Genomic DNA, 52,640 nt, shown 5'->3' with positions numbered 1-52,640 from the left:
TGGTTCGGGTCGCAGGGCGTGACGGGCTTCGTCCTCCCCGCCCTCCTCCTCCTCCTCGCGTTCCGCTGGCGTCCGGCCGAGGCCGGGCTCGGGCTGGGTGACTGGCGGCTGGCCGGCGCGCTCGCGCTCGCCTACGTCCCGCTCGTCGTCGTGGGCACGTGGGTGCTCTCGGACGGCGCGGCGTTCCAGGCCCAGTACCCCCACTACGACGTCGCGAAGGTGGACTGGGGCGCGTTCCTGATCTACGAGGCGCTCTTCCTGTTCTACTGGGTCGGCTGGGAGTACCTGTGGCGCGGGTTCGTGCTGTTCGGGACGGCGCCGGCGCTGGGCGCCCCGCTCGCGATCGTGGTGCAGACGGTGCCGTTCGCGATCCTCCACGCGCAGAAGCCGCCGGCCGAGGCGTACCTCTCCGTCCTCGGCGGGCTGGCGCTGGGCGCGCTCGTGTGGCGGTGCCGGAGCTTCTGGATCGCCGTCCCCATCCACGCCGCGCAGATGGTGGCGCTGGACCTCTGGGCGACCCTCCGCTTCCGCACGGGCGCGAGCGGGGTGGGGCTGGAGGCGCTCGCGCGGGCGCTGGGCGGGGCGGGGTAACAGCGGGCAGCGGGCAGCGGGCAGCGGGCAGCGGGCAGCAGAAAATCACCGCCCCGCCCATGGCACGGGCGGGGTGGACGGCGTAGGAACGACCGGCGGTCGCCCGTGGGCGGGCACGACGGGTCCGATTCGTAGGGACACCACGTGTGGTGTCCGCATTCGCCCGACCGCGCACCACGCCACGGGCGGGGCGGACGCGGGCCGGGCGGTGCCATGCCGAACCGCCCCGCCCTCGTCACAACCACCCTAGCCCCTCTTGGCTGCGCCGACGCTGCGCGGTGTCCAGGAGGGGGACTGCCGTCGCCTCCAGCTGACGTCGGCCTCGCCGGTCACCTCCCCGCCCAGATGCGGACGGGGCGGGGCGGAACAGAACGAGCGCCACCCCGCCCGCGCGCCCCATCCCTACAGCCCCAGGCGGACCGTCGCCATGTGCATGAGGCCCGTCCCGAACGGCTCCAGGACGGCCGCGTAGTCGATGCGCGCGTCGAGCTCGCCGAACCGCTGCTGGAGCCCGAAGCCGGCCCCGGGGCTGAGCTCGCCGGCCTCCCCCGCGCCCACGCGGTCGACGCCGGCGCGGACGGCGAACTCGTCGGTGATCCAGACCTCCCCGCCCGCGCGGCCCACGACGTCGGCCAGGCGGTAGTCCAGCGTCTCGGTCCGCTCCGTCACCGAGAGGTCGGTCACGCCGGCGGGGGCGGGGCGGACGGACTCGGCCGGCTGCACGGACACCTCGACTTCTGCCGACACCGTCGCCCGCGGGCGGCCGTCGCCGCGGCTCCCCAGCCCGTAGGCCGCCCCGCCCCGCACGCGGACCGGGAAGTAGTCGGTCGCCGAGGCGCTGACCGGCCCGCTCTCGTTCCACTCGTAGCGCGCGAACAGGTCGTCGACGGCGAGGCCCAGCGCGAGCCGCTCGGACGGCCGCGCCGTCACGCCGGCCGAGACGCCGATCGCCGTCGGCGCGCGGACGCCTTCGAGCAGTTGCGTCCGGTACAGCCGGAGCCCGAGCCCGGCCGAGACGGCGTCCGAGAAGCGGGTCCCGAACGCGACGAAAAAGGCGTACTCGTCCGACGCGTACGTCCCGTCCGCCGTCGGCGCGTCGATGGGCTGGCCGCTCGCGTCGCGGCCGTCGATGTTGGAGACGCCGCCGTGGACCACCCCGCCCGCGAACCCAGAGCGCGGCCGGAGCGGTGACCCGACCTGGACCGCCTGCCACTCGCGGTCGAACCGGAGAATCCCGGCCGAGAGCTCGACGGCTTGCGACGGCTGGAACGGGGCGAGCGCCGGGTTGAGGTACGGGCTCCCGTAGCCCGAGAGGTCGGCGACTTGGGCCGGGAACGCGAGCGACCGCGCGCCCATCCCCATCCGCGAAAACGGGCCGGCGCCCTGGGCCGCCGCGGGCGGGGCGGCCAGGAGCACGAGCAGCGCGAGGGCAGCGAGGGCGGCGAGGGCGGGGCGGCTCATTCGATGACCAGGATGCGGCCCGAGCGCGAGGCCCCGGCGCCCTCGACGACGTAGATGTAGGCCCCGTTGGCAACGCGGAGCCCGCCGTCGGTCCGCCCGTCCCACCGGACCTCGTTCGGGCCGGCGGGGCGGCCCGGCGCGTCCAGCGTGCGGACGAGGCTCATGGCGAAGTCGAAGATGCGGACCGTGAGGTCGGCCGGCGACGCCAGGTCGAGCCGGACGCGGACGGCCCCGTCGCGGCTCGGCGCGAACGGGTTAGGGTAGGCGTAGACGTCGACATCGCGGGCCGAGCCGGCCTCGGCGGGCTCACCGTCGACGTCGGTGCCGGGCGCGACATCGGCGCGGAACAGCGTCCACGTCCGGGCGCCGTCGGTGCTCTGGAGGAGGCCGCCTGACGAGCGGTCGGCGCCGCCCAGCCCGACCCAGACGGCGCCGGGCGTCGTGGCGACGGCGCGGACTTGGTCGTTCGGGTTCAGCGGGAGACGGCGGCCAGCGGCGTCCCGGAACACGCGGACCACGCGCCAGGAGGCGCCGTCGTCGTCGGACACGTAGAGGCCGTCGGCGGGGGCGGCCACGTAGGCGCGCTCGGCGTCGAACGCGATGTCGGTCGCCGCGACTCCGAGCAGGACGGGCTCGAAGACGGCGAACCCGTCGGCGTCGTCGCCGCGCCACACCACCACCCCGCTCTCCTCCTCGGGCGCGGCCGCTCCCAGGACCGCCGAGCTAAAGGCCGCAATCCACACCGGATCCCGGCCGTCCGGGTCGTCGCGCGCCGCGAGCGCCCCGACCACGTTGCCGACCGGCCCGCCCCCGAGCGGGTCGTCGACGTAGCGGAGCCACGCGAGGTCGGCGGCGTCGGGCAGCCGGACCGAGCGGTTGAGGCCGGCGTTCGTCCCCACCCAGACCGTTCCGGCCTCGTCGACCAGAACGGAGTTGGGGATGTTGTTGAGCGAGACGGGGACCGCGACCGGGTTGCCGTCGGCGTCCTGGCGCGGCAGGCGGCGGTTGTCGGGGACGTAGAGGAACGCCTGCGGCTCGCGCGGGTCGAGCACAGCCGCCGAGTCGGGCGGGAGCACGACGCGCTGCCACGTGGCGCCGAGATCGGTCGACCGGCGGAGCCCGGCGAGGCCGGACGCCGCGTAGACCGTGTCGGCCCCGGCCGTGAGCGCGAGGCTGCCCGTGGCCGCCCCCTGCGGGACCGTCGCCGGAACGGCCCGGAGCACCGACGCGCCGACCGTGACCGTCGTGTCGACGGACTGGTCGAGGGCGGGGCCGCGCGACGTCCACGTCCGCCCGCCGTCGGTTGAGACGGCGAAGCCGGCCGCCGTCGAGGGCGGGGCCTCCTCGTCGGACGTGACGTCGTTGAACCCGAGCGCCACGACGATCGTGTCGCCCACGGCCTCGACGTCGAACACGCGGGCGCCGACGGCCGTGGCCGGGTCGAACGCGGGGTCGCCACCGAGGAACCGGAGCGTCCCGTCGGGCTCGACGGCGACGAGGCGCGGGCCGGCGTAAAGCGTGCCGCCCTCGGCGTCGAGCACGAACACACCGTTGCGGGCGCCGGCCGGGAGCGCCGTAAAGGCGCCGTCGCCGGCCTCGACCGTCTGGGCCGCGGCGGGCGGGGCGGCCACCCCGCCCACGAGCGCGCCGCCCACGGCGAGCGCAAAAAGGAGGCGCCGCATCACTGGATGGTAAAGGTGAACCGGGCCGGCTCGCTGACGGCCTCCGCCCGGTCTACGGCGACGACCTCCAAGGCGTACGTCCCCGGCGGGAAGCCCGACCCAACCTCGATGGCCGCCGAGTAGACCCCGTCGCCGGCCACCTCGTCCTTTCCTTCGCCGTCGTCTAGCAGGCGGCCGATAAAGCGGCCAGACTCAGGGTCGCGCACGATCACGAGCGCCACATTCGCGATCCCGTCTGGGTCGCTGACCGCTGCGACGATGGGCACCTGCACCGTGTCCTGCCCCGTCGGGAGCGGGCGGGGCAGCGGCGGGTTGACCGCCACGACCGGCGGCCCGAGGTTGGTCGCCGCAAACCGGAACACGGCCCGCGCCTCGTCGCCCAGGCGCCCGTCCGGCCCTTCGGTCGTGACGACGACGTCGTAGGCCCCGGTCGCCCCGCGCGGGAGCGCGAGCGGGACCTCGACGCGGACCGGCCCCGGCTCGACCTCGACCTCGGCCTGGCCCGCCAGCGAGTCCGTCTCGGCGTAGCGGACGCGGACGCGGACCGTGATCGGCCCCGCCCCGCCCACCTCGGTCTCGACCACGAGCGGGACCTCGGCCGTCGGCGCGCTGGAGGCCAGCGAGTCACGAAGAGGCGTCACGCGGACGTCCTCGATCACGGGCCGGGCGGACTCGCCGGGGATCCCGGGCGCGGCGTCGCAGGCGGCGAGCGCGGCCCCGAGCAGGGCCGCCACGGTCAGCAGGACGGGGGCGGGGCGGCCCCGGCGGGCTACGGGCATCGAGTGCGGGCGCTCACGACGAGCGGCGGCGCGGAAACGGCAAACGGCGTAGCGGTCGGGCGGAGCGGCGGGCGTGAGTCCGGCGCTGAACCTAGCCCCGGCCGGGGCGGGCGGGGCGGGGGGCGGCCGTTTTTCCCCCGCGGGCAGCGGGCAGCGGGCAGCGGGCAGCGGGCAGCGGGCAGCGGGCAGCGGGCAGCGGGCAGCGGGCAGCGGGCAGCGGGGGCAACGTGCACCGCCCCGCCCGCAGAATGCGAGGGCGGGGTGGCCGGGCATCGCCCGCTCGTGTCGGGCGAACGCACCCCCCGTTCGTGCGACGGGGGAGCGCAGCGACCGGAGCGCGAACGGGGGGTGCACGGGCGGGGCGGCGGCGGGCGGGGCGGCCACGGGCGGGGCGGCGGCTTTCCCGACCACCGCGCCCTCGTCTGCCACGGGGCGGGGCGGAACAAAACGGGCGCCACCCCGCCCGCGCGCTCCCCAGTCCCCAGTCCCCAGTCCCCAGTCCCCAGTCCCCAGTCCCCAGTCCCCAGTCCCCAGTCCCGGCGAGCGCAGCGAGCCCTACCCCATCACGAACTGGATGGGCTGGATCGAGAAGCAGAGCGCGAAGATCACGAGGCACAGGTAGCCCAGCGCCTTCCGCGCCGGCGTCAGCGGCTCGCGGACCTGGACCGGCGGGTGGTCCACGCGGACGACGAGCAGGATGAGCCCGATCCACACGAGCCAGCCCGTGTAGCCGACCGCCGCCGCCAGCCCCGGCGTGGCGAACACGACGAGCGCCGTCAGCGCCAGCGCCCCGCCGACGGCCGACGCCACGAGCGACCACACGCCGTCGAACAGGCGCGCGAACGCGAGCGCGTAGAGCAGCCCGAGCGCCAGCCACCACGTCCACCCCGCCCCCGGCGTCGTCACCAGGCCCACGCCGCCCGAGAGCAAGAGGAGGATCGTCGTCACCCGCGCGACGACGCGGTGCACGGCCGGGCCGAAGAGGGCGTAGACCACGTGCCCGCCGTCGAGCTGGCCCACGGGGAGCAGGTTGAGCGCCGTAAAGAACAGGCCGAGCCACCCCGCCAAGAGCACCGGGTAGTGCATGATCTCGTGGCCCGGGACGCGGTACGCGCCGAGCCCGCTCAGCAGGTGGAACAGCGGCGTGTCGCCGAACACGAGCGCCTGCGACCCCGGCGCGACGGCCGCTGCGTCGAACGCCGGCAACGCCCCCGTCTGCGCGAGCGCAGCGGCCTCTTCCAGGTGGCCCGGCACGGCGAGGAGGTACTCAGCCGGGGGCAGCGCGTAGACCGCCGCGACGAGCACGCCGACGGCGACCACGAACCCGGCGAGCGGCCCGGCCGCGCCGATGTCGAACAGCTGGCGCGTCCGCCGGAGCGGCTCCTTGATGCGGATCACGGCTCCGAACGTACCCAGCGAGCCCAGCAGCGGGATCGGGATGTAGTACGGGAGCGACACCCGCGTCTTGACGACGCGGGCCGCGATGTAGTGGCCGAACTCGTGGACCGTCAGGAAGAGCAGGAACGGGACGGCGTAGAAGAGCCCGTCGCGGACGAAGTCGGGGTCGCCGAGCAGGCTCAGGCCGGTCGCGTCGAGGAACGGCCACGCCGCCGGCTCGGTCGGCCACAGCATGGCCCGCCCGACGAGCGCCCCGCCCGCCCACACCATCGACGCGAACGTGAGCGCGAACAGGAGCGCGTGGACCCACAGCCGGTCGCGCGCGGGCTCGGCCGCGGGCGGCGTGTAGTCGGTGAGGACGCTCTCGGCGCCGGCCTCACGGTGGCCGCCGCCGGCGGTGCGGTCGGAGACGCGGGGGCGGGGCGGGTCGGGCACGGTCCGGGGGTGGAGGTGCGGGCGTACGCGGCCGGGCGGGGCGGGGTCCGCGGGCGGGGCGGCCTGCGGGAGCGCCCCCAGGCGGAACGTCTCCAGACGCCGCCCCGCCCCCGGCACCGATGGCAGGGGACGGGGCGGGCGTCGTCACGACAGGCGGGGACAAGCGCGCTCGGTCGTGGAGGGCGGGGCGGCTACCGCAGCGCCTCCCACCCCGCCCCGATCCGGTCGCACGCGCGCATCAGCGTGTCGAGGTCGGTCGCGTACGAGAGCCGGACGCCGGCGTCGGACCCGAACGCCTCGCCGGGGACGAGGGCCACGCCGTGCTCGTCCAGGAGGTACGTGCACAGGTCGACGCTGCCCGCGACCTCCGCCCCGCCCGGCGCGCGGCGGCCGTAGACGGAGGAGACGTCAGGGAACAAGTAGAAGGCGCCCTGCGGCGTCGGGCACGCGACGCCGTCGAGGGCGCGGAGCCGCGCGAGGACGGCGTCGCGGCGCTCGCGGAAGGCGGCCACCATCGTCTCGACCGGCTCCGGCCCCATCGTGAACGCCGCGAGCGCCGCGTACTGCGTGATCGAGTTCGGCCCGCTCGTCAGCTGGCTCTGGATCTTCGACGCCGCCGACGCCCACCACGGCGGGCCGGCGAGGTACCCCAGCCGCCACCCCGTCATGGCGAACCCCTTTGAGAACCCGTTGACCGTCATCGTCCGCTCGGCCATCCCGTCGAGGGCCGCGAAGGACTGAAAATCGGCGTCGAATACGACGTACTCGTAGATCTCGTCCGACACCACGAGGACGCGCGGGTGCCGGCGGATCACGGCGGCCAGCGCTTCGAGCTCGCTCGCGGTGTAGACGGCGCCGGTCGGGTTCGACGGGCTGTTGAGGATGACCGCACGCGTCCGCTCCGTGATCGCGGCGTCGAGCTGCTCCGGCGTGACCTTGTACCCCGCCTCCGCCGTCGCCTCGACGGCGACCGGCTCGGCGCCGGCGAGCCGGACCATCTCGGGGTAGCTCACCCAGTACGGGGCCGGGATCACGACCTCGTCGCCCGGGGCGCACACGGCGAGGAGCGACTGCGCCACCGCCTGCTTCGCTCCGTTCGAGCACACGACCTGCCCCGCCTCGACATCCAGCCCGTTCTCGTCGCGGAGCTTCTGCGCGACCGCCTCGCGGAGCTCGGGGAGGCCGGCGCTCGCCGTGTACCCGAACCGCTCGTCGCGGAGCGCCTGGTGCGCGGCCTCGACGATGGGCGCCGGCGTGGGAAAGTCGGGCTCGCCGGCCGAGAGCGCGATGACGTCGCGGCCCTCGCGGCGGAGGGCCGAGGCCCGGGCCGAGATGGCGAGCGTCGCCGACGGCCGCATGGCGGCCACGTTCGGGTTGAGGGCGTCCAGGGGCGGGGCGGTCATCGAGGCTCGGGGCGGGGCGGGGAGTCGGAAGGTAGAGCCGCCCCGCCCGCGCCGAGAGCCGCGGCGACGGCCGCCCCGCTCGGGCCGACTCGCTCTACCGACCCAGGCCGAGCGTCACGTTGAGCCACGGGGCCACTTGGGGCATCGTGCTCGCGTACGCCTCCGCGTCGTAGGCGAACAGAACACCCACGTCGACCGCCGCACGGCCGACCGCGAACCGCGCGGCCGTCCCCAGCGAGAGGTCGTAGTACACCGAACTGCGATGGAGACCGGGGTCCTGTACTCCCGGCACCGGGTCGATCAGGTAGCCGCCGTCGCCGCCCACGCGGTACGACAGCGTCCGGTCCGGCAAGGCGCCGGCTTCGAGCAGCAGCGTGACGGCCTCCGACGCCCGGACCTCCAGGCCTGCAAAGGCGGCCGGCGCCGGCACCACGTCGACCCGGTAGGCACCGCGCTCCCCGGTGTAGACCCCGACGTCGATGGTGGGAGCGCCGATGAGGCGCTGGAACGGGCGGCCCAGGTTGACCCGGCCGCCGACGCCGACCGTGCCCGCCACCCCGCCCACGACGGCCGCGTTGCCGACCGTGGTCACGGCGTAAGGTGTGACCGCGACGTCGACCCCGAGCGCACCGAACGGGTCGATCCGACCCGTCGCCCCGAGCGCGACGGCGAGGCCGGGCCGGTCGACGACGCTCCACTTGGGCTCGACGAACACCGTCCCAACAAACTCAGAAGCGGGCGATGCGATGACGCCGGCCCCCAGGCTCAGCCCGCCCCCGCCGCCCACGGCCGCCGTCGGTACGATGAACTCGGCTACGCCCAGGCGCCACTCGCCCGCCGGGACCGGCCGCGCCGTCGGCGCGATGAGGAGGCGGTGCGCCCCCGGGGCGGGGCGGGCCGACTGCGCGAGCGCCGGGACGGCGGGCACGGCCGCGAGCAAAAAGGCGAGGAGCGCGAACAGCGCGCGGGGCGGGGCGGGACGCATGGCAGGCGGCGGAGGTGGACGCCCAGGCTAGGGCCACCCCGCCCGTGCAGCCAATCCCATCCTTTGTGCCCAAACGGCCTACGTCGGGTCCGCCCCGCCCCGCCCCGGCCGCGCCGCGAGGGCCTCGGCCACGACCGGCGGCACGAACGACGACACGTCGCCGCCCCAGTGGTGGATCTCGCGGACGATGGACGCGGCGACGAACGTGTGCGCCTCGCCCGGCATCAGGAACACGGACTGGAGCTCGGGGAACAGGCGCCGGTTGGCGAGCGCCATGCGGAACTCGTAGTCGAAGTCCGACACCTGCCGGAGCCCGCGGACGAGCGCCACCGCGCCGGTCGCCCGGGCGTGGTCGACGAGGAGCCCCTCGAAGGCCGTCACCGTCACGCGGTCGGCGCCCTCGACGCCCTCGACGCTCGCCTGCACCAGCCCCACGCGGTCCTCGGTCGAGAAGAGCGTCTGCTTCGACGCGTTCACGGCGACCGTCATCTCGATGCGGTCGAACACGCGGAGCGCCCGCTCCAGCACGTCGAGGTGGCCGAGCGTGATGGGGTCGAACGTGCCGGGGTAGAGGGCGAGCTTCATGCGGGGCAAGGGGCAAGGGGCAAGGGGCAAGGGGCAAGATCGGCCGCCCCGCCCCGTGCCTCATCCCTTTTCTCCCGTCCCCTCGAACAGGCTCACGACGGTCCCGCCGTAGGCGCGCGAGAGGAGCCAGCCGGGGGCGCCGCCGAACGCGTGGCGCGCGTCGTGCTCGACGGCCAGCAGGCCGCCCGGCGCGAGGGCGGGGCGGGCGAGGGCGGGGAGGTCCGGGAGCTCGGGGAGGTCGTAGGGCGGGTCGGCCAAAACGAGGTCGCACGGGCCGAGCCCGCGGGCCAGCGCCTTGAGCGCATCGGCGCGGACGAAGGCGGCCCGGTCCTCGACGCCCAGCGCCTGCGCGTTCCGCCGCGCGAGCGCGAGCGTCGGCCCGTGGCGCTCGACGAACGTGGCGCGTGCGGCGCCGCGACTGAGGGCTTCGAGCCCCAGCGCCCCGCTCCCCGCGAACAAGTCGGTCACGACCGCCCCGCCCAAGTCCAGGCGCGCGCCGAGCAGGTTGAACAGCGCCTCGCGGACGCGGTCCGTCGTCGGCCGCGTCCGGCTCCCCCTGGGGGCCTCGATCGTGCGCCGCGCGAGCGCTCCGCCGACGATCCGCACTAGCCCGCCCTCTCTGGAGGCGCGGGGCCTCCGGCGCGGGGCGCGGGCGGGGCGGTCGGCGTCACCCCGCCCTAGAGCAAGCCGCCGAGGACCGGCGCGAACGCGGCCCGCTCGGCGTCCGAGACGTCGGGGCTCCGGCCGAACGCAGCGAACGGGTCGAGCGGCTCGAGGTCGCGCCCCAGGAGGTCGGCCGCGAGCGCGAGGCGGTCGGCGTCGGCCGCCGTCCCGTAGGTCCGCAGCCGGCCGGCGGCCGCGGCGTCGAGCCCCGCGTGCTGGAGCGCCGAGAGCGCGAAGTAGGCCGTGTCCTCGGGCGTCGTGCCGGCCCCGCTGTGGCCGAACAGGAACGCCCCGCCCTGGCAGAGCGCGACCTCGGTGTGCGCCGCGTAGGCGCCCACGACGACCTCGACCGGCGCCTCCGCCCCGCCCGCCGCGCTGTCGCCGTTGTCGGGGGCGGGGCGGTCGGCGAGCGCGGCCACGGCGCGCGTCGTGTCGGCGAGGTCGTAGGCCGGCACGCCGAGGGCATCGGCGAGCAGCGAGAGGCGGACGTGGACGGGCTCGGCGGCGTGGACCACGTGGTACCACCGGCGCCCGCCGCCGGGGCCGGACTCCGACCGCACCGGGACGGCCCGCACGCGGACGGCGAGGTCGGGCGCGAGGTCGGCCAGGAGCGCCGTCTCCTGGCGGATTTGGGCGTCGCGGGCCTCGTCCGAGATCCCCGCGGGGAGCGGGGTGAAAAACGTCGTCGTGGTCGTCGGGTGCGCGGCGACGACGAGCACGGACGCCTCGGTGCCGCCCAGGACCTCGCCGAGCGCCTCGGCGACTTCGCTCAGGGCGTCGGGGGCGCCGTCGCCCAGGACGGCCCGCTCGACGTCGAACGCGAAGTCGAGCACGCCGAGCCGCCGGAGCCGGGCCGCCCCGCCCTCGTGGACGACCTCGGCGTAGCGCAGGTCCGGGCCGCTCAGCGACACGCCGGCGACGACGCGACGGGCGGACGGCTCCCGCTCGGGCGGGGCGGTCGTAGGGTCAGGAGCGGCCATGTCGGCGGCGGCGCGGTGCCGGGCTCTACTCCCAGGAGGCGGCGTTGCGGAGGGCCGGGTTCGGGTCGCGCGACCCGATCGAGTCGCCCAGGGCGTCGGGGTCGGCCAGCCAGTAGATCTCGAGGCCGCTCGTATCGCGGACGACCTGGTAGTCCAGCCGGGAGCCGGTCCGCGGCGAGTACATCAGCGAGTCGACCGCGACCGGCGCGAGCCGCTCCTCCTGACGCGAGATGCGGGCGTTGAAGACCGAGTCGGTCCGCGCGAACATCGCGAGCGAGTCGAGCGACCCGGGGTACCGGCCGACCGAGTCGCGGTAGGCGATGAGCGCCGTCCGCACGTCGTCCATCCGCTCGCGCGTCAGGTCCGTTTGGCGCTGGGCGGCCTCCGCGCGCTGGGCGGGCACGACGGTGACGAAGAACAGCCACACGACGAGGCCGATGATCGCGAGGCCGAGGACGATGCGGATGGCGAGGTTGCTGCCGCTAGGGGCGCCGGCGGTGGCCATTCGGGAGGGGGGGTGGGCGAAGGGAACAGAGGGGGCAGCCGATACCACGCGGCCCCGCTGAGGATAGCCCTGGCCCGCCCCGAAAGGCAAGGTGGCCTCGCACGGCCGGCGCGAGCACCCCGCCCCTCGGCTCCGCCCCGCCCGGCCGCCCCGCCCAACATCCGCCCCGCCCGCTCCGGCGGGGGCGGGGCGGATCGCGCGCCGCGCGCCGTCGTACGTCCTCTATGACCCAACTCAGCGTCAACCTCAACAAGGTGGCCCTCGTCCGCAACGCGCGGGGCGGCGGCCGCCCCGACGTCGCCGCGCTCGGCCGCGTGTGCCTCGACGCCGGGGCCGCCGGCCTCACGCTCCACCCCCGCCCCGACGGCCGCCACGCCCTCGCCGCCGACGCCGACGCCCTCGCCGCCGTCGCCGCCGAGGCGGGGCGCGAGCTGAACGTCGAGGCCAACCCGTTCGCCCCGCCTGCGCAGACGGACGGCTACGCGTACCCCGGACTCGTCGAGATCGCCCGCCGCGCCCGCCCCGCCCAGGCCACGCTCGTCCCCGACGCCGCCGGCCAGCTTACGAGCGACCACGGGTGGGACCTCGCCCGCGACGGCGACCGCCTGCGGCCCGTGATCGAGGAGCTCAAAGACCTGGGCTGCCGCGTGAGCCTGTTCGTCGACGCCGACCCCGCGACGGTCGCCGCCGCCGCCGCAGTCGGCGCCGACCGTGTCGAGCTGTACACCGGCCCCTACGCCCACGCGTTCGCCGACGGCCACCCCGCCCCGTTCCTCGACCGCCACCGGGCGTCGGCCGAGGCCGCACGCGCGGCGGGCCTGGGCGTGAACGCGGGCCACGACCTCGACCTTGCCAACCTCGGCCCGTACCTCGCCGCCGTCCCCGGCGTCGACGAGGTGTCGATCGGTCAGGCGCTCGTCGCCGACGCCCTCGAGCGGGGCCTCGCAGCGGCCGTCCGCGCCTACCTCGACGTGATCGGCGGAGCGTAGCGCTCTCCACCCAGCGGCCACACGGGTGCGCGCCGCCCTCAGGACCCGCGCCGCCAGGGCCGGCGTTGGCGCCGCCCCCGCCGCCCGCCTCGCCAAACTGCCCGTGCCCGACGCTCCCGACCGCCCCGCCCCGCCCGACGCCCCCGCCGAGGGCGGGGCGGCCCTCGACTCCGCCCCGCCCGAGCCCGCCGTCGAGGGCGGGGCGGCGGACGTCCACCGGAGCGGCTACGTCGCGCTCGTGGGCGCCCCCAACGTGGGCAAGTCGACGCTCCTCAACCGCTGGCTGGGGACCAAGCTGTCGATCGTCTCGCCGCGGCCGTCCACCACACGCAACCGCGTGCTCGGCATCCTCTCCGAAGGCGACGACGCGGAGCACGGCTACCAGCTCATCGTCCTCGACACGCCAGGCGTGGTCCGGCCGAAGTACCGGCTGCACCAGCACATGATGCGCGACGTCGACCGCTCGCTCGGCGACGCCGACGTGACGGTCTTCCTGGCCGACGCCACGCGCGACCGGCTGACGCACGACGACCAGCAGGCGGCCGAGCGCGTCCGCGGCTTCCGCGGCCCGCTGCTCCTCGCGCTCAACAAGGCCGACAAGCTGGGCATGGTCGACGAGGCGCTCCCGCTCGTCGACCTCTACACGGACGCGCTCGGGCGGGGCGTCGACGCCGTCGTCCCGGTCTCGGCCCTCAAGGGGACGGGGACGGCCGGGCTCCTCGACCTCGTCCTGGAGCGGATCCCGCCCGGCCCGCCGTACTACCCGAAAGACCAGCTCTCGGAGCACCCCGAGCGGTTCTTCATCGCCGAGATCGTGCGCGAGGCCGTGTTCCACCAGTTCCGCGACGAGGTCCCCTACGCGACCCAGGTCGTCGTCGTGACCTACGAGGAGCGGCCGGACGGCAAGGACTTCGTGGCGTGCGACGTGGTCGTCGAGCGGGACTCGCAGAAGGCCATCCTCATCGGGAAGGGCGGCCGTGCGCTCAAGCGGCTCGGGCAGGCGGCCCGCGAGGAGATCGAGGCCTTCCTCGGCCGCGGCGTCTACCTCCAGCTCTACGTCAAGACCCGGGCCGACTGGCGCGACCGCGAGGGCCACCTCCGCGAGTACGGCTTCGGACGGTAGCGGGAAGGCGGAAGGCAGAATGTTCAAAAGGAGTCCGCCCCGCCCGCGCAAGACGTTGGGCGGGGTGGTGCTGCGGAACGTCCGCATAGCCTGCCGCCCCGCCCGAGCGGTCCCGCGTTCTCTTCCGCGTTCGTCATTCAACATTCCGCATTCCGTTGCTTCTCGCCGTCGACCTCGGGCTTCGCACCGGACTCGCGCTGTACGGGCGGGACGGGCGGCTGGTCTCGTACCGCTCGCAGAACCTGGGCACGCGCGCCCGACTGCGGCGGGCGGCCGGCTCGGTGCTGAACAACCACGCGGGCGTCGAGCGCCTCGTGCTGGAGGGCGGCGGCGACATCGCGGAGATCTGGAAACGGGCCGGCGAGCGGGCCGGGCTCCGCGTCCGCGTGGTCGACGCCGAGACGTGGAGGCGGCCCCTGCTCCTCCCTCGCGAGCGCCGCTCCGGCGCCGACGCGAAGGCGGCGGCCGACGGCCTCGCGCGCGCCGTCATCGAGTGGAGCGGGGCGCCCCGCCCCAAGGGGCCGCTCCGCCACGACGTCGCCGAGGCCATCGCCGTCGGCCTGTGGGGCGTCGTCCGGGCGGGGTGGCTCGACGGCGTGCCGGAGGCGGTCCGCCGGCGGTAGCCAGTGGGTCGGCGGGTGCCCGCCCCGCCTGCGTGGCGCAGAGGGCGGGGCGGACCCAAGGGGCCGGGTGGCGCCCGACGTCGCAGCACACCGCCCCGCCCGACCGTAGCGCCGTTGCGTGCGTCGGCGCAGCGCCGACGTCCCCATCCCGGTGCCCGCCCCGCCCGTGTAGCGCGGGGGGCGGGGCGGGGCGGCGCGTCGTCCACAGTGCCGCCCCGCCGGACGCCAGGCGCCCCCACTGCCCTACGGATCTTCTACCGACCTACTGACCCGCTGATCTTCCACTGGCCTGCTGCCTCCTACCGTATGCCGAACGTGTTGGTCACGCGGACCCAGTTCGGCACGTTGACGCCGCGCGACTGGCCGGCGCCCTCGCGGACCCACGCGTCGGTGTACTCGCCCTCGATGGCCCGCCGCATGGTGATCTCGTCCAGCGTCGTGCCCGTCCCCTCCAGGAGCTCGACGGCGACGGGCTCCTGGTCCGGCGTGAGGTACACCTGGACCGCGACGCGGCCGCTCACGTCGGCGAGGCTGTCCGGGACCACGAGCGGATCCGTGCGGGGGACGGTCTGCGCCGGGTTGTAGCGCTGGAAAAAGTCGGCCTTGACGCTCTTCACGAGGGCGTCCGCCTCGGTTCCGTAGTTGCCGCCCGACGGCACGCCGTCCTCGACGACCACGAGAAAGTCGGCGCCGAAGACCGAGTCGACGACTTCGGGGTTCGTCCGGTAGAGGTCGGTCATCTTCTCCTGCGACCACCGCACGAACTCGGACCCGTCGCGGGCGACGCCCATGCCCTCGATCGTCGAGAGGTCGCGGAAGGCGGCCGACGTGTCGGTGCCCGGGACCCACCAGCGGCCGCCATCGGCGGTCCACCCCTCGGGCGGGGCGGCAGGCGGGCCGGGCTCGGCGCAGCCGGCGGCGAGGACGAGGACGAGGGCGGCGAGGGCGGGGCGCATGGCAGTCGGGGCGGACCCAGGGGCGGGGTGGCGGAAGCTACTCCGCCCCGCCCGCGCGCACCCGCCGTGGCCCTACTCCTCGACCACGCGGACGATAAACCGCCGGCGGTCGAGCGCCACCACGCGGACCCGGCTGCCGGCGGCCACGAACGCCCCCTCGGTCTCGACCTCGAGGCGCGCCCCGCCCACCTCGGCCACCCCGCCCGGGCGGAGCGGGGTGAGCGCCGTCCCCGTCTGCCCCAGCATCCGCGCACGCCCCGCGTGCTCCTCGGCGTCGGCGTCGGCGTCGCGGCGGAGGCTGTCGGAGAGCACGAAGCGGTCCCACGCGCCCGAGTCCCACAGGAGGTACGCCACCCCGCCCGCGGCCAGGAGCGTGGCCGCGAGCGTGGCCAACCCGCCCGCCCACCCGAGCTCGACGAACGCGTAGACCACGCCGACGGCCGCGCCTACCACCCCCAGCACGCCGACCGCGTTGAGGCCGGGCACGACCGTGACCTCGACGGCCACGAGCGCGAGGCCGACCAGGATCAAGAGGGCGGGGATCAGGAGCTCCACGTTGGGGCGGGGCGGGGGGAAAGGGCACGGGGTACCCGGTACGGGGCACGCGTCCTGTCGCGCCACCCCGCCCGTACCACGAGCCCGGCACCTCGTCCCCGCATCAGGCCACCTCGCGGACGACGACGCGCGACCCGGCCGCGCTGACGACTTCGACGGGGGCGCCCGGCGCCACGAACGTCCCCTCGGAGACGACGTCCACGCGGACGCCGCCGACGGTGGCCGTCCCCGACGGGCGGAGGCCGGTGAGCGCCGTCCCCCGCTGCCCGACGAGCGCGGCCACCGTGTCGGCCGACGTGTACCCCTCGAGGCTCGACAGCGTGGGCGCGAGAACGAGCCGGTTGAGGCGCTCCGACTTGGGCAGAAGCCGGCCGAGCGAGATGGCGAACAGCACGACGAGCACGAGGGCGGCCGCCAACGTCGTCGACGCGCGGGCGATCTCGACGTCGGTCGGGAACGCGAACCCGATGTTCGGGATGAGCGCGATAAAGAGCGCCCCCAGCATGGCCACGATCCCGGCGATCCCGAACACGCCGAACCCGGGCGTCACGAACACCTCAACGAGCAAAAGCCCGACGCCGACCACGAACAGCGCGATCTCCCACGCCTGGACGAGCCCGAGCAAATAGTGCGGGGCGAAAAAGAGGGCCGCGCCGACGACCGCCACGGCGCCCGCGAACCCGACGCCGGGCGTCTGGATCTCGAAGTACAGCCCGCCCATCATCATCATCATGAGGATCGAGGCGAGCACCGGCGAGCCCAGAAAGCGGAGCACGCGCTCGGCCGTCGACGCCCCATGTGTGACCTGCTCGCGGTCGGCCAGCCCGAGCGCCTCGACGGCCGCGTCGACCGACGGCAGCTCGGCGTCGGCGACGCCTAAGAGGACGGCCTCGTCGGCGGACAGCGTGAGGAGCGTGCTGTCGTCGACCACGCCCGGCACCACGATCGTCTCGTCGACCATCGCCTCGGCGATCTGCGGGTCGCGGCCGGTCGCCTCGGCCGTCGCGCGGATCATGCCGCGCGTGTAGCTCTGGACCTTCTCGGGGGCGTACTCGCCCGCCCCGTTCACGGCCGTCGCCGCGCCCATCGAGGCGCCGGGGACGAACACGATCCGATCGTTGGCGTAGGCGATGATGGCCCCGGCCGAGGCCGCGTTCCGGTCGACGACGGCGACGGTCGGGACCGGCGACGAGAGGACGGCCTTGCGGATCTGGTCGGCCGCCTCCAGGAGCCCACCGAACGTGTCGATCCGAAACACGACGGCCGCCGCGTCCGCCGCGGCCGCGTCGTCGAGCGCGCGCTGGACGTACTGGGCGAGCGCGTTGTCGATCATCCCGTCGATCGTGACGCGGTAGACGGGTCCGGCGCCGGCGTCGTCGAGCGGGACCAGCGCCGGCTGGGCGGCGGCCGCCCCGCCCACGAGGACGAGAGCGGCCAGGCAGACGGCCGTGCGGAGGGCGGTCATGGTGTGCGGGGTTGGGTTCCCACCGGGTACGACTGCCCGCTGGGAGGTGTTGCGCGCGGGCGGGGCGGGCGCGGAGCAAAGAGCGAAGGGTGACGAGCCCGCCCCGCGCCTCCACCCCGCCCCCGGCGGAGCCGCCCCGCCCTCGCCGCCACGGGCGGGGCGGCGAGCGCTCTACCCGTAGCTCGTCGCTCTACGGCTCGATCACGATCGGCGTCCCGACCTCGACGTAGGCCCACAGCTCGTCCATGTGCACGTTGCGGAGCGCGACGCACCCGCGCGTCCACGCACGGCGGCGGCCGGAGCCGTTGCCGTGGATCTCGATGAGCCCGCCGAGCCGCGTGCCCATCGGCGGCTCGCGGCCCTCGCGGTCGGCGTCCACGATGGCCTCGTACTGGGCCTGCGTGATGAGCCCGCGCTCCAGCCCGCGCAGCGCGTGGACCGGGTTGGGGTAGCTGACCACGAACGCCCGGTAGTACTGGGAGGCGTCGTTTTTCCGGCACACGAAGAACACGCCCTCCGGCACCCGGTAGTGGTCGGCCTCGCCGCGCGCCGACCGGCGGACCTTGTCCTCGTCGCTGCGCGAGACGTCGGCCGGCAGCTCGCGCACGAGCCGGTCGCCGCGGTACACGTACACCGTCCGGTCCGACTTGTCGACGCGGACCCAGACGTTCGAGATCGCCTCGGCGCGGACGTACCCGCGGTCCGGCCCGTACTGGACGAGCCGCCACCCCGCCCCGCCCGCCTCGTCGCCGAGCACGCGGACGCCGTCGCGGACGCGGAGCGTCAGGACCACGGCCGCCCGGTCGTCGGGCGCCGCGCGGAGCGCGACCTCCGGGGCCGTCACGTAGTACGCCGGCGCGGCGTCGACGTCGTAGGCCCGCTCGATGGGCGGCGGCGTGGGCTCGGTGCGCGCGTCGAAGCCGCCCGCACTCGCCTGTCCGAGGGCGGGGCCAGCGGCGAGGACGAGCAGGAGGACGAGGGCGGGGCGGGCCATGAGGTGAGTCCGGGGGAGTGGCAACATATAGGCCGCCCCGCCCGGAGGCAACGCTCACGTCACTCACGAGCCGGCACGGGGAGAGCGAGGGCGGGGCGGGCACCGAACGAGCGAACGCGCACCCCACCGCCGGTTCGTGCGTCGGCGCGTCAGAAAACGCCCTCGCCCCGCGTGCTCGGCGGCGCCTCTCGGACTCCGGGGCTACCCTCTGCCGCCCCTAGGCGGCGACGTCCAAGCCGTTGCGGCGGAGGCAGACGCGGTACGCCTCCAGCACGCCGTCGAGCACCGCCCCCTCGGTCACGACGTCGGCCGCCTCGCGGGCAGGGCGAGCGCCGTTGGCCGGCGCGAACCCCAACCCGCACGCGGCGATCGCCGGGGCGTCGCCGTTCGTGTCGCCGATGAAGGCGATCTCGGCGAGGTCCAGCCCGTCCGCGTCCGCCAGCCACTGGAGCGCCAGCACCTTCGTCAGCGCCGCCGGCACCACGTCGACGGAGTACGGCGTGTGGTAGGCGACGAGGTCGGGCGCGTGGGCCGCGACGAACGCCTCGACGTCCGGCAGGTGCCGCTCGCACTCGCCCGGCACCGGCCCCACGATGCCGGCCTGGCTCCGCTTGCCGTAGTCGAACAAGACGGTCTCGGAGCGCGGAACGACGGCCTCCAGCAAAAACGCCCGCACGGCGTCGAGGTCGCGCTCGACCTCGGGCGTGAGGGCGGGGTTCCAGGTGATCCGGGCACCTTCCAGGTCGAACCGCCCGCCCCCGCTCTCGAACAGCGCCGGCGCGCGGAGCCCGAGCGCCTGGGCCACGGCCTCGACGTAGGCGTACGCGCGCCCCGAGCAGATCCCGAGGCGCGGGTAGCGCGGGTCGGTCTCGGCCCGCCCCGCCCACCGGCGCAGCTGCGCGAAGCCGTCGAGGTCGTACGCCGTGTACGGCTCGCTGAGGCAGCCGTCGATGTCGGAGAGGAAGAGGCGGATCACGGGAAGGCGGAAGGCGGAAGGCGGAAGGCGGAAGGCGGAAGGCGGAAGGCGGAAGATGGCCGCCCCGCCCGCGGAAAAGTGGGCGGGGCGGGGAGGTTGTCTCAGAGTTCTCCGCCCCGCCCAGGGCGCCGTCGGTCGACGGGGGCGGGAGCCGTAGCGCCGTTGCGCGCAACGGCGTTTGGGCAACGAAGCATGGCCGTAGGGGCGACCGGCGGTCGCCCGTGGGCTGACGACCGCGACGGGCGGGGCGGCCACGACAGGCGGCAAGGGCCGGCCGCCCCGCCCTCACGGTCCAACGGGCGGGGCGGCGGCGCCCCGCGCCTACTCCACGCGGAGCAGGATCCCCACCGGCTCCACCGTCGGCGCGTCGGCGCCCAGTAGGCGAATGGAGCCCGCCGTGGCCGCAACGAACCGCCCCGCCCCGCCACCCTGGCGGACAAAGAGCTCGAACGGGACGCCGTCGAGCGTGCCGCCGTCGCCCGTCACCGTCCACGAGAGCGTTTGCGTCGCGCCGTCCCACCGTGTTTCGAGGGCGGGGAGGCCCTCGCCATAAACCCACACGCGGAAGACGCCGCTCAGGTCGCGACCCGTCTCTCGCTCCAGTGCGCGCTGGAACGCAGCCGTCGAGAGCGGGCGGTCGGCGTACGCCTCGCGGACGCGGCGGAGCCCATGCCAGAACGCGGCGTCGCCCAACGTCAGGCGGAGCAGGTGGAGGACCGCCCCGCCCTTGTTGTACACCGTCGCTGAGAGCACGTCGGCCGGGTCGTCGAGCGACGCCGGAACGAGGCGGCGGGCGGCGTCCTCAAGGCCGATCTCGCGCACCATGCGGACAAGGTGGCGGCGCCCGGCGTCCTCGCCGTCGAGACGGCGGTAGACCTCGGCCGTGAGATACGTAGCCGGCCCCTCGCTCAGCCACAGGTCGCGCCAGTCGGCCGGCACCACGTCGTTCCCCCACCACTGATGCACGAGTTCGTGGACGTTGACCTCCTCGACCGCGTTGCGGCCCGGCGCGTCGGCGCCGTAGAGGTCGGCGCGGAGGAACGGGGCGGCGGCGTTCTCCATGCCGGCGTAGCGCATGGGCACCTGGACCGTCGCGTAGGCCGCGTACGGGTACGGCCCGAGGAGGGCGGCGAGCGTGTCGAGCGCCGCGCCGGTCCGCCCGAGCCGCCCCGCCCGGCCGCGCTCGCCGGCCAGGAGCACGTGGCGGAGCGGCACCGCCCCGCCCGCGGCCGCCCCGCCCTCGACCACGTCGAAGTCGCCGACGGCGAAGGCGGCCGTGTAAACCGGGGCGGGGCGGTCGAGCACGAACCGGGCCACGCGCCGCCCGCCCCCGACGGAGTCCGACGCGGCGACGCCGCTCGCGGCCACGTCGAACGCCGCCGGCACGTCGAGCGTGAGGTCGAGCATCGTCGGGTCCGACGGGTGGTGGACGCCCGGGAGCCAGCCGGCCGCGCGGTCGGGCCAGGCGTCGGTGTAGACCACGCGCTGCCCCGGCGCCTCGCCCGCGTAGAGCCCGGCCGCCGGCGTGCCGTCGTAGTCCACGTCGACCACGACCACCCCGCCCGCGCCGCCGACCGGGACGCCCAGCGCGTCGCCGTCGCGGAGGATCTCCACGGGCCGCCCGTCCACGCGCACGGCGCGGACGGTGAGCGCGTCGTCGAGCCCGAGCACGAGCGTGCCCAGCGTGTCCGGCACGGCGACCACGAGCGACACGCGGCCGCCGAGCGCCAGCGCCTCAGGCTCCAGCCGGAGGTCTGCGATCGTCTCCAGCACGTCGACGCCGTCCTGCGGGGGCGGGGCGACGACGCTGGCGTCGGGGTCCGCGAGGCACCCGACCAGGAGGAGCGCGAGCGCCGCCGCCCCGCCCAGGCGCCAGAGCCGACTCGCCCTCATGCGTGGGCGGGGTGGAGCCCCTCCCCCGCCCCGCCCGCCTGCCGGGGGCGGGGCGGTCACGGGCGGCTCGCCCAGACCACCCACACGATGAGGACGGCCTGGAGCGGGAGCCGCGCCCACAGCGCCCACGCCGGCGCGAGGCCCGCGAACCGCTCGGCGTGCGTGGCCATGAAGACGTTGGCCGGGAAGACGGCCACGAGCAGCGCCACCAGCCCCCACCCCGCCCACGGGCGGACGGCCGGGACCAGGAGCCCCAGCCCGCCCAAAATCTCCGCCGCCCCGCTCACGAGCACGAGCAGGCGCGGGGCGGGGAGGGTCGGCGGGACGATCGCCTCGAACGCCTGCGGCCGCACGAAGTGGAGCGCGCCGGCGCCCACGAACACGAGCGCCAGCACCACGACGGACGCCGCGCGGAGGCCGCCGTCGGGGAGGCCGATCATAGGGACCCCGGGTCAAGCTCGAAGAGCGCCACGCGGACGATCCGCGCCCCGCCCGTGGCGATTACGCCGACGACGCCATGCCGGTCGCCGTACGAGGCACCGACCTGGTAGAGCCCCGGCGCGAGGGTGGCCTGAAACCGGACAGGACCCTCCCCAGATAGCCGTTGAAACGTGGGCGGGGCGGCGCCCTCCATCTGCACCCCACCCCACCACTCCGTCACGCCGACCTGGAGCGTGCTGTCGGTCGGGACGGGCGCCCCGCTCACTCCATCCACGACCGTGACCGTGAGCGTCGTAGGAGGACCGGACGGATCGAGCCGCTCGCCCCCACCGACGCCCCCGAAGCGGGCTGCCGCTGCGTCCAGCCACCCGAACAGGTCACCGCCGAGGCCGCCCAGTTGCGCCACTCCCCCGCCGATGGAGTAGCCGGTTGCCCAACCGTCCGCGACGTGGCCGAGTTGGATGGGCGGGGCGGTCCAGCACATCTCCGTCGTGAGCCCCCCACCCTCGGTCCACCGCGCGAACACGAGAAACCAGTCGCCCCTGTCGAAGGCAGGCGCGTAGGAGCAATTCCACCCGTCGTTCGATATGACGACCCGGTCCTCCACCCCGCCCCGCCACCGGCGGCCGACCTCGAAGACGTACTCGTTGGCGCCGAACCCGGCGATCGTCTGGGCCTCGAACGGCACGCGCTCGACGACGCGGCCGGCGAACACCTCGTCGTGGCTGGTGAGGAGCGCGAGCATCCGGTCGGGCTCATCGAACGCCTCGGCCTGGAAGGCCGGCCCCATCGCCATGCAGTCGCAAGCGGCGGCGGGCGCCGCCCAGAGCGCCACGAGGACGAGGACCCACCCCGCCCGCGTCACGAGTCCTCTCCGACGGTCCCGCCCATCTGCTCGACGAGCGCGTCGGAGATGCCCATGGCAGAAAAACCGCCGTCGTGGTACAGCGTCTGCATCGTCACCATGCGGGCGTAGTCGCTGAGGAGCGTCACGCAGTAGTCGGCGCAGCTGGCGGCGTCGGCGTTGCCGAGCGGGGCCACCTTTTCGGCGAAGTCGAACAGCGTGTCGAACCCGCCGATCCCGCCGCCGGCCGTCGTCCGCGTCGGGCTCTGCGAGACGGCGTTGATGCGGATGCCGCGCCGGCCCAGCCGGTAGCCCAGCGAGCGCACGATGGACTCGAGGAGCGCCTTCGCGTCGCCCATCTCGCTGTACTCCGAGAAGATCCGCTGGGCGCCGATAAAGCTCATGGCGAGCACCGAGCCGCCGTCTTTCATGGCGTCGCCGTCGAGCGCGGCCCGGACCATCCGGTGCAGCGAGACGGCCGAGATGTCGAGGGTCTTGAGGTACCACTCGTACTTCAGCCCCTCGTACGGCTTCCCCTTGCGCACGTTGAGGCCCATCCCGATCGAGTGGACCACGAAGTCGAGCGGGCCGCCCAGGTGCTCTTTGGCCTCGGCGAAGAGGGCGTCGAGGTCGTCGTCGTTCGTCGCGTCGGCGTAGACGATGGGGCTCCCGCCCGTCTTCTCGGCGAGCTCGTCGAGCTGGCCGAAGCGGCTGGCGACGGGCGCGTTCGTGAGGACGAACCGGGCGCCCTCGCGGTGGGCGGCCTCGGCGAGCGCCCAGGCGATGGAGTTGGGGTCGAGGGCGCCGGAGATGACGCCGACTTTGCCGGCGAGGAGTCCGTGCCCGGCGGGCGTGTCAGCCATGAGGGGGAGGTCAGTCAGGGGCCGCCAAGCTACCGCCGCCCCGCCCCGCCCGGCACGAGGGGCGGGGCGGCGGAGAGACTATCTGGTATCCAACGTTCCGTCTCCTCCCCCCAGCGGGGGGAGGCTGGGAGGGGGACCTCGGCCGGCGGCCCCGCCCTCGCCCTGGCCTCCCATGTCTGTCCCCCACCCCGGCCCTCCCCCGGTGGGGGAGGGAGACTCCTACCAAACAGTCTCTGAGAAGAGGCGGGAGGCGCGGCACGTGTCCTCCTCCTCCTCTCCCCTGCCCCCTACGCCGCCCCGCCCAGCAGGTCGCGGACGGCTTCGAGCATCGGGACGCGCAGGACCGGCTTCGAGAGATAGGCGTCGAACCCGGCCGCGAGGCACCGCGCGCGGTCGGACGGCGAGGCGTGGGCCGTCAGCGCGAGGGCCGGCACGGCGGCCGTCGCCCCGCCCGCGCGGAGGCGCGCGACCAGTTCGATGCCCGTCATGCCGCCCTGGTAGTTGAGGTCGAGGAGCGCCACGTCGACCGCCCCGCCCTCGATCTCGGCGAGCGCCTCCTCGGCCGTCGCGACCGCGACCACGTCGTACTCCTTGCGCAGGTAGATCGAGAAGAGCGTCCGGTTTTCGGGGACGTCGTCGGCGACGAGGACGCGGGGGCGGGGCATGAGGCGGGGCGTGGGGCCACCGAGTATCGCCGCTCGGGCGGGGCGGCTAAAGCGCGTCGCCCTCCACCACCCCGCGGTACGCCCGCCCGAGCGGGGCGGCGACCTCGGCGAGCGCGTCGAACACGCCGGGCGCCGCGGCCACGAGGCCGCCCGTGGCGACGGGGTCGGCGCCGGGCCACAGACCGGCCACGCGCCCGCCGGCGGCCTCGACGAGCGCGACGCCGGCGGCCACGTCCCACGGCGCGAGCCCGGCCTCGAAAAAGCCGTCGAACCGCCCCGCCGCCACCCACGCCAGGTCGACCGCCGCCGACCCGTGGCGGCGGACCCCGCGCGTCCCGCGGATCGCGGCCTCGAACGTTTCGAGGTAGGCCGCCACGTAGCGGTAGTCGCGAAACGGGAAGCCCGTCGAGATCAGCGACTCGTCCAGCCGCTCCGCCTCGGCCACGCGGGTGGGGCGGCCGTCGACGGTGCAGCCGCCGCCGCGCACGGCCGAAAACGTTTCGCCGGACATCACGTCGACGACCACGCCGACGGCCGCCGCCCCGCCCTCGCGGAGCCCGATCGAGACGGCGTACGGCGGGACGCCGCGCGTAAAGTTGGTGGTCCCGTCGAGCGGGTCGACGATCCACACGCGGGGCTCAGCTAGGCGCGCCTGGACCTCCGACGCGCCCTCCTCGCCCAGCAACGTGTCGTCCGGGAACGCCTCGCGGAGCGCGTCGAGCACGATCCGCTGCGCGCCCTCGTCGACGAACGTGACCAAGTCGTGCGTCCCCTTCGAGCGGACGTCGGAGGCGTCGAGCCCGCCGGCGTGTTCGCGGATAAAGTCTGCGGCGGCGTGGGCGGCGGCTTCGGCGACGGAGCGCTCTCGGTCGAGGGACATGCGTGCGGGAGGGGCGGGGCGGTCGGGGGCCGCTGCAACCCGGCGGGGCGGGGCGGGTTCTGACGAGCGCCCCCACCCCGCCCATTCGAGTCCGCCTGCTTTGTTCGCCCGCTTCGCCGCCTTCGTCCTCCTCAGCGCCGTGGGCGGCTGCGCGGCCGACGCGCCCCCAGCGGCGGCGCCGTCGGAGGCCGACCGTTTGCTCGCGAACGTGACCCAGGACGCCCTCGCCGGCGCCTTCGCCCGGCTCGACTCCGCCGGCTACGTGGCCGACCTCGACGTGACGCAGCGGGACGCGGGCGGGGCGGCCGTGGGCGAGGCGGCCCTTACGGTTCGGTCTGCCGGGGGCGCGGTCCGCGTCGAGGAGCGGCGGGGCACGGGCACGCTGGCCGAGCCGTCAGACGACCCGCCCCGCCTCCGCGACCCGATCGGCTCGGCGCTCCCCTCCGAGCCCGCGTTCGTCGACCCGGCCTCGCGCGAGCAGTACCGGCGCGCGGTCGTGGGCGACACGGTCGTGGCGGGGCGGGCGCTCCGGCTGGTCGAGGCCGTGCTCATCGACACGACGGCCGAGCAGGCGGTCCGCCGCGTGCGTGCGGCCGTCGACCCGCAGACGGCCCGGCCGGTCGTCGTCGAGGTCGAGCGCCGGGCGGACTCGGTGGTCTACACCGAGGCGAGCCGGGTGCGCGTCGCGCTCGCGCCGGGGCGGGGCGGCGCGTGGCTCCCGCGCGAGGTCGAGACCGACACGCGGACGGACGTCCCGCTCGCCGAGCCCGTCCGCCTGCGGACCGCGTGGACGGTGCGGGCGGGGCGGTGAGGAATGCGGGATGGAGGGGGCGCCGTCCAGCGGGGCAAGCTCCTCAGACCGCCCCGCCCTTTGGGTCCGCCTGCCCCGGACGCGGTACGTCGCGTCCCGACCAGCGCAGGCCGCCGGGCGGGGCGGTGCTCGTCCAGGCCGCCGTGCTCGCCCGACCACCACCCCTATCCCCTCCTGGCCAGGAGGGGGACTGCCGTCGCCTCGGGACGGTGTCGGCGCCATCCCAGGTCTCCCCGCCCGCCCCGGACACGGCACGCCGTGTCCCTACGGGTGCCCGCCGTCGGGCGGGGTGGTCGGGGGCCGCCCCGCCCACCGGCGGTTGCCGGCGCGGGCGACCGCCGGTCGCCCCTACGCCCCACGGGCGGGGCGAATCTGACGCCACCCCGCCCCGCGTGCGCCCTATCCCTCTATCCCTCCGTCCCGCATCCCTCCTACCTTCCGCCATGCCCGTCCGCCCACTCGGCCACCCCGCCCGCCACCTCGACGCCGTCGGCTCGACGATGACCGAGGCGGCGGCGTGGGCCGAGGCCGGCGCCCCGCACGGCGCGCTCGTCACGGCCGCGCACCAGCGGGCGGGGCGGGGCCGCTGGGGGCGGACTTGGGCCGACGCGCCGGGCCAGAGCCTCATGCTGTCGCTCGTGCTCCGCCCCGCCCTCGACGCCGAGCGGCTCGGGCTCGTCGCGCTCGCGGCTGGGCTCGCGCTCGCCGAGGCGCTCGACGCGTTCGGCGTGGGCGCCCAGCTCAAGTGGCCGAACGACGTCCGCGTGGGCGGGCGGAAGCTGGCCGGTGTGCTCGCCGAGGCGACATGGGCGGGGCGGCGGCCGACCGTCGTGCTGGGCGCCGGGCTCAACGTCGAGCAGGCGGCGTTCCCCGACGCGCTCGCCGACCGCGCCACGTCGGTCCGCCTCGTGACCGGGCGGCCCGTCGAGCGCCTCGCCCCGCTCGACCCGTTCCTCCGCCGCCTCGAAGCGCGCCTGGCCGACGCCGAGGGCCGCCCCGCCCGGCTCGTCGCGGACATCGAGGGGCGTCTCGAACAGCGCGGCGAAACCGTCGCCGTGGGGTTTCCGGGGACGGACCGGCCGCCGGTCGAAGGCCGCGTCGTCGGCCTCGCGCCGACGGGCGCGCTCCGGCTCGCGACCGGCGCCGGCGAGGTCGCCCTCCACGCCGGCGAGGTCACGCTCGCCGTCCCATCGTGATCCTGGTCACCGGCGCGACCGGGTTCGTGGGGTCGGCGCTCGTGCGCGCGCTCGTCGCGGGCGGGGCGGCGGTCCGCGTGCTCCGGCGGCCCACGTCGCGGCTCGACCTGCTGGGCGGGGCGGCCCGCGAGGTGCAGCACGCGCTGGGCGACGTGACCGACCCGGCCTCGGTCCGCGACGCGATGGACGGCGTGGACCTCGTGTACCACGTGGCGGCCGTCGTCGCCTTCGGCCCGGCCGCGCGGCGGGCGCTCCGCGCGGTCAACGTCCGCGGCACGGCGCACGTCGTCGACGCCGCGCTCGACGCCGGCGTGGGCCGGCTCGTCCACACGTCGAGCATCGCGGCGCTGGGGCGGCCGGAGCACGCGGGCGGGGCCATCGACGAGACCGCCGTGTGGACGCCCTCGCGCCAGAACACGGCCTACGCGGCCAGCAAGCGGGACGCCGAGCTGGAGGTGCTGCGCGCCGTGGCCGAGGGGCTCGACGCCACGACCATCAACCCCGCCCTCGTGTTCGGCCCGGGCGCGCGGCCGGACGAGGGCACCGGCCGGCTCGTCGCGCGCGTCGCCGCCGGCCGCCTCCCGCTCGCCCCGCCCGGCGGCACGGCCGTCGTGGACGTGGCCGACGTCGTCGCGGGCCTCCGCGCGGCGGCCGAGCGGGGCGGGACCGGCGAGCGCTACGTGCTGGCGTCGGAGAACCTGAGCTGGACGGCGATCCTGGGCACGCTCGCCGCGGCCCTCGGCGCCGCCCCGCCCCGGGCGACGGTCCCCCCCGCCCTGCTCCGCCTCGCCGGCGCGCTCGGCAGCCTGGGCGGGGCGGTCACGCGGAGCGAGCCGCCGCTGACGCAGGCGACCGCGCGGACGGCGGCAGAGACGCACCGCTACGCGAACGGCAAGGCGGTGCGGGAGCTCGGTGTGACGTTCCGCCCATTTGCCGAGACGGCGGCGAGGATCGCGGAGGCGAGCAGGTAGAGCAGGTAGAGCAGGTAGAGCAGGTAGAGCAGGTAGAGCAGGTAGAGCAACCTGTTGACGGGGGCGAGGCGGGTCAAGGCTTTCTGCTCCTCCACGCACGGCTCCCGCCCCGCCCTCGCACGCGAGCGGGGCGGGCGGGCACCCGACCTGCTCTTCCCGCGCTCTCTCTTCCCGCTCTCTCTTCCCGCTCTCTCGCTCTACCTGCCCCCTCCGCTCATTCCCACACCAGCGGCAGCGCCATCAGCGCGATGCCGAGCACCATCATCACGAGCTGGCCGACCGCCTTCGACGCCGGGTAGCTGTGGCGGCGGTTGAGCTCGGGGATGAGGTCGCTGCCGGCGATGTAGAGGAACGCGCCGGCCGTGACCGGCAGGAGCCCGTCGGCCAGGCCGTCGACGCGCGAGCCGAGCAGGAGCACGAGGCCCGCGCCGACGAGCCCGACGAGGCCGGCGGCGAAGTTGTACAGGAGCGCCTTCCGCGGCGCGTAGCCGCCGTAGACGAGCACGCCGAAGTTGCCGATCTCCTGCGGGATCTCGTGGAGCATCACGGCCAGCGTCGTGACCACGCCTGTGGGGATCGAGACGAGGTAGGCCGCGGCCACGACCGCCCCGTCGATCAGGTTGTGCGCCACGCTCCCCGCCAGCGCGACGAGCGCGAACGGGGCCGCCCCGCCCTCCGCACTGCCGGCCGCCCCGCCCGGCGCCCCGTGGGCGGGGTGGTGCGCGTGGCCCGTGGCCCCGGCGATGGCCTCGGGCGCCCCGTGTTGGTGGCGCCAGTGCAGGAACTTCTCGAGGACGAAAAAGGACAGCACGCCCGCCAGCACGAGCAGGCCGGTCTCGGGTCCGCCGCCGAACGCCTCGTACGACTCGGGGATGAGGTGGAGGAGCGCCCCGCCCAGCATGGCGCCGACGGCGAACGAGACGAGCAGGAAGATGACCCGCTCCAGGCGCCCTTTTTTCAGCGACAGCGTGAGCGCGCCGGCCAGCGACACGAGTGACAGGCCGAAGACGGAGAGCAGGGCGGCGGCCCAAGCGGGCATAATGGGGAGGGCGGGGTGGAGGCGCCCTCGACGGGGGCGGGGCGGCACATCGTACGGACACGCGCGCGGGCGGAAACGGCTCCCGCCCCGCCCGCGCGGCCGCGTGAAGCTCCCGGGCGGGGCGGGCATTCCCGGTCCTCCACCCCGCCCTATTCTGGACGATCACCCGCCCCCGCTGCCCATGCCGCCCCGCCCCCACGGCCCCGCCGTCACGCTCATTACGGGCGCCGCGAACGGGATCGCCCGCCAGTTCGCCCGCGACCTGCTCGCCGAAGGCGACCGCCGCCTCGTCCTGTGCGACCTCGACCTGGACGGGCTGGAGGCCGCCTTCGGCGACACGCCCGCCCAACTCCGGCGGCTCGACGTGTCTAGTCTCGCCGCGTGGCGCGACGTCGTGGGCGGGGTGGTCGAGGAGCACGGTCGGATCGACGCCGTCTGCAACATCGCCGGCGTCCTCACGCCGGGATGGATCTGGGAGATCGACGACCGCCAGATCGACCTCCAGGTCGACGTCAACGTGAAGGGCGTGCTCTACGGGTCGAAGGTGGCCGCCGAGCAGATGGTGTCCCAGGGGTGGGGCCACATCGTCAACATGGCGTCGCTGGCCGGCATCGCGTACACGCCGGGCAACGCGATCTACGGCGCCACAAAGCACGCCGTCCGCGGGTTCTCCGTCTCGATCGCGTGCGAGCTGAGGGAACGGGGCGTGGCCGTCAGCACCGTGTGCCCGGGCGTGGTCGACACGCAGATGCTCGACGACCAGATCGACCGCGACGAGGCGGCCGTGACGTTTCTGACGGGCACCCCGCTCACGACCGGGCAGGTCTCGACGCTCCTCCAGGACGTGCTCCGCGACCGGCCCGTCGAGGCGTGCCTACCCAACGCGGCGTCGGCCAAGCTGATGAACGCCGCGCCCGGCCTCGCAGTCAGGGCATACCGCGTGATCGCGGCTCGGGGCCAACGCGCCGCCGCCCACCTCCGCGCCCGCCGCGCCTGACGCCGCCCCGCCCCGAAACGCCACCGCCCCGCCCACGAGCGCGGGCGGGGCGGTGGGCGGCAGACGGGCCACCGGACTCTACTGGTACCCCTTCCCCTCGCGCTCGGCCTGCCGCACCTTCTCTTCGTCCAGCTCGACCGTCGGCTTGTCGACGCCGAGCGAGCCGGGGTCCTGCGGGCCGGCGTTGACCTGGGGCGGGACCTCCTCGGAGTAGTCCACGCCGTCCTCGTTGTCCTCGCCCACCTTGTCCTCGACGTAGTCGGGGCGCTCGTCGCGGAGGTGGAGGGGGTCCTTCTTGGTGGAGAGATCGGCCATCAGATCGTAGGTGTGTGGAGCGGTCCTACCCCGAGCGGCGGGGCGGAGGTCCGGCCTCGGGGGCGCCCCGGTCTTTCCTGACCGCCCCGCCCTCGCGCGGGCGGAGCGGCGTTATTCGGCGAACGCGAGCGGGTAATCGGTCTCGACGTCGCCGCGGGCGATGGCCTTCAGGCGGCGCTGGAGGAGCCGCCGGCGGAGCGGCGAGAGGTGGTCGAGGTAGAGGACCCCGTCGAGGTGGTCGAGCTCGTGCTGGACCACGCGCGCGAGCGGCCCCTCGGCGTCGAGCTCCTGCGGCTCGAAGTGGCGGTCGAGGAACCGCACGCGGAGCCGGTCCGGCCGCCACACGGTCTCGCGGAGGTCGGGGATGGACAGGCACCCCTCCTCGGCGTCCACGTCGTCGCACGCCTCGTCGACCACGATCTCGGGGTTGATGAGCACGAGCGGGCCGCGGGCGTAGTCGGGCACCTCGCCGCCGTTGTCGCGCGCGAGGTCGTCGGCGTACGACGAGAGGTCGGCGACGAACACGCGGAGCGCGCGCCCGACCTGAGGCGCCGCGAGGCCCGCCCCGTTCGCCCCGCGCATGGTCTCGATCATGTCGTCGAGGAGCGTCTGGAGCTCGGGGCTGTCGGCCTCGATGGGCGCCGCGCGGTCGCGGAGGACGGGCTGGCCGTAGGCGTAGATCGGGAGGATCAAAGCAGGAGTCGGAGGGCGTGGCGGACACAACGCGCGAGGAGCGGCCGGGAGCCGCCCCGCCCCGCCCTTTCACACGGCCTCCCCGCCCTCGGCGAGCCAGTCGTCCAGGATCACGCACGCGGCCGCCGCGTCGAGCGCGCCGCGCCGGCGGCCGCGTGGCACGCCGGCCTCGACGAGGTCCGCGAGCGCCCGCTTCGACGACCCGTGCTCGTCCTGGACCTCGACGCGGATGCCCGGGACCGCCTTTTTCAGCCGCCCGATAAACGGCCGCACGCGGTCGACGGCCTTGCCCTCCGCGCCGTCCACGAGCAGCGGCCACCCGACGACGGCGACCTCGATGCCCTCGCTCGCGTGGAGCGCGGCGAGCACGCCCAGCGCCTCGCCCGGCCGGTACGTCCCCAGCGGCCGCGCGAACAGCCGGAGCGGGTCGGCCACGGCCACGCCCACGCGCCGCGTGCCGTAGTCGATGCCGACAAGGCGGGGGCGGGGCGGGGCGGTCATCGCAAGGCGGAAGGCGGAAGGCGGAAGGCGGAAGGCGGAAGGCGGAAGATGCCCCACCCCGCCCTCGGCGTGGGCGGGGCGGCCGACGGTGCGGCATGGCATGCGACGCCGTCGGGCCGCAGCGTCTGGGCGGGGCCGTAGCGTCTGGGCGGGGCCGTAGGGGCGACCGGCGGTCGCCCACCGGGCGGGGCGGACCCACGAACGGCGCACGGATGGGCTCCCCCCAAACGGCGCCGCCCCGCCCCGCGGTCGTGCGGGGCGGGGCGGACGCGCCAGCGGGCGGGGCGGCTAGGCCGCCTTCGCGCGGCGGCTCGGGTGGTCGGCGCTGCCTTCGGGGATCTCGTAGCCCAGCTCTTCGAGCGGCGTCTGGAGCTCCTGCCGGAGGTACTTGCCCGGCTTAAAGTGGGTCTTCCGGCGGGCCGGAATAAACACCGTCTCGTTCGTCTTCGGGTTGCGGGCCTTCGGCTTGGCCTTCGTCTTCTTGACCTCGAACACGCCGAACTCGCGGAGCTCGACGCGGACCTCCGGGTCGGCCGAGAGCATCATGTCGCGGAGCGACTCGATGGTCGCCTGGACCCACGGCTCGCACTTGTAGAGCGGCTCGCCGGTGGCCTCGGACACGCGGCGCGCCAGGTCTTTCTTGGTCAGGGTGGGGGTTCGGTCGGGGGAGCTCATGTGTGGTGGTGTCGGGCGGGGCGGAGTCGGCGCGTGCACATGCGCCGCGGGCCGCCCTCGAATCGGGGGACTCAGCCGGAGGCGCCCGCACGCGCCCCGAGCTGCTGAGCCTTCTGAACGCTCCAAAGGTACCTATTGTGTTCCGGCGCCTGCCGGTCTCACCCGATTGTTCTGAATCGCAAGGGCTTCCGGCGCAAGCTCAGGGAGCGGACCGCACATAGGCTCAGGAACTCCCCGCCCCGCCCATACCGCCGCCCCCTAATCGTCGCGGTAAACGCCGTAAATCCCGTCGAGTCGGCCCAGCCGTTTCACGATCCGCTTGAGCTGTCCGACGTCGCTCACGTAGAGCACGATCGTGCCTTCGAACATACCGTCTTCGCTCGTCACCGTGATCGAGCGGATGTTGGTCTTGAGGCTCTTCGAGATCACCGCCGTCATGTCGCTGACGATGCCGACCCGGTCCTCGCCGACGACCCGGAGCGTGGACGAGAACTGGACGTCCTTCTGGCGGCTCCACTCGACCGGGATCACGCGCTCGCCGTGGTCGGCGTAGAGGTGGGCCGCGTTCTTGCACGACCGGCGGTGGACGTTGACGGCGCCGGTCCGCGAGAGGAACCCGAACACGTCGTCGCCGGGGATGGGGCCGCAGCAGGCCGCGTACTCGACGACGAGGTCCGTGTGCCGCTCGCCCTCGATGACGAGCGCGGTCCGGCCGCCGCCCCGCTCGCGGGCGTCCTCGCGGAAGTCGACGGCGTCGACTTCGAGGAGGGCCGGCGACGCGCCGCCCTCGTCGGCCGGGACCTCGGGCTCGGGCGCGCTCCCCTTCTGGAGCGCAGCGACAAAGTCGTCGGGGTCGTAGAGGCCCGCGCCGACCTCGAAGAACAGCTGCTGAGCGTTCGGGAACCGGAGCGCCGCCGAGACCCGGTTGATCGTCTGCTCGTCGGGCGCCAGCTTGGCGCGGGCCAGCTTCTTGTCGAGCAGCTCGCGGCCGTGGGCGACGGCCTTCCGCCGGCGCTCGTTGATCCAGTGGCGGATGCGCGACTGCGCCTTGTGCGTGACGACGAACCCCGCCCAATCCGGATTGGGCGTCTGCCGCTTCGAGGTCAGGATCTCGACCTGCTCGCCGGACTGGAGCACGTACGAGAGCGGGACCATCTTGCCGTCGGCCTTGGCCCCGATGCAGTGGAACCCGACCTCGGTGTGGATCTGGAACGCGAAGTCGACCGGCGTGGCGCCCCGCGGCAACGTCACGAGGTCGCCGCCGGGCGTGAAGACGTAGATCTCCTCGTCGTACAGGTTGAGCTGGAACTCGCGCACGAACTCGCCGGCGTCGCCCGAGGCCGGCGTTTCGAGCAGGTCGCGGACCCACGCGTACATCTCGTCGAGGCGGGCGTCGCCGGCCCCGGCCGCCCCGCCCACGCCGGCGGGCACGGTGGGCGGGGCGGCGCCGTCGCCACCGGGGTCGGCCTCCTTGTACTTCCAGTGGGCCGCCACGCCGCGCTCGGCGATCTCGTGCATCTCGCGCGTGCGGATCTGGATCTCGACCGGCCGCCCGCCCGGCCCGATGACCGTCGTGTGGAGGCTCTGGTAGCCGTTCGACTTGGGGACAGAGAGGAAGTCGCGGAAGCGGTCGGTGACCGGCGGGTAGAGCGCCGTCAGCGCCGAGTAGACGCGCCAGCAGTCTTCGCGGCCCTTTTTCCCCGTCGACTCGAGGATGACGCGGATCGCGAACAGGTCGTACACCTCGTCCAGCGACACGCCCTGCCGCTGCATCTTGTTGTAGATGGACGTGATGCTCTTGGGGCGCCCGTAGATCTCGAAGTCGAACCCGCCCTCCTCCAGCTCGGCACGGATGGGCTCCACGAACTGCTCGACGTACCGCTCGCGCTGGCGGCGCTTGGCGTTGAGCCCGCGCGCGATCTCCTGGAACGCCTCGGGCTGGAGGTACTTCAGCGACAGGTCCTCGAGCTCCGTCTTGACCTCGTGGAGTCCGAAGCGGTGCGCGAGCGGGGCGAACAGGTTCTGCGTCTCGGCCGCGATCCGCCGCTGCTTCTCCGGCCGGACCGCCCCCAGCGTCCGCATGTTGTGGAGCCGGTCGGCGAACTTGACCAGGATCACCCGGACGTCCGACGCCATCGACAGCATGAGCTTGCGGACGTTCTCGGCCCGGCCCAGCCCGCGGTCCTCGAACACGCTCCCGATCTTGGTCACGCCGTCGGTGATTTGCGCGACCTCGTCGCCGAACTCGCTCCGCAGCAGGTCCAGCGAGAGGTCCGTGTCCTCGACCGTGTCGTGGAGGAGGGCCGCCGCGACGGTCACGTCGTCGATGCGGATGTCCTTGGCGGCGATGAGCGCGACCTCGAGCGGGTGCGAGATGTAGAGCTCGCCGGACGCCCGGCGGTCGTCGCGGTGCGCCCAGTACGCGACCCGGAACGCTCGCCGGATCATGGCCTCGTCCACCGACGGCAGGTTCCGGCGGCAGTGCTCAATGAGCACGCGGAGCCCGCGCTCGTACTCGGGTGCGACGACGAGCCCGTCGAGGTGGGCGTGGAGCTCTTGGGAGGCCTGGAACATGGGCGCCGGGCGGGGCGGGGTGGTCCTGTACGGGCGGGGTCGCGAGCCTGAACGCCCGAGCGCCGGAGTTGTGGCGGGCGGGGCGGCTGGGCTCCCACCCCGCCCGAGCGCCGCCACCCCGCCCACCTTTCGCGGCCCCACAAGCCACCGAGCCCGCCGACGTCTCGACGCGCCGTGAGGGCGGGGCGGCGAGGGCTGGCCGCCAGCGTGTACCACGGACGTTTCCCCGAGCGCCCCCCGACGACAGGAGCACGGAGCAAGGGCGGGGACCAACTCCCGAGAACCAACCGCCCCGCCCCCGGTGCCCTCGCCGTGCTCTATCCAGATCGGAAGCCCATACGGTGAGTCTGGAGAGGGAGTAGTCCTGTCGCGAGCCGCTCCCTGAGGGCGGGGTGGAAACTGAACGCGGGACCCCGCCGCAAAGGCAGGGTCCCGCGGGGACCGTTCGGGCGGGGCGGTCTAGCGGTGGTCGCCGCTACGCCCCTGGTTCTCGGCGCCCGCCTCCGGCGGCGGCTCGCCGGTGCCCGGCGCCGCCCCCTGCTCAGCGTCCCCGTGGTCGGGGTGGTCGCCGCTCTGGGGGACCTGCGGGTTGCCGGTCTCGACCGGGTTGGCCGCGTTGGACGCGACGGCCTCGGCCTCCTGGCTCTCCGGCGCGCCCGCGGGGGCGTCGGCGGGCGGGGCGGCCTGGGCCTCCGCCTCGCGGGCCTTGGCCTCGGCGGCCGGGACCGTCGGGGCTGCGTTGTTGCCCCTGGAGCGGCGCGAGCGGCCAGACCGGCGCGTCTTCCGCTTCGAGCCCGCCCCGCCCTCAGGCCGGACATCGTTGAAGTCGACGAGCTCGACGATCGCCATCTCAGCCGCGTCGCCGTCGCGCTGGCCCAGCTTCACGATGCGCGTGTAGCCGCCGGGTCGGTCGCCGACAGCCGGCGCCACCTCGTTGTAGAGGGTCTTGACAGCCTCCTTGTTGCCGAGCCGGCGGAAGGCCTGCCGGCGCCCGTGCGTCGAGTCGTCCTTGGAGCGCGTGATGACGGGCTCGACAAAGCGGCGGAGCGCTTTGGCTTTGCCGAACGTGGTCGTGATCCGCTTGTGCTCGAGGAGCGCGGCCGACATCGACTCGAGGGTCGCCTTCCGGTGGGAGGCGTTCCGGCCGATCTTAAGGATCTTCTTTCCGTGGTTCATAGCGGGTACTGGGTACGAGGTACAGGGTACTCGTACGAGGGCGTACCCCGTACCCAGTACCCCCGTACCGTCTAGTTCAATTCGCCGTAGCGCTCGACGTCCATCCCGAAGCGGAGGCCCCGCTCTTCGAGGACGACGGCGAGCTCCTGGAGGCTCTTGCGGCCGAAGTTGCGGAACTTCAGCATCTCGCTCTCCTCCCGGCGCACGAGGTCGCCGATCGACTTGATCGACGCGGCGCGGAGGCAGTTCTGGGCGCGGACCGAGAGGTCGAGGTCGTCGACCGACTGGTTCAGGATGGCCCGAATACGCTGGACCTCGGCGTCCACCTCGGTCTCCTCGGCGTCGTCGCCGGCCGTCGTGTCGACCTCGACGAAGAGCCCGATGTGGTCGCGGAGGATGGCCGCCGCGCGCGTGAGCGCGTCCTCGGCCGTCACGCTCCCATCGGTCTCCACCTCGAGCGTCAGGCGCTCGTAGTCGATCCGGTCGCCCACGCGCGTCGGCGTGACGTTGTAGCGGACGTTGAGGATGGGCGTAAAGATGGAGTCGACTGCGATGACACCGATGGGGTCGTCGGGCCGCTTGTTCTCGTCAGCCGGCACGTAGCCCCGCCCCTGCTCGACGCGGAGGTCGATGCGGACGTCGGCGTCCTCGGCCAGCGTGGCGATGTGGTGGTCCGGGTTGAGGACCTCGAAGTCGGCCGTGTTGTCGGCGACGTCCTTGGCCGTCCAGGCGCCGGCGCCTTCGAGGTGGATCGAGACCGAACCCTCCTCCTCGTCCTCGGCCCGGAACCGGACGCCCTTCAGGTTGAGGATGATGTCGGAGACGTCCTCGGTCACGCCCGAGATGGTCGAGAACTCGTGCTGGACGCCGTCGATACGGACGGCCGTGATGGCAGTCCCGCTCAGCGACGACAGGAGCACGCGCCGGAACGCGTTCCCGATCGTGACGCCGTAGCCGCGCTCGAGCGGCTGGACGACGAACCGCCCGTAGGTGTCGGTCATCTCCTCGACCGTGACGCCGTCGGGCATCTGGAGCTGCATCTGTGCCATGATCATTTAGGTAGGGGGTCGATGGGTGACGGGCACGCCGCCCCGCCCTCGGGTCCGCCCCGCTCGTGACGAGGGGCGGGGCGGCGCACCGGGCGATTACTTGCTGTAGAGCTCGACGATGAGCTGCTCCCGGATGTTCTCCGGGACGTCCTCGCGGACCGGGTAGTCGAGGAACTTGCCCTTGAGCCCGTCGCGGTCGACCTCGAGGTACGGGTACTGCCGGCGGTTCGTCGAGAGCGCGTCCTGGATCGCGTCGAGGTTCTTCGACTTGGGCCGGACCTCGACGATGTCGCCGGGGCGCAGCGTGTGCGACGGGATGCCCGAGACGCGATCGTTGACCATGACGTGCCCGTGCGTCACGAGCTGCCGGGCCTGGCGGCGCGTCCGCGCGAAGCCCAGGCGGTAGACGACGTTGTCGAGCCGCGCCTCCAGAAACTGGAGCAGGTTCTCTCCGGTCACGCCCTTCTTGCGGGCCGCCTTCTCAAAGAGGTTCCTGAACTGGCGCTCCAGGAGGCCGTAGGTGTACTTCACCTTCTGCTTCTCCTTGAGCTGCGTGGCGTACTCGCTCTCGCGGCGCCGCCGGGCGTTCCCGTGCTGGCCGGGGCCGTAGGGCTTGCGCTCGAGAGCCTTGGAGGGGCCGAAGATGGGCTCGCCAAAGCGGCGGGCGACTTTCTGCTTGGGTCCGCGGTAACGGGCCATATCGTTCTCGTGAGTCTGTGCCTCGCGCGTTCAGAGGGTGCGGGGCGGGGTGGTGACTACGTGCGGTCCGCCCCCGCGTCCGGTCATGCCGGGGCGGGGCGGGCGCAGCCGGGCTTAGAGCCCTCGCGTCGCTCGGGGAGGGATGAAAGAGAGACAGGGGATGAGGAATGAGCGTGCCCATCCCTCCATGTCCCGTCCCTCTATCCCTCACACGCGGCGACGCTTGGGCGGCCGGCAGCCGTTGTGAGGAATCGGGGTGGTGTCGCGGATCGAGAGGACCTCGAGGCCCGCGTTGGCGAGCGAGCGGATGGCGCCCTCGCGGCCGGAGCCCGGCCCCTTGACGTACACGTCTACGCGGCGGAGCCCAAGGTCGTGCGCCTCCTTCGCGGCCTCGGCCGCGGCGACGCCAGCGGCGTACGGCGTGTTCTTCCGCGAGCCGCGGAAGCCCATCTTGCCCGACGACGACCACGAGATCGTGTTGCCGTACGCGTCGGTGATGGTGATGAGGACGTTGTTGAACGACGCCTTGACGTAGGCATGACCGTTCGACTCGACCTGGACCTTCTTCTGGTTGCGGCGGGCGCCGCGCTGCTGCTTCGCCATGAGAGCGTGCTGAGGAGGCCGGAGCCTCGGAGGTGGAAATCAAAACCGCCCGGCGGGGCGGGGTGGCGCGTCAGGGGTGGTCCCACCCCGCCCCATTGACTCCAGGGCGGGAGGATGCCTGCGTGCGCCGGCGAACGGCCAGAGGGCGGGGTGGCCGAAACCGCCCCGCCCCCGCGACTACTTGCGCGGGGCCTTCTTCTTCCCGGCGACCGTCTTCTTGCGGCCCTTCCGGGTGCGGGCGTTCGTCTTCGTCCGCTGGCCGCGGACGGGGAGCCCCTTGCGGTGGCGGAGCCCACGGTAGCAGCCGATGTCCATCAGCCGCTTGATGTTGAGCTGCGTCTCCGTGCGGAGCGAGCCCTCGACGACGTAGTTGTCTTCGATAAGGGACCGGACACGGCGCGTCTCGTCCTCCGACCACTGATCGGGGTACGTGTCGGCGTCCACGCCGGCTCGCTCTAGGATCTCCTGGGCGCGGCTGTCGCCGATGCCGAAGATGGACGTGAGTGCGACCGCGCCGCGCTTGCGGCCGGGGACGTCGACTCCTGCGATTCGAGGCATAGGTCTGAATGCTGAATGGTGAACGCTGAACGATGACGCCTGAGGGTCGACCCCTTCCGCGTTCGTCGTTCGGCGTTCAGAATTACCCTTGGCGCTGCTTGTGCTTGGGGTTCTTCTTGTTGATGATGTAGATGCGGCCTTTCCGGCGGACGATCTTGTCGTCGGCCGACCGCTTCTTGACGCTGGCGCGGACCTTCATGATGCTTCGGGAGGGGGAGCGGACTCGGGGCGGTCAGACAAGAACGCGACACGGTCGGGGAGGAATGCCGACGGCGCCGTGAAAAGCCCGCCGAACCGGCCGCCCCGCCCGTACAGCTGTTCGTGCGGGCGAGGTGGCGTGAACGCGCCCCGCTCCGCCCGCGCTACTTGTAGCGGTAGACGATCCGGCCCTTCGTGAGGTCGTACGGCGACAGCTCGACCGTCACGCGGTCCCCGGGGAGGATGCGGATGTAGAACTTCCGCATCTTGCCGGAGAGCAGTCCCAGGATCTCGTGCCCGTTCTCGAGCTCGACCCGGAACTGGGCGTTAGGGAGGGCTTCGGTCACTTTGCCGTCTTGTCGGATCGCGGGCTGCTTCGCCATAAAGTGGAGTGTGTTACTGCGGGGAGGCCGCCTCATGGGCGGGCGGGGTGGCGGGCGCGCCGGCCTCGGCCAGGGCGCGCTCGATCAGGTCGTAAGAGGAAAGAACCTCGGCGTGCCCCTTCTGAACGAGCACCATGTGCTCGAAGTGCGCGCTCGGGCGCCCGTCGGCCGTGCGGACCGTCCACCCGTCGTCGTCGACGGTGACGTCGGAGGTGCCGCCGTTGATCATGGGCTCAATGCAGAGCGTCATGCCGGGCTTGAGCTTTTTGCCCACACCCTTGCGGCCGACGTTCGGGACGTTCGGAGGCTCGTGGAGGCGCCGCCCCACACCGTGCCCCACGAGGTCGCGCACGACACCGTAGCCCCGCCCCTCGCAGTAATCCTGCACGGCGTGCCCGATGTCGCCCGTGCGCCGCCCCGCCCCCGCCTGCCCGATGCCGAGGTAAAGAGACTCTCGGGTGGTGGCAAGCAGCTCCTGCGTCTCCGCCGACACGGTGCCCACGGGGAACGTGTAGGCAAAGTCACCGAAGTAGCCGTCCAACTCGACGCCGCAATCGACGGAGACGATGTCCCCCTCCTGGAGGGCGTACGAGCTTGGGAAGCCGTGGACCACGACGTCGTTGACCGAGATGCAGAGCGACCCGGGGAACGGCGGCGTGTCGCCGCCCATCCGGTAGCCCTTGAACGCTGGCCGACCGCCCGCGTCTCGGATGACGGCTTCGGCCGCGTCGTCGAGCTCCTGCGTCGGCGTTCCCGGCCGAACGAGCCCGGCGGCCGCAGCGAGCGCGCGCTCGACGACCGCCGCCGCCTTGCGGATGCCCGCGACGTCTCGGTCGGTCTTTAGAACGATTCGGCCCGTCGCCATCTAGCGGCGCCGGCCGCGCACGCGGCCCGTCTTCATGAACCCGTCGTAGTGCCGCATCAGCAGGTGGCTCTCGATCTGCTGGAGCGTGTCGAGCGTCACGCCGACGAGGATGAGCAGGCTCGTGCCGCCGAAGAACTGGGCGAACCCAGGGAGCACGCCGGCCTGCGCCGCGATCGCCGGCAGGATGGCCACGAACCCGATAAAGAGCGCGCCGGGGAGCGTGATCCGCGTCAGGATCGTGTCGATAAACTCGCTCGTCTGCCGGCCGGGCCGGACGCCCGGGATAAAGCCGCCCTGCCGCTTCATCGTGTCCGCCATCTCCTGCGGGTTCACGGCGATGGCCGTGTAGAAGTAGGTAAAGAAGACGCAGATGACGAAGAACAGGACCGAGTACCAGACGCCGAAGATGTCGCCGGTCGCATTGCCCACGCCCACCCAGAACGCGCTGTCAGGGAAGAAGGCCGCGATCGTGCTCGGGATGAACATGATCGACTGCGCGAAGATGATCGGCATCACGCCCGCCGCGTTAACCCGGAGCGGGAGGTACTGCGTGGTCCCGCCGTACTGCTTCCGCCCGACGACGCGCTTGGCGTACTGGACCGGGATCCTCCGTGTCCCCTGCGTCACGAACACGACGCCCATGGTGACGAGGAAGAGGGCGCCGAGCTCGATGAGGAAGACGAAGATGTTGGCCACCTCCGTGAACTGGTTCGCAAGCGCCGCCGGCAGGAAGGCGATGATCCCGATCATGATGATGAGCGAGATGCCGTTCCCAATCCCTTTCTCCGTGATCCGCTCACCGAGCCACATCACGAAGACGGTCCCCGCCGTCAGACAGATGACGCAGACGAGCGTAAAGGCCCACGCCGGAATCACGATCGCTGTCCCGCTCGTGGCTTGGAGGTTGATCGCGTAGCCGATCGATTGGAGCGCCGTGATGGCAACCGTCCCGTACCGCGTGAGCTGCGTGATCTTGCGCCGGCCGTCCTCCCCCTCGCGTTGGAGCTTCTGGAAGTACGGCACCACCGCCCCCAAGAGCTGGACGATGATCGACGCCGTGATGTAGGGCATGATGCCCAACGCGAACACGCCCGCCCGGAAAAACGCCCCACCCACGAACAGGTTGAACAGCCCGAACAGGCCGCCCTGATTCGGGTTAGCGTCCGTGAGCTGCTGGAGCGCAACCGCGTCGATACCCGGCAGGGTCACGTACGACCCCAGCCGGTAGACGACCAGGACGCCGAGCGTAAAGAGAATGCGCTGCCGGAGCTCCTGGATCTTCCAGATGTTGCGGGCAGATTCGACGACCGAGGCCATGGGGTAGAGCTGTCAGCGTTCAGCGCCGGCAAGGAGCCGGCCTGATGCTGGGTTAGTCAACGACAGTGGCGGTGCCACCGGCGGCCTCGATCTTCTGGCGCGCCGAGGCCGAAAAGGCGTGGGCGTGAACGTCGAGCCGCGACGAGAAGTCGCCGTCGCCGAGGATCTTATAGCGGCCGTTCTTGCCGCCGATCCCGAGCGCGCGGAGCGTGTCGGGCGACACCATCGCCCCCTCCTCCAGGCGGCCCTCCTCGACGAGGACGGCGAGACGGCCGATGTTGATCGGGTCGTACGCGACGCGGTTGCGGTTCTTGAACCCGAACTTCGGCACGCGGCGCTGGAGCGGCATCTGCCCGCCCTCGAACCACGTGGGGACGCCGCCGCCCGACCGGCTCTTCTGGCCTTTGTGGCCGCGCGTCGAGGTGCCGCCGTGGCCGGAGCCCTCTCCGCGGCCGACACGCTTGCGCTTCTTGGTGGAGCCCGTTGCGGGCTTCAGGTTGCTGAGGTCCATCGTATGAGTGGCTAGAGACGCCCGCCCCGTCCGTTGTAGGCCAGAGGCAGACTCGCGATGCGCCTGACGGCGCCTGCGCCGATGGCGGCGCGACAAAAAAGATAGGCGGCGCCCCAAGAGAGGGCGGTCGCCTTTTGCGTGAAAGGCCCACCCCGCCCTCGCATACGCGGGCGGGGCGGCGGCTTAGTTTTCGTCGACGGAGACGAGGTGGCGGACCTTCGCCACCATCCCCTGGATCTGGGGGGTCGCCTCGTGCTCGACCGTCCGGCCGATGCGGCCGAGGCCGAGCGCCTGGATCGTCCGCTTCTGGACGCCGGGCCGGCGGATGACGCTCCGCGTCTGGGTAATCTTGATCGTTGCCATGACTAGGGGGAAGAGGGGTGGGGGAAGCGGGAAGGGGCGGGGCGGCCTGAAAGGGAGCGTTCTCCCTTGCCTCTTGCCCCCTCCCTCTTACCCTTCAAACACCTGCTTGATGGTGACCCCGCGGCGGGCGGCGACCTCGGCCGGGTCCTGAAGCTGGTTCAGGGCGTCCATCGTCGCGCTCACCTGGTTGTGCGGGTTCGACGACCCCTGGCTCTTCGAGAGCACGTTGCGGATGCCGGCGCACTCGAGGACCGCGCGGACACCGCCGCCGGCGATCACGCCCGTCCCGTCGGATGCAGGCTTGAGGAGGACGGAGCCGGCGTCGTGGCGGCCGCGGACGGCGTGGGGGATGGAGCCCGTGCCCGTCACCGGCACGCCGATCAGGTTCTTCTTGGCGTCCTCGGTCCCCTTGGAGATCGCGTCGGCGACCTCGTTGGCTTTGCCGAGGCCCTGTCCGACTTGGCCGTTCCCGTCGCCGACGACGACGACGGCGTTGAACGAGAACCGCCGGCCACCTTTGACCACCTTCGCCACGCGGTTGACGGAGACGAGCTTCTCGATAAGGTTGGAGCGGTTGGCGGCGTTGTCACGCCCGTCGTTGCGACGGCCTCGGCCCCGGTTTTGCTGCTGTGCCATGGGAGTGTGTGCTTAGAGGGTGAGCCCGGCGGCGCGGGCGCCCTCGGCGAGGGCCTGGACGTTGCCGTGGTAGCGGTAGCCGCCACGGTCGAAGACGGCGCGGTCAACACCGGCCTCCTTTGCGCGCTCGGCGATCCGCTGCCCGACCGCCTTCGACGCCTCCACGCCGCCGCCCTCCACCCCGCCCTCGCGGGTCGACGCGGCGGCAAGCGTGGTGCCGGCGAGGTCGTCGATAAGCTGGGCGTAGATGTGCTTGTTCGAACGGAACACGCTCAGGCGCGGGCGCTGCGGTGTACCAGACACCTTGGAGCGGATGCGGCGCCGGATGCGTTGGCGCTGAGTGACTTTGCGGGCAGTACGTGCCATCGTAGGGTGCGCTTGGGGCCGACGGTCTGAGCCGTCGTGCCACGCGAAAAATGAAGGGGCGGGGCGGTTCTAGCGGGCGGCCGTCTTGCCGGCCTTCCGGCGGACGAACTCGTCGACGTAGCGGACGCCCTTGCCCTTGTAGGGCTCCGGGGGCCGGAGCGCGCGGATCTTGGCCGCCACCTGACCGACGAGCTGCTTGTCGATGCCGCTGATCTTGACGCGGGGGTTCTGCCCACGTGCCGACTGCGCTTCGATGGTGATGCCCTCCGGCGGCACGAAGTAGATGGGGTGCGAGAATCCGAGGGCGAGCTCGAGCACGTCGAGGCCCGACACCTTGGTCGCTTCGGCGCGGTAGCCCACGCCGATCACCTCGAGCTCTTTGGTGTAGCCGTCGGTGACGCCCTCGACCATGTTGGCGAGGAGCGACCGGGTCAGGCCGTGGAGCGCGCGGTGCCGCTTCTGGTCGGTCGGGCGCGAGACGACGAGGTCACCGTCCTCTTCGGCGACCGAGAGGTCGGGGTCAACGGCGAGGCCAAGCTGGCCTTTCGGCCCCTTGACGGTCGCGTGGTTCTTGCCCGAGACGTCGACCGTGACGCCGTCGGGGAGCGGGATGGGCTGCTTGCCGATTCGAGACATGAGTGCTGCAGGTGCTGGAGGCCGCCCTCGGCCTCGGGGGCGGGGTGGCTAGCTGACGGTGGCGATGACTTCGCCCCCGATCCCGGCGCGCCGGGCCTCCTTGTCCGTCATCACGCCGCGGGACGTCGAGATGATGGCGATGCCGAGCCCGTTCATCACGCGCGGCAACTCGCCGGCGCCGACGTAGCGGCGGAGCCCAGGCTTGGACATCCGCGTGATCGTCTGGATCACGGGCTTGCCTCCACGGAGGTACTTGAGGTAGATCCGAATCAGCCCCTGCTTGTTGTCCTCGACGTTGACGTAGTCTTGGACGTAGCCCTTGTCGAGGAGGATCTGCGTGACCGCCCGCTTCAGCTTGGAGGCCGGGACGTCGACGTAAGGGTGGCGTGCCTTTTGGGCGTTGCGGATCCGGGTGAGGTAGTCCGCGACAGGGTCTGAGAGTGCGCTCATTGCGTCTTCGGCCGGTTCGGAGCAGAGCTCCGCCTGACCGCTAGAGGGTGTAAGGTTCGGGGTCGATGGGTTCGGAGTCCAGGGTTCGGTTCGGGAAACAACCCGGAACGCTAGACCCTGAACCTCATCCCTACCAGCTCGACTTGCGGATGCCGGGGATCTTCCCCTCCATCGCGAGCTCGCGGAACACGTTGCGGCAGACGCCGAACTTGCGGAGGTAGCCGCGGGGGCGCCCCGTGAGGGCGCAGCGGTTGTGGAGGCGGACTGGGCTCGCGTTGCGCGGGAGCCGCTGGAGCCCCTCGTAGTCGCCGGCGGCCTTGAGGGCGGCCCGCTTTTCGGCGTACTTCGCGACGGTCTCGCGGCGCTTCTTCTCGCGGGCGATGACGCTCTTCTTGGCCATGTTGGGTTCGGTAGAGTTCTAAGAGTGGGGCGGGGCGGCTAGGCCACCTCCTGCGTCTCGCGGCGGACGAACGGCATGCCGAGCGCCTTGAGCAGCGCGTAGGCCTCCTCGTCCGTCTCGGCCGTCGTCACGAACGTGACGTCCATGCCGGAGACGCGGGAGACCGAGTCGATGTCGATCTCCGGGAAGATGATCTGCTCCCGGACGCCCAGCGTGTAGTTGCCACGCCCGTCGAACGAGCGGTCGGGGATGCCACGGAAGTCGCGCACGGCGGGGAGCGCGAGCGTTATGAGGCGGTCCACGAACTCCCACATCCGGTCACCCCGGAGCGTGACGGCGACGCCCACGGGCATCCCCTCACGGAGCTTGAAGTTCGAGATCGACTGCCGCGCGTTGCGGACCGCCGGCTGCTGGCCGGTAATCTTGCGAAGCTCCTCAACGGCGTCGTCGAGGATTTTCTTGTTCTGGGACGCCTCGCCGATGCCCTTGTTGATCGTCACCTTGAGCAGGCGCGGGACCTCCATCGGGTTCGAGTACCCGAACTGCTCCGTGAGGGCGGGGGCGATCTCGGAGCGGTAGCGCTCCTTGAAACGGGGGGTGTAGTTCTCCATGGTGTGTGGTTGTCGGGGGCGGGGTGGCCGCCCCGCCCTGGGAGTCCGCTCTAGCTGTCCAGCTCCTCGCCGGTGGTCTTGGCGTAGCGGACCCAACGGCCCCGCCCGGTCTCTACGCTCTCGACGCGCTTCCGCCCGATTCGCGTCGGCGCGCCGTTCCCGTCGACCGGCATCACGTTCGAGATGTGGATCGGCCGCTCCGCCTCAATGCGGCCGCCGTTCGGGTACGCCTGGTTCGGCTTCGTGTGCTTGAGCCGAAGGTTGACGCCCTCCACGAGGACCCTGTCACGGCTCGGGTACACCTCCAGCACGCGGGCCTGGTACCCCTTGGGCCGGTCGTTCTGACCGCCGCCGTGGGCCGTGATTCGCTTCGTCAGGACGACCTGGTCGCCCTTCTTGACGTGGAGCTTTTTCTGCTTGTTCGTGGTACGCGGCATCGGTCTAGAGGACTTCGGGGGCGAGGGAGACGATCCGCATAAACTGGCGGTCGCGGAGCTCGCGGGCGACGGGGCCGAAGATGCGCGTTCCGCGCGGCTCGTCGGCGTCGTTGAGGAGGACGGCTGCGTTCTCGTCGAACCGGATGTACGAGCCGTCAGAGCGCCGGTACTCTTTCTTGGTGCGGACGATGACGGCGCGGGACACGTCGCCCTTTTTCACGTTGCCGCCGGGGATCGCGTTCTTGACCGACACGACGATCGTGTCGCCGACGCGGGCATAGCGGCGGCCCGAGCCGCCGAGGACGCGGATGCAGAGGACCTGCTTGGCCCCGCTGTTGTCGGCGACGTTGAGTCTGGATTCTTGCTGGATCATGGGAGCCGAGGGCGAGCCGCCGGAGCGGCCAGGTGCACGGGGTTATCGGGCGCGTTCGACGACCTCCACGAGCCGCCACCGCTTCGTCTTCGAGAGCGGGCGGGTCTCCTGGATGCGGACTACGTCGCCTTCGCCGGCGTCGTTCGTCTCGTCGTGCGCCTTCAGCTTCGTCGTCTGCTTGATAAACTTGCCGTAGATGGGGTGCTTCACCTGGCGCTCGATGGCGACGGTGATCGTCTTGTCCATCTTGTCGGAGACGACGAGGCCGACGCGGTACTTCCGCGCGCTGCGCTCGGCGGCCGCCGTGTCGGCGGTCTGTGTTTCGTTGGCCATAGCCTTGAGGCCCCTGGGGGGCGGTGCTAGTCGCTTGGTGAGCCGGTACCTCACCAACTACGGAAGGGCGCGGGCGCCCGCTGGGCGGGGCGGCGCCGACCGGCCGGCGCTCAAGCGAGCGGGCCGGGCTGAGCGATTGAGGATACGGGCGGGGCGGGTGAAGGCGCCGTCAGGACCGCCGCCCCGCCCCGCCCCCACTGAAGCTTCACGCGTCGGTCGCCGTCGCACGCGGCGTGTCAGGCGTCTGCTTCTCGCGGAGGACCGTCTTCATACGGGCGATGGCGCGCCGCTTGTCGCGGAGCACGATCGGGTTCTCGAGCCCCGTCACCGTCCGGCGGAACTTGAGGTCTGTGATGTCGCGGGTCTCCTCGTCGATGCGCTGCTCGATCTCGGCAGCGCTCATCTCGCGGATGTCGTTGGCTTTCATGTCTCGTAGGTACAAAGCGCCCCGGCGGCCACGTGGGCGCCGGGGCGGGGTGGTCTAGGCGCTGGCGGGCGGCGTGTTGCCGTCGTCCGACGTGTTGTCGCCCTGGTTCTGCGGGTTCGGGCCGGCGTTCTGCTCGGCCGACTCGTCGGCGTCTTCGCCCACGGGGCGCTCGACGGCGTCTCCCGTCGGGGCCTCCGGCTCGTCGGTGTCGACGACGTTGCCGTCCTCCTCACGGAGCGCGTCCACGTAGTCGTTGAACGCGTCGAAGTCGCCGTCGGCGAGGTACTGGGCCTGCTGAGTCCACGTCTCCTCGTTGACCGACTGCTGGTCGGTCCCGTCGGCCTCGACGATCTCCCGGAGACGGTCCAGGCTGAGACCGGCGAGCCCGGCGTAGGTCGTGATGCCCTGCGCCTCGAACGCCTCGGCGAGCGTGTCGCCCAAGCCGTAGAGGTTCGTGAGGTCGTCGTTTTGGACGTCGGCCGTGAGGCCGGAGGCGTCGCCGGTCACGTCGGCAGGGGGCGGGACGGGCGCCGACTCAGGCCGAACAACGATCTTCGCCTTAACCGGCAGCTTCTGGATGGCGAGCCGGAGCGCTTCGCGCGCCAGGTCCTCGTCCACCCCGCCGATCTCGAACACGATCCGGCCTGGCTTGACGACGGCCACCCAGTACTCGGGCGAGCCCTTGCCCTTGCCCATGCGGGTCTCGGCCGGCTTCTTGGTGATCGGCTTGTCGGGGAACACGCGGATCCACACCTTCCCGACGCGCTTCATCTTGCGCGTCATGGCGATACGGGCGGCCTCGATCTGGCGGCTCGTGAGCCACCCCGCTTCGAGGACCTTGATCCCGTAGTCGCCGAAGGTCACGCGGGCTCCGCGCTGGGCGAGCCCGGTCACGCGGCCCTTCTGCATCTTGCGGAACTTGGTCCGCTTGGGCATCAACATAGCTGTCCTGTCTGTGCTCTAGAAGAGGGGTGTGGGAGTTACCGGCGGCCGCGGCCGCCGCCGCCGCCCCGCCCGCCGCGGTCGTCCCGGCCGCCGCGACGGCGGCGCTCGGGGACGCTGGGGGCCGCGTTCTGCTGGCGCTGCGCCGTCGCGTTCGGGCTGAGGTCGGGCTTGCCGAGCACCTCGCCGTGGAAGATCCAGACCTTGACCCCGCAGGTGCCGGCGGTCGTAAAGGCCGTCGCCTCGGCGTAGTCGATGTCGGCGCGGAGCGTGTGGAGAGGCACGCGGCCTTCGAGGTACTGCTCGGTCCGGCTCATCTCCGAGCCGCCCAGCCGCCCGCCGAGGCGGATACGGATGCCCTGGGCGCCCATCCGCATGGCGGCCCCGAGCGCCTGCTTCATCGCGCGGCGGTAGGACACGCGGCCCTCCAGCTGCTGCGCGATGTTCTGCGCCACGAGCGAAGCGTCCAACTCGGGCCGCTTGATCTCGTTGATGTTGATCTGGATGTCCTTCGAGGTCAGCTTCTTCAGCTCCTCGCGCAGCTTCTCGACCTCGGAGCCGCCCCGCCCGATGATCACGCCCGGGCGCGACGTGTGGAGCGTGAGGATGACGCGCTTGGGCGTCCGCTCGATGACGGTCCGGCTGAGGCCGGCGCGCTTGAGGCGGGCGTCGAGGTAGCGGCGGATCTCCTGGTCCTCGACGAGCATCTCGGAGTACGAGCCGTCGGTGTACCAGTTGGAGTCCCAGCCTCGGATCACGCCGAGACGGAAGCCGATGGGGTTTGTTTTCTGACCCATGAGTCGGGGTGTCTGGGTGTGGTTACGCCTCGACCGCCTCGGCCGTCTCCGCTTCGGGCGTGCCGACGACGACGGTGAGGTGGCTGGAGCGCTTGAGGATGGGGTGGGCGCGCCCGCGCGAGACGGGCTGGAACCGCTTGAGGACCGGGGCCTGGTCGACCATGATCGTCTTCACGATCAGGCGGTCGTCGTCGATCCGCTCGTCCTGGTTCTGGTCCACGAGGTTGCCGTAGGCGTCCTGGATCGCGCGGCGGACCATCTTGGCCGCCTTCTGCGGCATGAACTCGAGCGTGTCGATGGCCGTCTGGGCGTTCTTGCCGCGGACGACGTCGGCCACGATCCGCATCTTTCGCGGGCTGATGCGGAGGTACCTCCGCTTGGCGCGTGCTTCCATGTCTGGTGTGTCTCTAGGGTGGGCGGGGCGGGGCGGAGCGTTGACCGCCCCGCCCGCCCGACGGCGTTAGCGGCGGCGGTCCTTTTTGGCGCCGGCGTGGCCGCGGAACGTCCGCGTCGGGGCGAACTCGCCCAGCCGGTGGCCGATCATGTTCTCGGTCACGTAGACCGGGACGAACTGCTTCCCGTTGTGGACGGCGAACGTGTGCCCGAGCATGTCGGGCGTGATCATCGAGCCGCGGCTCCACGTCTTGACGACGCGCTTTTTGCCGCCCTCGTTCATCTCGTCCACCTTCGCACGGAGCTTGTAGTGGACGAAGGGGCCTTTCTTCAGCGAGCGTGCCATAGGAGTTACTTCTTAGCCTTGCGGCGGCGGACGATGAACTTGTTCGACGCTTTCTTCTTCTTGCGCGTCTTGAAGCCCTTGGCGTAGACGCCGGTCGGGCTCTTCGGGTGGCCGCCGGAGGACTTGCCCTCGCCGCCGCCCATCGGGTGGTCGACCGGGTTCATGGCCACGCCGCGCGTTTGCGGGCGGATGCCGAGCCAGCGCGAACGGCCGGCCTTCCCGATGTCGATGTTCATGTGGTCCGGGTTCGACGTCTGGCCGATCGTGGCCAGACAGTCGACCGGGACCCGGCGGACTTCGCCGGACGGGAGCTTGAGGTTGGCGAACCGCCCCTCGCGCGCCGTCAGCTGCGCCGACGTCCCGGCGCTCCGGGCGAGCTGCGCGCCCTTCCCCGGCTTCATCTCGATCGCGTGGACCTGCGTGCCCAGCGGGATGTTGGCCAGCGGGAGGCAGTTGCCGATCTCAGGCGAGGCGTCCGGCCCGCTCACGAGCGTCTGGCCGACCGTCACCTTGTCGGGCGCGATGATGTAGCGCTTCTCGCCGTCGGCGTAGACCAGGAGGGCGATGCGGGCGCTCCGGTTCGGGTCGTACTCGATCGACGCGACGCGAGCCGGGATGCCGTGCTTGCCCCGCTTAAAGTCGATGATCCGGTACCGGCGCTTGTGGCCGCCGCCGCGGTGGCGGGAGGTCTTGCGGCCGTTGTTGTTGCGGCCGCCGGAACGCTTGCGCACGTCCAGCAGGCTCTTTTCCGGCTCCGACGTCGTGATCGTGTCGAAGGCCGAGACCGAGCGGTGCCGCTGACCCGGTGTGGTCGGGTTGAGCTTACGGATAGCCATGTGTGGGAGGGCCTACGTGCCGCCGGCCGAGCCGGGGCTTTGCGCCCTAGTGGTTCAGAACAGTCAGGATCGCCCCGGGCGGGGCGGAGAACCGAGAACGTTAGACGGACTCGTACAGGTCGATCTCGCCCGAGCGCAGCGTGATGACGGCTTTCTTCCACGCCGCCTGCCGCCCGCGGACGAGGCCGCGCTTGGTGAACTGGCGCTTCCGCTTGCCGCGGACGACCATCGTCCGCACCTCGCCGACTTCGACGTCGGGGTAGCGCGTCTCGAAGGCCTTGCGGATCTCGATCTTGTTGGCCGTCTTCGCGACCTTGAAGGTGTAGTGCTGCCCCTCTTCGATGAGGCGCGTCGACTTCTCGGTGAGGACGGGCTCGATGATGATCTCGTTCATGGTTAGGCCTCAGTCTGGGTGTCGTCGTCGGAGTCCGTCTCCGCCCCGCCCTCGGCGGCGGGCGGGGTGGTGGGCACGTCCGGAGCGGCGGGGTCGGCGGTGGTCGGCGCGTCCTCCATCGGGACCGGGAGGTCCGTCTCCTCCACCCCGCCCTCGGTGGCGGGCGAGGCGGCGGCCTTGGAGCGAGCCGTCTCCGGCGGAGCGGACTGGCCGTCGACGGTCGCCTTCTGGGCGGGGCGGAGCGCCTCGGTCAGCGCCTCGACGGCGCCCTCCTGGAGCAGGATCGTCTTGGCACCGATGAGGTCGAGCGTCGACGCCTGGTCGGCGGCGAGCACCTTCACGCCTGGGATGTTGCGGGCCGAGCGGTAGAGCGTGTTGTCGAGGCCGCTCGAGAGCACGAGCGTCTTGCCGCTCACGCCGTTGCTCTTGAGGAGGTCCGCGATCTCGCGCGTTTTGGGCACGGCCAGGTCGATGTCCTCGATCACGCGGAGCGTCGAGTCGGTCAGCTTGTAGGCCAGCGCGCTGCGCCGGGCCAGCTGCTTCGTCTTGCGGTTGACGCGGACGGTGTACTCGTGCGGGCGGGGACCGAAGATGGTGCCGCCGCCCTTGCGGAGCGGGCTCTTGGCGTCGCCGGCGCGGGCGTTGCCCGTCCCCTTCTGGCGGTACAGCTTGCGGCGCGACTTGGACACTTCGCTGCGCTCCTTCGTCTTGTGCGTGCCCTGGCGCTTATTGGCCTGGATGCTGCGGACGTCGAGCCAGATGGCGTGGTCGTTCGGCTCGATCCCGAAGATGGCGTCGTCGAGTTCGACCTGGCGTCCGGCCTCGGCGCCGGCGCGGGTGTAGACAGAGAGTTTCATGGTTCTGTTGCGTGATGCGTGATTCGTGACGGCCTGGATGCGCGGGCGGGGTGGCGCCGCGTGCATCATTCGTCACGCATCATGCCTTGCGAATCTCGACGATCCCGTTCTTGTGGCCCGGCACGGCGCCCTTGACGAGGATCAGGTTGTTGTCCGGGAAGACGCGGACGACGCGGAGGTTCTTGACCGTCACGCGCTCGCCGCCCGTCCGCCCCGCCATGCGCGTGCCCTTGAACACGCGGCTGGGGTCGGACGCCTGCCCGATCGAACCCGGCGCGCGCTGCCGGTTGTGCTGTCCGTGCGTGGCGTCGTTGACGCCGCGGAAGTTGTGGCGCTTGACGACGCCCTGGAAGCCCTTGCCCTTCGACGTGCCCGAGACGGCGACCGTGTCGCCTTCTTCGAAGCGCTCGACGGTGATCTCGTCGCCGAGCGAGACGTCGTTGTCGAGGTCGGTGCCTCGGAACTCGACGATGTGGCGCTTGGCGTCCACGCCGGCGGCCTCGAAGTGGCCGGCCATGGCCATCGTCGTGTGCTTGGACTTTTTGTCCTGGAAACCGATCTGGACGGCGCGGTAGCCGTCGGTCTCGTCGGTCTTGATCTGGGTGACGGCACACGGGCCGGCTTCGATCACCGTGCAGACGGTCTGCCGTCCGCTGGCGTCGTAGACGCTCGTCATGCCGACCTTGCGGCCGAGAATGGCGCTCATTGAACCGGGGGGTTAGTTAAGCGGAAAAGAGAGCGGGCGGGGTGGTTGCCCCGCCCGTAGATGTCGGTCGGGTCAGACCTTGATTTCGACGTCCACGCCGGAGGGGAGCTCCAGCTTCATGAGGGCGTCGACGGTCTTCGACGACGTCGAGAGGATGTCGATGAGGCGCTTGTGGGCGCGCGTCTCGAACTGGTCCCGCGCCTTCTTGTCGACGTGGGGACCGGAGAGGACCGTGTAGATCGTCTTGCGCGTCGGGAGCGGGATCGGCCCGCTGACGACGGCGCCGGTCGACTTGACCGTGCGGATGATCTTCTCGGCGCTCTTGTCGACGAGCGTGTGGTCGAACGACTTGAGCTTGATGCGGATCTTCTGATTCGCCATGTGTCGTGGCCTGAGGCCAGAGTGAAAAGGGGGCGGACCCAAAGGGCGGGGTGGCGTGTGGACCACCCCGCCCTGTGTCAGCGCGCGTGCT

65 protein-coding genes and 1 pseudogene (1 of these 66 running past the window's edge) are annotated in these 52,640 nt (G+C 72.8%); 8 read left to right on the top strand and 58 right to left on the bottom strand.

The window, feature by feature from the left end; all coding sequences use genetic code 11:
- Window positions 1-591, top strand: partial view of a CPBP family intramembrane glutamic endopeptidase gene (locus tag RM540_RS10180; protein WP_311663722.1) — the 3' portion only. It extends 207 nt beyond the left edge of the window; the window shows 591 of its 798 coding nt (coding positions 208-798); its start codon lies beyond the left edge, outside the window; its stop codon occupies window positions 589-591.
- 402 nt (window positions 592-993) lie between these two features.
- Here the strand turns inward: RM540_RS10180 and RM540_RS10175 are convergent, their stop codons facing one another.
- The 10 genes from RM540_RS10175 to RM540_RS10130 form a co-directional block, all read right to left on the bottom strand.
- Window positions 994-2,052, bottom strand: a complete 1,059-nt coding sequence (locus tag RM540_RS10175; RefSeq protein ID WP_311663720.1) for a PorV/PorQ family protein — start codon at window positions 2,050-2,052, stop codon at window positions 994-996.
- Complete coding sequence (locus tag RM540_RS10170; protein WP_311663718.1) at window positions 2,049-3,734, bottom strand: FlgD immunoglobulin-like domain containing protein; 1,686 nt, start codon at window positions 3,732-3,734, stop codon at window positions 2,049-2,051. Before RM540_RS10170 ends, RM540_RS10175 begins: the two co-directional genes overlap by 4 nt.
- Complete coding sequence (locus RM540_RS10165; RefSeq protein ID WP_311663716.1) at window positions 3,734-4,513, bottom strand: choice-of-anchor X domain-containing protein; 780 nt, start codon at window positions 4,511-4,513, stop codon at window positions 3,734-3,736. Before RM540_RS10165 ends, RM540_RS10170 begins: the two co-directional genes overlap by 1 nt.
- Before the next feature lie 555 nt (window positions 4,514-5,068).
- Window positions 5,069-6,346: a site-2 protease family protein gene (locus RM540_RS10160; RefSeq protein WP_311663714.1), complete on the bottom strand. Its 1,278-nt coding sequence runs from the start codon at window positions 6,344-6,346 to the stop codon at window positions 5,069-5,071.
- A 191-nt stretch (window positions 6,347-6,537) separates the two neighbouring features.
- Window positions 6,538-7,749 (bottom strand): pyridoxal phosphate-dependent aminotransferase, encoded by a 1,212-nt coding sequence (locus tag RM540_RS10155; protein ID WP_311663712.1) that lies wholly within the window; start codon window positions 7,747-7,749, stop codon window positions 6,538-6,540.
- Window positions 7,750-7,843: 94 nt separating this feature from the next.
- Window positions 7,844-8,734: a hypothetical protein gene (locus RM540_RS10150; RefSeq protein ID WP_311663710.1), complete on the bottom strand. Its 891-nt coding sequence runs from the start codon at window positions 8,732-8,734 to the stop codon at window positions 7,844-7,846.
- Window positions 8,735-8,812: 78 nt separating this feature from the next.
- Complete coding sequence (gene coaD, locus RM540_RS10145) at window positions 8,813-9,319, bottom strand: pantetheine-phosphate adenylyltransferase (RefSeq protein WP_311663708.1); 507 nt, start codon at window positions 9,317-9,319, stop codon at window positions 8,813-8,815.
- 60 nt (window positions 9,320-9,379) lie between these two features.
- A complete protein-coding gene (gene rsmD / locus RM540_RS10140; RefSeq protein WP_311663706.1) occupies window positions 9,380-9,925 on the bottom strand; it encodes a 16S rRNA (guanine(966)-N(2))-methyltransferase RsmD in 546 nt (181 codons plus the stop codon).
- A gap of 71 nt (window positions 9,926-9,996) precedes the next feature.
- The gene (locus RM540_RS10135) at window positions 9,997-10,962 is read right to left on the bottom strand and encodes a hypothetical protein (protein WP_311663704.1); all 966 of its coding nucleotides are present in this window, start codon (window positions 10,960-10,962) and stop codon (window positions 9,997-9,999) included.
- Between the two features lie 25 nt (window positions 10,963-10,987).
- Window positions 10,988-11,467, bottom strand: a complete 480-nt coding sequence (locus RM540_RS10130) for a hypothetical protein (protein ID WP_311663702.1) — start codon at window positions 11,465-11,467, stop codon at window positions 10,988-10,990.
- A gap of 224 nt (window positions 11,468-11,691) precedes the next feature.
- On the opposite strand from RM540_RS10130, the gene RM540_RS10125 reads away from it, so the two are divergent.
- The 3 genes from RM540_RS10125 to RM540_RS10115 all read left to right on the top strand — a co-directional run bounded on the left by RM540_RS10125 (window position 11,692) and on the right by RM540_RS10115 (window position 14,202).
- Window positions 11,692-12,456 (top strand): pyridoxine 5'-phosphate synthase, encoded by a 765-nt coding sequence (locus RM540_RS10125; protein ID WP_311663700.1) that lies wholly within the window; start codon window positions 11,692-11,694, stop codon window positions 12,454-12,456.
- Between the two features lie 103 nt (window positions 12,457-12,559).
- Window positions 12,560-13,579 carry a GTPase Era gene (gene era, locus RM540_RS10120; RefSeq protein ID WP_311663698.1) on the top strand — a complete coding sequence of 340 codons (1,020 nt, stop codon included), beginning with the start codon at window positions 12,560-12,562 and terminating at the stop codon, window positions 13,577-13,579.
- A 155-nt stretch (window positions 13,580-13,734) separates the two neighbouring features.
- On the top strand, window positions 13,735-14,202 hold the full coding sequence (locus RM540_RS10115) for a hypothetical protein (RefSeq protein WP_311663696.1): 468 nt from the start codon (window positions 13,735-13,737) through the stop codon (window positions 14,200-14,202).
- 299 nt (window positions 14,203-14,501) lie between these two features.
- Here RM540_RS10115 and RM540_RS10110 read toward each other — a convergent pair whose 3' ends face one another.
- From RM540_RS10110 to RM540_RS10060, 11 genes are all read right to left on the bottom strand, one after another.
- Window positions 14,502-15,158: a hypothetical protein gene (locus tag RM540_RS10110; RefSeq protein WP_311663694.1), complete on the bottom strand. Its 657-nt coding sequence runs from the start codon at window positions 15,156-15,158 to the stop codon at window positions 14,502-14,504.
- A gap of 72 nt (window positions 15,159-15,230) precedes the next feature.
- Window positions 15,231-15,713, bottom strand: coding sequence for an NfeD family protein (locus RM540_RS10105; RefSeq protein WP_311663693.1), 483 nt, complete (start codon window positions 15,711-15,713; stop codon window positions 15,231-15,233).
- A gap of 103 nt (window positions 15,714-15,816) precedes the next feature.
- Window positions 15,817-17,178, bottom strand: coding sequence for an NfeD family protein (locus RM540_RS10100; RefSeq protein WP_311663692.1), 1,362 nt, complete (start codon window positions 17,176-17,178; stop codon window positions 15,817-15,819).
- Window positions 17,179-17,368: 190 nt separating this feature from the next.
- A complete protein-coding gene (locus RM540_RS10095) occupies window positions 17,369-18,172 on the bottom strand; it encodes a L,D-transpeptidase family protein (protein ID WP_311663690.1) in 804 nt (267 codons plus the stop codon).
- Between the two features lie 217 nt (window positions 18,173-18,389).
- On the bottom strand, window positions 18,390-19,148 hold the full coding sequence (locus tag RM540_RS10090; RefSeq protein ID WP_311663689.1) for an HAD family hydrolase: 759 nt from the start codon (window positions 19,146-19,148) through the stop codon (window positions 18,390-18,392).
- 321 nt (window positions 19,149-19,469) lie between these two features.
- Window positions 19,470-21,041 carry a M1 family aminopeptidase gene (locus RM540_RS10085; RefSeq protein WP_311663688.1) on the bottom strand — a complete coding sequence of 524 codons (1,572 nt, stop codon included), beginning with the start codon at window positions 21,039-21,041 and terminating at the stop codon, window positions 19,470-19,472.
- A 56-nt stretch (window positions 21,042-21,097) separates the two neighbouring features.
- Window positions 21,098-21,481: a DoxX family protein gene (locus RM540_RS10080; protein ID WP_311663687.1), complete on the bottom strand. Its 384-nt coding sequence runs from the start codon at window positions 21,479-21,481 to the stop codon at window positions 21,098-21,100.
- Entirely contained in the window at window positions 21,478-22,347 is an 870-nt protein-coding gene (locus RM540_RS10075) for a hypothetical protein (protein WP_311663686.1), read from the bottom strand. Before RM540_RS10075 ends, RM540_RS10080 begins: the two co-directional genes overlap by 4 nt.
- Entirely contained in the window at window positions 22,344-23,189 is an 846-nt protein-coding gene (locus RM540_RS10070; protein ID WP_311663684.1) for an enoyl-ACP reductase FabI, read from the bottom strand. The genes RM540_RS10075 and RM540_RS10070 overlap by 4 nt, the downstream gene beginning before the upstream one ends.
- Window positions 23,190-23,476: 287 nt before the next feature.
- Entirely contained in the window at window positions 23,477-23,854 is a 378-nt protein-coding gene (locus tag RM540_RS10065) for a response regulator (protein WP_311663682.1), read from the bottom strand.
- 46 nt (window positions 23,855-23,900) lie between these two features.
- On the bottom strand, window positions 23,901-24,734 hold the full coding sequence (locus RM540_RS10060; protein WP_311663680.1) for an inositol monophosphatase family protein: 834 nt from the start codon (window positions 24,732-24,734) through the stop codon (window positions 23,901-23,903).
- Between the two features lie 100 nt (window positions 24,735-24,834).
- Here RM540_RS10060 and RM540_RS10055 point away from each other — a divergent pair, with 100 nt between their 5' ends.
- The 3 genes from RM540_RS10055 to RM540_RS10045 all read left to right on the top strand — a co-directional run bounded on the left by RM540_RS10055 (window position 24,835) and on the right by RM540_RS10045 (window position 27,712).
- Window positions 24,835-25,545, top strand: coding sequence for a hypothetical protein (locus tag RM540_RS10055; RefSeq protein ID WP_311663678.1), 711 nt, complete (start codon window positions 24,835-24,837; stop codon window positions 25,543-25,545).
- 443 nt (window positions 25,546-25,988) lie between these two features.
- On the top strand, window positions 25,989-26,741 hold the full coding sequence (locus RM540_RS10050) for a biotin--[acetyl-CoA-carboxylase] ligase (RefSeq protein ID WP_311663676.1): 753 nt from the start codon (window positions 25,989-25,991) through the stop codon (window positions 26,739-26,741).
- A complete protein-coding gene (locus tag RM540_RS10045) occupies window positions 26,738-27,712 on the top strand; it encodes an SDR family NAD(P)-dependent oxidoreductase (protein WP_311663674.1) in 975 nt (324 codons plus the stop codon). The genes RM540_RS10050 and RM540_RS10045 overlap by 4 nt, the downstream gene beginning before the upstream one ends.
- A gap of 214 nt (window positions 27,713-27,926) precedes the next feature.
- Here RM540_RS10045 and RM540_RS10040 read toward each other — a convergent pair whose 3' ends face one another.
- On the bottom strand, window positions 27,927-28,751 hold the full coding sequence (locus tag RM540_RS10040) for a ZIP family metal transporter (RefSeq protein ID WP_311663672.1): 825 nt from the start codon (window positions 28,749-28,751) through the stop codon (window positions 27,927-27,929).
- A 181-nt stretch (window positions 28,752-28,932) separates the two neighbouring features.
- Between RM540_RS10040 and RM540_RS10035 the strand changes: the two genes are divergently transcribed.
- Window positions 28,933-29,748, top strand: coding sequence for an SDR family oxidoreductase (locus tag RM540_RS10035; protein ID WP_311663670.1), 816 nt, complete (start codon window positions 28,933-28,935; stop codon window positions 29,746-29,748).
- Between the two features lie 78 nt (window positions 29,749-29,826).
- On the opposite strand, the gene RM540_RS10030 is transcribed toward RM540_RS10035, so the two are convergent.
- The 36 genes and pseudogenes from RM540_RS10030 to rpsJ form a co-directional block, all read right to left on the bottom strand.
- Window positions 29,827-30,063 carry a hypothetical protein gene (locus RM540_RS10030; protein WP_311663668.1) on the bottom strand — a complete coding sequence of 79 codons (237 nt, stop codon included), beginning with the start codon at window positions 30,061-30,063 and terminating at the stop codon, window positions 29,827-29,829.
- Window positions 30,064-30,174: 111 nt separating this feature from the next.
- Window positions 30,175-30,756, bottom strand: coding sequence for a peptide deformylase (gene def, locus RM540_RS10025; protein ID WP_311663666.1), 582 nt, complete (start codon window positions 30,754-30,756; stop codon window positions 30,175-30,177).
- A 69-nt stretch (window positions 30,757-30,825) separates the two neighbouring features.
- The gene (gene ruvX, locus RM540_RS10020; RefSeq protein ID WP_311663664.1) at window positions 30,826-31,257 is read right to left on the bottom strand and encodes a Holliday junction resolvase RuvX; all 432 of its coding nucleotides are present in this window, start codon (window positions 31,255-31,257) and stop codon (window positions 30,826-30,828) included.
- Between the two features lie 288 nt (window positions 31,258-31,545).
- The gene (locus tag RM540_RS10015) at window positions 31,546-31,932 is read right to left on the bottom strand and encodes an HU family DNA-binding protein (RefSeq protein ID WP_311663662.1); all 387 of its coding nucleotides are present in this window, start codon (window positions 31,930-31,932) and stop codon (window positions 31,546-31,548) included.
- A gap of 258 nt (window positions 31,933-32,190) precedes the next feature.
- Window positions 32,191-34,506, bottom strand: coding sequence for a RelA/SpoT family protein (locus tag RM540_RS10010; protein WP_311663660.1), 2,316 nt, complete (start codon window positions 34,504-34,506; stop codon window positions 32,191-32,193).
- 459 nt (window positions 34,507-34,965) lie between these two features.
- Complete coding sequence (gene rplQ / locus RM540_RS16410; protein ID WP_349256317.1) at window positions 34,966-35,682, bottom strand: 50S ribosomal protein L17; 717 nt, start codon at window positions 35,680-35,682, stop codon at window positions 34,966-34,968.
- Window positions 35,683-35,753: 71 nt separating this feature from the next.
- Window positions 35,754-36,731, bottom strand: coding sequence for a DNA-directed RNA polymerase subunit alpha (locus RM540_RS10000; RefSeq protein ID WP_349256318.1), 978 nt, complete (start codon window positions 36,729-36,731; stop codon window positions 35,754-35,756).
- A gap of 96 nt (window positions 36,732-36,827) precedes the next feature.
- Entirely contained in the window at window positions 36,828-37,430 is a 603-nt protein-coding gene (rpsD, locus tag RM540_RS09995) for a 30S ribosomal protein S4 (protein WP_311663656.1), read from the bottom strand.
- A 207-nt stretch (window positions 37,431-37,637) separates the two neighbouring features.
- Entirely contained in the window at window positions 37,638-38,033 is a 396-nt protein-coding gene (rpsK, locus tag RM540_RS09990; RefSeq protein ID WP_311663654.1) for a 30S ribosomal protein S11, read from the bottom strand.
- Between the two features lie 177 nt (window positions 38,034-38,210).
- Window positions 38,211-38,591, bottom strand: a complete 381-nt coding sequence (rpsM, locus tag RM540_RS09985) for a 30S ribosomal protein S13 (protein ID WP_311663652.1) — start codon at window positions 38,589-38,591, stop codon at window positions 38,211-38,213.
- Window positions 38,592-38,673: 82 nt separating this feature from the next.
- Complete coding sequence (rpmJ, locus tag RM540_RS09980) at window positions 38,674-38,790, bottom strand: 50S ribosomal protein L36 (RefSeq protein WP_095510537.1); 117 nt, start codon at window positions 38,788-38,790, stop codon at window positions 38,674-38,676.
- A gap of 163 nt (window positions 38,791-38,953) precedes the next feature.
- Complete coding sequence (gene infA, locus RM540_RS09975; protein WP_094549367.1) at window positions 38,954-39,172, bottom strand: translation initiation factor IF-1; 219 nt, start codon at window positions 39,170-39,172, stop codon at window positions 38,954-38,956.
- A gap of 13 nt (window positions 39,173-39,185) precedes the next feature.
- Window positions 39,186-40,037, bottom strand: a complete 852-nt coding sequence (gene map, locus RM540_RS09970; RefSeq protein ID WP_311663647.1) for a type I methionyl aminopeptidase — start codon at window positions 40,035-40,037, stop codon at window positions 39,186-39,188.
- Entirely contained in the window at window positions 40,038-41,354 is a 1,317-nt protein-coding gene (secY, locus tag RM540_RS09965; RefSeq protein WP_311663645.1) for a preprotein translocase subunit SecY, read from the bottom strand.
- Between the two features lie 52 nt (window positions 41,355-41,406).
- A complete protein-coding gene (rplO, locus tag RM540_RS09960) occupies window positions 41,407-41,865 on the bottom strand; it encodes a 50S ribosomal protein L15 (RefSeq protein WP_311663643.1) in 459 nt (152 codons plus the stop codon).
- Window positions 41,866-42,048: 183 nt separating this feature from the next.
- Window positions 42,049-42,228, bottom strand: coding sequence for a 50S ribosomal protein L30 (rpmD, locus tag RM540_RS09955; RefSeq protein ID WP_311663641.1), 180 nt, complete (start codon window positions 42,226-42,228; stop codon window positions 42,049-42,051).
- An 87-nt stretch (window positions 42,229-42,315) separates the two neighbouring features.
- On the bottom strand, window positions 42,316-42,864 hold the full coding sequence (rpsE, locus tag RM540_RS09950) for a 30S ribosomal protein S5 (protein ID WP_311663639.1): 549 nt from the start codon (window positions 42,862-42,864) through the stop codon (window positions 42,316-42,318).
- Between the two features lie 12 nt (window positions 42,865-42,876).
- The gene (gene rplR, locus RM540_RS09945) at window positions 42,877-43,230 is read right to left on the bottom strand and encodes a 50S ribosomal protein L18 (protein ID WP_311663637.1); all 354 of its coding nucleotides are present in this window, start codon (window positions 43,228-43,230) and stop codon (window positions 42,877-42,879) included.
- A gap of 69 nt (window positions 43,231-43,299) precedes the next feature.
- Window positions 43,300-43,866 (bottom strand): 50S ribosomal protein L6, encoded by a 567-nt coding sequence (rplF, locus tag RM540_RS09940; protein WP_311663635.1) that lies wholly within the window; start codon window positions 43,864-43,866, stop codon window positions 43,300-43,302.
- A 48-nt stretch (window positions 43,867-43,914) separates the two neighbouring features.
- On the bottom strand, window positions 43,915-44,316 hold the full coding sequence (gene rpsH, locus RM540_RS09935; protein ID WP_311663633.1) for a 30S ribosomal protein S8: 402 nt from the start codon (window positions 44,314-44,316) through the stop codon (window positions 43,915-43,917).
- Between the two features lie 130 nt (window positions 44,317-44,446).
- Window positions 44,447-44,716, bottom strand: coding sequence for a 30S ribosomal protein S14 (rpsN, locus tag RM540_RS09930; protein WP_311663631.1), 270 nt, complete (start codon window positions 44,714-44,716; stop codon window positions 44,447-44,449).
- 38 nt (window positions 44,717-44,754) lie between these two features.
- Window positions 44,755-45,327, bottom strand: a complete 573-nt coding sequence (gene rplE, locus RM540_RS09925) for a 50S ribosomal protein L5 (protein WP_311663629.1) — start codon at window positions 45,325-45,327, stop codon at window positions 44,755-44,757.
- 50 nt (window positions 45,328-45,377) lie between these two features.
- Entirely contained in the window at window positions 45,378-45,764 is a 387-nt protein-coding gene (gene rplX, locus RM540_RS09920; RefSeq protein ID WP_311663627.1) for a 50S ribosomal protein L24, read from the bottom strand.
- 4 nt (window positions 45,765-45,768) lie between these two features.
- Window positions 45,769-46,137, bottom strand: coding sequence for a 50S ribosomal protein L14 (gene rplN / locus RM540_RS09915; protein ID WP_311663625.1), 369 nt, complete (start codon window positions 46,135-46,137; stop codon window positions 45,769-45,771).
- A gap of 42 nt (window positions 46,138-46,179) precedes the next feature.
- Window positions 46,180-46,470: a 30S ribosomal protein S17 gene (rpsQ, locus tag RM540_RS09910; RefSeq protein ID WP_311663623.1), complete on the bottom strand. Its 291-nt coding sequence runs from the start codon at window positions 46,468-46,470 to the stop codon at window positions 46,180-46,182.
- Window positions 46,471-46,675: 205 nt separating this feature from the next.
- Entirely contained in the window at window positions 46,676-46,897 is a 222-nt protein-coding gene (gene rpmC, locus RM540_RS09905; protein WP_311663621.1) for a 50S ribosomal protein L29, read from the bottom strand.
- A gap of 54 nt (window positions 46,898-46,951) precedes the next feature.
- Window positions 46,952-47,404: a helix-hairpin-helix domain-containing protein gene (locus tag RM540_RS16550; protein WP_489753815.1), complete on the bottom strand. Its 453-nt coding sequence runs from the start codon at window positions 47,402-47,404 to the stop codon at window positions 46,952-46,954.
- A gap of 27 nt (window positions 47,405-47,431) precedes the next feature.
- Window positions 47,432-47,839: pseudogene (gene rplP / locus RM540_RS09900) on the bottom strand (50S ribosomal protein L16); the annotation flags it as partial.
- Window positions 47,840-47,877: 38 nt separating this feature from the next.
- A complete protein-coding gene (rpsC, locus tag RM540_RS09895) occupies window positions 47,878-48,636 on the bottom strand; it encodes a 30S ribosomal protein S3 (RefSeq protein WP_311663619.1) in 759 nt (252 codons plus the stop codon).
- A gap of 22 nt (window positions 48,637-48,658) precedes the next feature.
- A complete protein-coding gene (rplV, locus tag RM540_RS09890; protein WP_311663617.1) occupies window positions 48,659-49,030 on the bottom strand; it encodes a 50S ribosomal protein L22 in 372 nt (123 codons plus the stop codon).
- Between the two features lie 66 nt (window positions 49,031-49,096).
- Window positions 49,097-49,375, bottom strand: coding sequence for a 30S ribosomal protein S19 (gene rpsS / locus RM540_RS09885; RefSeq protein WP_311663615.1), 279 nt, complete (start codon window positions 49,373-49,375; stop codon window positions 49,097-49,099).
- Window positions 49,376-49,380: 5 nt separating this feature from the next.
- The gene (gene rplB / locus RM540_RS09880) at window positions 49,381-50,211 is read right to left on the bottom strand and encodes a 50S ribosomal protein L2 (protein WP_311663613.1); all 831 of its coding nucleotides are present in this window, start codon (window positions 50,209-50,211) and stop codon (window positions 49,381-49,383) included.
- A 100-nt stretch (window positions 50,212-50,311) separates the two neighbouring features.
- A complete protein-coding gene (gene rplW / locus RM540_RS09875; protein WP_311663611.1) occupies window positions 50,312-50,605 on the bottom strand; it encodes a 50S ribosomal protein L23 in 294 nt (97 codons plus the stop codon).
- Window positions 50,606-50,607: 2 nt separating this feature from the next.
- Window positions 50,608-51,462 carry a 50S ribosomal protein L4 gene (gene rplD, locus RM540_RS09870; protein ID WP_311663610.1) on the bottom strand — a complete coding sequence of 285 codons (855 nt, stop codon included), beginning with the start codon at window positions 51,460-51,462 and terminating at the stop codon, window positions 50,608-50,610.
- 79 nt (window positions 51,463-51,541) lie between these two features.
- Window positions 51,542-52,168, bottom strand: a complete 627-nt coding sequence (gene rplC / locus RM540_RS09865; protein WP_311663609.1) for a 50S ribosomal protein L3 — start codon at window positions 52,166-52,168, stop codon at window positions 51,542-51,544.
- 72 nt (window positions 52,169-52,240) lie between these two features.
- A complete protein-coding gene (rpsJ, locus tag RM540_RS09860; RefSeq protein WP_311663608.1) occupies window positions 52,241-52,549 on the bottom strand; it encodes a 30S ribosomal protein S10 in 309 nt (102 codons plus the stop codon).
- Window positions 52,550-52,640 lie beyond the last annotated feature (91 nt).

It is taken from the genome of Rubrivirga litoralis (assembly GCF_031846415.1).
Lineage (GTDB): Bacteria > Bacteroidota > Rhodothermia > Rhodothermales > Rubricoccaceae > Rubrivirga > Rubrivirga litoralis.
The sequence above is the reverse complement of the archived record's forward strand: the minus strand, read 5'-3'. Positions and strand labels throughout refer to the sequence as shown.

What these genes read in the sequence shown, in the direction of transcription:
- rpmD (WP_311663641.1), bottom strand. Translation starts at nt 42,228, where the DNA reads ATGGCAACGATCAAGATTACCCAGACGCGGAGCGTCATCCGCCGGCCC.
- rplQ (WP_349256317.1), bottom strand. Translation starts at nt 35,682, where the DNA reads ATGAACCACGGAAAGAAGATCCTTAAGATCGGCCGGAACGCCTCCCAC.
- RM540_RS10080 (WP_311663687.1), bottom strand. Translation starts at nt 21,481, where the DNA reads ATGATCGGCCTCCCCGACGGCGGCCTCCGCGCGGCGTCCGTCGTGGTG.
- rplW (WP_311663611.1), bottom strand. Translation starts at nt 50,605, where the DNA reads ATGAACGAGATCATCATCGAGCCCGTCCTCACCGAGAAGTCGACGCGC.
- RM540_RS10135 (WP_311663704.1), bottom strand. Translation starts at nt 10,962, where the DNA reads ATGGCCGCTCCTGACCCTACGACCGCCCCGCCCGAGCGGGAGCCGTCC.
- RM540_RS10170 (WP_311663718.1), bottom strand. Translation starts at nt 3,734, where the DNA reads ATGCGGCGCCTCCTTTTTGCGCTCGCCGTGGGCGGCGCGCTCGTGGGC.
- map (WP_311663647.1), bottom strand. Translation starts at nt 40,037, where the DNA reads ATGGCGACGGGCCGAATCGTTCTAAAGACCGACCGAGACGTCGCGGGC.
- rpmJ (WP_095510537.1), bottom strand. Translation starts at nt 38,790, where the DNA reads ATGAAGGTCCGCGCCAGCGTCAAGAAGCGGTCGGCCGACGACAAGATC.
- rpsC (WP_311663619.1), bottom strand. Translation starts at nt 48,636, where the DNA reads ATGGGTCAGAAAACAAACCCCATCGGCTTCCGTCTCGGCGTGATCCGA.
- rpsQ (WP_311663623.1), bottom strand. Translation starts at nt 46,470, where the DNA reads ATGGCCAACGAAACACAGACCGCCGACACGGCGGCCGCCGAGCGCAGC.
- secY (WP_311663645.1), bottom strand. Translation starts at nt 41,354, where the DNA reads ATGGCCTCGGTCGTCGAATCTGCCCGCAACATCTGGAAGATCCAGGAG.
- RM540_RS10035 (WP_311663670.1), top strand. Translation starts at nt 28,933, where the DNA reads ATGCCGCCCCGCCCCCACGGCCCCGCCGTCACGCTCATTACGGGCGCC.
- RM540_RS10125 (WP_311663700.1), top strand. Translation starts at nt 11,692, where the DNA reads ATGACCCAACTCAGCGTCAACCTCAACAAGGTGGCCCTCGTCCGCAAC.
- RM540_RS10060 (WP_311663680.1), bottom strand. Translation starts at nt 24,734, where the DNA reads ATGTCCCTCGACCGAGAGCGCTCCGTCGCCGAAGCCGCCGCCCACGCC.
- rplD (WP_311663610.1), bottom strand. Translation starts at nt 51,462, where the DNA reads ATGAAACTCTCTGTCTACACCCGCGCCGGCGCCGAGGCCGGACGCCAG.
- RM540_RS10070 (WP_311663684.1), bottom strand. Translation starts at nt 23,189, where the DNA reads ATGGCTGACACGCCCGCCGGGCACGGACTCCTCGCCGGCAAAGTCGGC.
- RM540_RS10130 (WP_311663702.1), bottom strand. Translation starts at nt 11,467, where the DNA reads ATGGCCACCGCCGGCGCCCCTAGCGGCAGCAACCTCGCCATCCGCATC.
- rplE (WP_311663629.1), bottom strand. Translation starts at nt 45,327, where the DNA reads ATGGAGAACTACACCCCCCGTTTCAAGGAGCGCTACCGCTCCGAGATC.
- RM540_RS10110 (WP_311663694.1), bottom strand. Translation starts at nt 15,158, where the DNA reads ATGCGCCCCGCCCTCGCCGCCCTCGTCCTCGTCCTCGCCGCCGGCTGC.
- RM540_RS10155 (WP_311663712.1), bottom strand. Translation starts at nt 7,749, where the DNA reads ATGACCGCCCCGCCCCTGGACGCCCTCAACCCGAACGTGGCCGCCATG.
- rpsE (WP_311663639.1), bottom strand. Translation starts at nt 42,864, where the DNA reads ATGGCACAGCAGCAAAACCGGGGCCGAGGCCGTCGCAACGACGGGCGT.
- RM540_RS10175 (WP_311663720.1), bottom strand. Translation starts at nt 2,052, where the DNA reads ATGAGCCGCCCCGCCCTCGCCGCCCTCGCTGCCCTCGCGCTGCTCGTG.
- RM540_RS10100 (WP_311663692.1), bottom strand. Translation starts at nt 17,178, where the DNA reads ATGACCGCCCTCCGCACGGCCGTCTGCCTGGCCGCTCTCGTCCTCGTG.
- rplN (WP_311663625.1), bottom strand. Translation starts at nt 46,137, where the DNA reads ATGATCCAGCAAGAATCCAGACTCAACGTCGCCGACAACAGCGGGGCC.
- RM540_RS10040 (WP_311663672.1), bottom strand. Translation starts at nt 28,751, where the DNA reads ATGCCCGCTTGGGCCGCCGCCCTGCTCTCCGTCTTCGGCCTGTCACTC.
- coaD (WP_311663708.1), bottom strand. Translation starts at nt 9,319, where the DNA reads ATGAAGCTCGCCCTCTACCCCGGCACGTTCGACCCCATCACGCTCGGC.
- rplX (WP_311663627.1), bottom strand. Translation starts at nt 45,764, where the DNA reads ATGCCGCGTACCACGAACAAGCAGAAAAAGCTCCACGTCAAGAAGGGC.
- rplB (WP_311663613.1), bottom strand. Translation starts at nt 50,211, where the DNA reads ATGGCTATCCGTAAGCTCAACCCGACCACACCGGGTCAGCGGCACCGC.
- RM540_RS10000 (WP_349256318.1), bottom strand. Translation starts at nt 36,731, where the DNA reads ATGGCACAGATGCAGCTCCAGATGCCCGACGGCGTCACGGTCGAGGAG.
- rpsH (WP_311663633.1), bottom strand. Translation starts at nt 44,316, where the DNA reads ATGAGCGCACTCTCAGACCCTGTCGCGGACTACCTCACCCGGATCCGC.
- RM540_RS10050 (WP_311663676.1), top strand. Translation starts at nt 25,989, where the DNA reads ATGCCCGTCCGCCCACTCGGCCACCCCGCCCGCCACCTCGACGCCGTC.
- RM540_RS10095 (WP_311663690.1), bottom strand. Translation starts at nt 18,172, where the DNA reads ATGGCCCGCCCCGCCCTCGTCCTCCTGCTCGTCCTCGCCGCTGGCCCC.
- infA (WP_094549367.1), bottom strand. Translation starts at nt 39,172, where the DNA reads ATGGCGAAGCAGCCCGCGATCCGACAAGACGGCAAAGTGACCGAAGCC.
- rpsJ (WP_311663608.1), bottom strand. Translation starts at nt 52,549, where the DNA reads ATGGCGAATCAGAAGATCCGCATCAAGCTCAAGTCGTTCGACCACACG.
- RM540_RS10065 (WP_311663682.1), bottom strand. Translation starts at nt 23,854, where the DNA reads ATGCCCCGCCCCCGCGTCCTCGTCGCCGACGACGTCCCCGAAAACCGG.
- rplV (WP_311663617.1), bottom strand. Translation starts at nt 49,030, where the DNA reads ATGGAAGCACGCGCCAAGCGGAGGTACCTCCGCATCAGCCCGCGAAAG.
- rplC (WP_311663609.1), bottom strand. Translation starts at nt 52,168, where the DNA reads ATGAGCGCCATTCTCGGCCGCAAGGTCGGCATGACGAGCGTCTACGAC.
- rpsD (WP_311663656.1), bottom strand. Translation starts at nt 37,430, where the DNA reads ATGGCCCGTTACCGCGGACCCAAGCAGAAAGTCGCCCGCCGCTTTGGC.
- rplR (WP_311663637.1), bottom strand. Translation starts at nt 43,230, where the DNA reads ATGGCACGTACTGCCCGCAAAGTCACTCAGCGCCAACGCATCCGGCGC.
- rpsS (WP_311663615.1), bottom strand. Translation starts at nt 49,375, where the DNA reads ATGGCACGCTCGCTGAAGAAAGGCCCCTTCGTCCACTACAAGCTCCGT.
- RM540_RS10085 (WP_311663688.1), bottom strand. Translation starts at nt 21,041, where the DNA reads ATGAGGGCGAGTCGGCTCTGGCGCCTGGGCGGGGCGGCGGCGCTCGCG.
- RM540_RS10015 (WP_311663662.1), bottom strand. Translation starts at nt 31,932, where the DNA reads ATGAGCTCCCCCGACCGAACCCCCACCCTGACCAAGAAAGACCTGGCG.
- rpsK (WP_311663654.1), bottom strand. Translation starts at nt 38,033, where the DNA reads ATGGCGAAGCAGCAGCGCGGCGCCCGCCGCAACCAGAAGAAGGTCCAG.
- RM540_RS10030 (WP_311663668.1), bottom strand. Translation starts at nt 30,063, where the DNA reads ATGGCCGATCTCTCCACCAAGAAGGACCCCCTCCACCTCCGCGACGAG.
- rpsN (WP_311663631.1), bottom strand. Translation starts at nt 44,716, where the DNA reads ATGGCCAAGAAGAGCGTCATCGCCCGCGAGAAGAAGCGCCGCGAGACC.
- RM540_RS10150 (WP_311663710.1), bottom strand. Translation starts at nt 8,734, where the DNA reads ATGCGTCCCGCCCCGCCCCGCGCGCTGTTCGCGCTCCTCGCCTTTTTG.
- rpmC (WP_311663621.1), bottom strand. Translation starts at nt 46,897, where the DNA reads ATGAAAGCCAACGACATCCGCGAGATGAGCGCTGCCGAGATCGAGCAG.
- rpsM (WP_311663652.1), bottom strand. Translation starts at nt 38,591, where the DNA reads ATGCCTCGAATCGCAGGAGTCGACGTCCCCGGCCGCAAGCGCGGCGCG.
- rplO (WP_311663643.1), bottom strand. Translation starts at nt 41,865, where the DNA reads ATGGACCTCAGCAACCTGAAGCCCGCAACGGGCTCCACCAAGAAGCGC.
- rplF (WP_311663635.1), bottom strand. Translation starts at nt 43,866, where the DNA reads ATGTCTCGAATCGGCAAGCAGCCCATCCCGCTCCCCGACGGCGTCACG.
- RM540_RS10165 (WP_311663716.1), bottom strand. Translation starts at nt 4,513, where the DNA reads ATGCCCGTAGCCCGCCGGGGCCGCCCCGCCCCCGTCCTGCTGACCGTG.
- RM540_RS10010 (WP_311663660.1), bottom strand. Translation starts at nt 34,506, where the DNA reads ATGTTCCAGGCCTCCCAAGAGCTCCACGCCCACCTCGACGGGCTCGTC.
- ruvX (WP_311663664.1), bottom strand. Translation starts at nt 31,257, where the DNA reads ATGACCGCCCCGCCCCGCCCCCGCCTTGTCGGCATCGACTACGGCACG.